The organism is Bacteroides pyogenes (assembly GCF_014196225.1).
Taxonomy (GTDB): domain Bacteria; phylum Bacteroidota; class Bacteroidia; order Bacteroidales; family Bacteroidaceae; genus Bacteroides; species Bacteroides pyogenes_A.
Window position 1 is genome coordinate 1 of record NZ_JACIDI010000010.1, and the last position, 57,671, is coordinate 57,671.

Annotated in this window: 46 protein-coding genes and 1 pseudogene (1 of these 47 running past the window's edge); 14 read left to right on the plus strand and 33 right to left on the minus strand. The window is 45.2% G+C overall.

Features of this window, described 5'->3' with window-relative positions:
* The first annotated feature begins 203 nt into the window (after window positions 1-203).
* Window positions 204-1,325 carry a restriction endonuclease subunit S gene (locus GGR07_RS08090; RefSeq protein ID WP_021646633.1) on the plus strand — a complete coding sequence of 374 codons (1,122 nt, stop codon included), beginning with the start codon at window positions 204-206 and terminating at the stop codon, window positions 1,323-1,325.
* Here GGR07_RS08090 and GGR07_RS08095 read toward each other — a convergent pair.
* Window positions 1,318-1,920: a restriction endonuclease subunit S gene (locus tag GGR07_RS08095; protein WP_174906942.1), complete on the minus strand. Its 603-nt coding sequence runs from the start codon at window positions 1,918-1,920 to the stop codon at window positions 1,318-1,320. The genes GGR07_RS08090 and GGR07_RS08095 overlap by 8 nt on opposite strands.
* Window positions 1,921-2,039: 119 nt before the next feature.
* Here GGR07_RS08095 and GGR07_RS08100 point away from each other — a divergent pair, with 119 nt between their 5' ends.
* Window positions 2,040-3,251, plus strand: coding sequence for a Fic family protein (locus GGR07_RS08100; RefSeq protein ID WP_256680567.1), 1,212 nt, complete (start codon window positions 2,040-2,042; stop codon window positions 3,249-3,251).
* A 10-nt stretch (window positions 3,252-3,261) separates the two neighbouring features.
* On the opposite strand, the gene GGR07_RS08105 is transcribed toward GGR07_RS08100, so the two are convergent.
* Both GGR07_RS08105 and GGR07_RS08110 read right to left on the minus strand, forming a co-directional pair.
* Complete coding sequence (locus GGR07_RS08105; RefSeq protein ID WP_034543431.1) at window positions 3,262-3,864, minus strand: HU family DNA-binding protein; 603 nt, start codon at window positions 3,862-3,864, stop codon at window positions 3,262-3,264.
* A gap of 618 nt (window positions 3,865-4,482) precedes the next feature.
* Entirely contained in the window at window positions 4,483-5,130 is a 648-nt protein-coding gene (locus tag GGR07_RS08110) for a hypothetical protein (protein ID WP_183200480.1), read from the minus strand.
* Window positions 5,131-5,577: 447 nt separating this feature from the next.
* Here GGR07_RS08110 and GGR07_RS08115 point away from each other — a divergent pair, with 447 nt between their 5' ends.
* On the plus strand, window positions 5,578-6,768 hold the full coding sequence (locus GGR07_RS08115) for an AraC family transcriptional regulator (RefSeq protein ID WP_027325850.1): 1,191 nt from the start codon (window positions 5,578-5,580) through the stop codon (window positions 6,766-6,768).
* On the opposite strand, the gene GGR07_RS08120 is transcribed toward GGR07_RS08115, so the two are convergent.
* From GGR07_RS08120 to GGR07_RS08160, 9 genes are all read right to left on the minus strand, one after another.
* Window positions 6,757-8,205, minus strand: a complete 1,449-nt coding sequence (locus tag GGR07_RS08120; RefSeq protein WP_027325851.1) for a PA14 domain-containing protein — start codon at window positions 8,203-8,205, stop codon at window positions 6,757-6,759. The genes GGR07_RS08115 and GGR07_RS08120 overlap by 12 nt on opposite strands.
* A gap of 330 nt (window positions 8,206-8,535) precedes the next feature.
* Window positions 8,536-9,987 carry a glycoside hydrolase family 125 protein gene (locus tag GGR07_RS08125; RefSeq protein ID WP_122056489.1) on the minus strand — a complete coding sequence of 484 codons (1,452 nt, stop codon included), beginning with the start codon at window positions 9,985-9,987 and terminating at the stop codon, window positions 8,536-8,538.
* A 16-nt stretch (window positions 9,988-10,003) separates the two neighbouring features.
* Window positions 10,004-11,608: an MGH1-like glycoside hydrolase domain-containing protein gene (locus tag GGR07_RS08130; RefSeq protein WP_034543427.1), complete on the minus strand. Its 1,605-nt coding sequence runs from the start codon at window positions 11,606-11,608 to the stop codon at window positions 10,004-10,006.
* Between the two features lie 22 nt (window positions 11,609-11,630).
* Window positions 11,631-12,767, minus strand: coding sequence for an alkaline phosphatase (locus tag GGR07_RS08135; RefSeq protein ID WP_034543426.1), 1,137 nt, complete (start codon window positions 12,765-12,767; stop codon window positions 11,631-11,633).
* A 54-nt stretch (window positions 12,768-12,821) separates the two neighbouring features.
* On the minus strand, window positions 12,822-13,685 hold the full coding sequence (locus tag GGR07_RS08140) for an endonuclease/exonuclease/phosphatase family protein (protein ID WP_034543424.1): 864 nt from the start codon (window positions 13,683-13,685) through the stop codon (window positions 12,822-12,824).
* A gap of 19 nt (window positions 13,686-13,704) precedes the next feature.
* Window positions 13,705-16,638, minus strand: a complete 2,934-nt coding sequence (locus GGR07_RS08145; RefSeq protein WP_122056691.1) for a GH92 family glycosyl hydrolase — start codon at window positions 16,636-16,638, stop codon at window positions 13,705-13,707.
* 303 nt (window positions 16,639-16,941) lie between these two features.
* Complete coding sequence (locus GGR07_RS08150; protein ID WP_027325856.1) at window positions 16,942-18,582, minus strand: RagB/SusD family nutrient uptake outer membrane protein; 1,641 nt, start codon at window positions 18,580-18,582, stop codon at window positions 16,942-16,944.
* A 20-nt stretch (window positions 18,583-18,602) separates the two neighbouring features.
* The gene (locus GGR07_RS08155) at window positions 18,603-21,746 is read right to left on the minus strand and encodes a SusC/RagA family TonB-linked outer membrane protein (RefSeq protein ID WP_122056488.1); all 3,144 of its coding nucleotides are present in this window, start codon (window positions 21,744-21,746) and stop codon (window positions 18,603-18,605) included.
* A gap of 133 nt (window positions 21,747-21,879) precedes the next feature.
* Window positions 21,880-22,707 (minus strand): ROK family protein, encoded by an 828-nt coding sequence (locus GGR07_RS08160; RefSeq protein ID WP_034543423.1) that lies wholly within the window; start codon window positions 22,705-22,707, stop codon window positions 21,880-21,882.
* 535 nt (window positions 22,708-23,242) lie between these two features.
* Between GGR07_RS08160 and GGR07_RS14220 the strand changes: the two are divergent.
* From GGR07_RS14220 to GGR07_RS08185, 5 genes and pseudogenes are all read left to right on the plus strand, one after another.
* Window positions 23,243-24,085: pseudogene (locus tag GGR07_RS14220) on the plus strand (IS110 family RNA-guided transposase).
* Window positions 24,086-24,825: 740 nt separating this feature from the next.
* On the plus strand, window positions 24,826-26,313 hold the full coding sequence (locus GGR07_RS08170) for a TolC family protein (RefSeq protein ID WP_034543433.1): 1,488 nt from the start codon (window positions 24,826-24,828) through the stop codon (window positions 26,311-26,313).
* Between the two features lie 106 nt (window positions 26,314-26,419).
* A complete protein-coding gene (locus GGR07_RS08175) occupies window positions 26,420-27,412 on the plus strand; it encodes an HlyD family secretion protein (RefSeq protein ID WP_034543421.1) in 993 nt (330 codons plus the stop codon).
* A gap of 23 nt (window positions 27,413-27,435) precedes the next feature.
* Window positions 27,436-28,617, plus strand: a complete 1,182-nt coding sequence (locus tag GGR07_RS08180) for an ABC transporter permease (protein ID WP_034543419.1) — start codon at window positions 27,436-27,438, stop codon at window positions 28,615-28,617.
* On the plus strand, window positions 28,618-29,868 hold the full coding sequence (locus GGR07_RS08185) for an ABC transporter permease (RefSeq protein ID WP_034543418.1): 1,251 nt from the start codon (window positions 28,618-28,620) through the stop codon (window positions 29,866-29,868).
* Window positions 29,869-30,100: 232 nt separating this feature from the next.
* On the opposite strand, the gene GGR07_RS08190 is transcribed toward GGR07_RS08185, so the two are convergent.
* Window positions 30,101-30,697, minus strand: coding sequence for a porin family protein (locus GGR07_RS08190; RefSeq protein WP_021645253.1), 597 nt, complete (start codon window positions 30,695-30,697; stop codon window positions 30,101-30,103).
* 1,218 nt (window positions 30,698-31,915) lie between these two features.
* Between GGR07_RS08190 and GGR07_RS08195 the strand changes: the two genes are divergently transcribed.
* The 3 genes from GGR07_RS08195 (at window position 31,916) to GGR07_RS08205 (ending at window position 36,536) form a co-directional block, all read left to right on the plus strand.
* A complete protein-coding gene (locus tag GGR07_RS08195; protein ID WP_021645256.1) occupies window positions 31,916-32,281 on the plus strand; it encodes a BlaI/MecI/CopY family transcriptional regulator in 366 nt (121 codons plus the stop codon).
* A gap of 18 nt (window positions 32,282-32,299) precedes the next feature.
* Window positions 32,300-34,195, plus strand: a complete 1,896-nt coding sequence (locus tag GGR07_RS08200) for a M56 family metallopeptidase (RefSeq protein WP_034543417.1) — start codon at window positions 32,300-32,302, stop codon at window positions 34,193-34,195.
* A 448-nt stretch (window positions 34,196-34,643) separates the two neighbouring features.
* Complete coding sequence (locus GGR07_RS08205) at window positions 34,644-36,536, plus strand: TlpA family protein disulfide reductase (RefSeq protein WP_122056487.1); 1,893 nt, start codon at window positions 34,644-34,646, stop codon at window positions 36,534-36,536.
* Between the two features lie 569 nt (window positions 36,537-37,105).
* Here GGR07_RS08205 and GGR07_RS08210 read toward each other — a convergent pair.
* The 10 genes from GGR07_RS08210 to mnmA all read right to left on the minus strand — a co-directional run bounded on the left by GGR07_RS08210 (window position 37,106) and on the right by mnmA (window position 47,372).
* Window positions 37,106-38,206: an Mrp/NBP35 family ATP-binding protein gene (locus GGR07_RS08210; RefSeq protein ID WP_021645260.1), complete on the minus strand. Its 1,101-nt coding sequence runs from the start codon at window positions 38,204-38,206 to the stop codon at window positions 37,106-37,108.
* A gap of 1,231 nt (window positions 38,207-39,437) precedes the next feature.
* Window positions 39,438-39,728: a hypothetical protein gene (locus GGR07_RS08215; protein ID WP_021645261.1), complete on the minus strand. Its 291-nt coding sequence runs from the start codon at window positions 39,726-39,728 to the stop codon at window positions 39,438-39,440.
* Window positions 39,729-40,137: 409 nt separating this feature from the next.
* The gene (locus tag GGR07_RS08220) at window positions 40,138-40,434 is read right to left on the minus strand and encodes a YtxH domain-containing protein (protein ID WP_021645262.1); all 297 of its coding nucleotides are present in this window, start codon (window positions 40,432-40,434) and stop codon (window positions 40,138-40,140) included.
* A gap of 11 nt (window positions 40,435-40,445) precedes the next feature.
* Window positions 40,446-40,721 carry a GlsB/YeaQ/YmgE family stress response membrane protein gene (locus GGR07_RS08225; protein WP_021645263.1) on the minus strand — a complete coding sequence of 92 codons (276 nt, stop codon included), beginning with the start codon at window positions 40,719-40,721 and terminating at the stop codon, window positions 40,446-40,448.
* A gap of 318 nt (window positions 40,722-41,039) precedes the next feature.
* Window positions 41,040-41,798: a tRNA (guanosine(46)-N7)-methyltransferase TrmB gene (trmB, locus tag GGR07_RS08230; RefSeq protein ID WP_021645264.1), complete on the minus strand. Its 759-nt coding sequence runs from the start codon at window positions 41,796-41,798 to the stop codon at window positions 41,040-41,042.
* Between the two features lie 330 nt (window positions 41,799-42,128).
* Window positions 42,129-43,148, minus strand: a complete 1,020-nt coding sequence (locus GGR07_RS08235) for a branched-chain amino acid aminotransferase (RefSeq protein ID WP_034543411.1) — start codon at window positions 43,146-43,148, stop codon at window positions 42,129-42,131.
* 55 nt (window positions 43,149-43,203) lie between these two features.
* Window positions 43,204-43,413 (minus strand): exodeoxyribonuclease VII small subunit, encoded by a 210-nt coding sequence (gene xseB / locus GGR07_RS08240; protein ID WP_021645267.1) that lies wholly within the window; start codon window positions 43,411-43,413, stop codon window positions 43,204-43,206.
* A 140-nt stretch (window positions 43,414-43,553) separates the two neighbouring features.
* Window positions 43,554-44,822, minus strand: a complete 1,269-nt coding sequence (gene xseA / locus GGR07_RS08245; protein ID WP_051322496.1) for an exodeoxyribonuclease VII large subunit — start codon at window positions 44,820-44,822, stop codon at window positions 43,554-43,556.
* A 79-nt stretch (window positions 44,823-44,901) separates the two neighbouring features.
* Window positions 44,902-46,260 carry a S8 family peptidase gene (locus GGR07_RS08250; RefSeq protein ID WP_034543432.1) on the minus strand — a complete coding sequence of 453 codons (1,359 nt, stop codon included), beginning with the start codon at window positions 46,258-46,260 and terminating at the stop codon, window positions 44,902-44,904.
* 20 nt (window positions 46,261-46,280) lie between these two features.
* On the minus strand, window positions 46,281-47,372 hold the full coding sequence (gene mnmA / locus GGR07_RS08255) for a tRNA 2-thiouridine(34) synthase MnmA (protein WP_021645270.1): 1,092 nt from the start codon (window positions 47,370-47,372) through the stop codon (window positions 46,281-46,283).
* A gap of 174 nt (window positions 47,373-47,546) precedes the next feature.
* Here mnmA and GGR07_RS08260 point away from each other — a divergent pair, with 174 nt between their 5' ends.
* Window positions 47,547-48,428, plus strand: a complete 882-nt coding sequence (locus tag GGR07_RS08260) for an exodeoxyribonuclease X C-terminal domain-containing protein (protein WP_021645271.1) — start codon at window positions 47,547-47,549, stop codon at window positions 48,426-48,428.
* Here GGR07_RS08260 and ispF read toward each other — a convergent pair.
* Window positions 48,403-48,882 carry a 2-C-methyl-D-erythritol 2,4-cyclodiphosphate synthase gene (ispF, locus tag GGR07_RS08265; RefSeq protein ID WP_021645272.1) on the minus strand — a complete coding sequence of 160 codons (480 nt, stop codon included), beginning with the start codon at window positions 48,880-48,882 and terminating at the stop codon, window positions 48,403-48,405. The two genes, GGR07_RS08260 and ispF, sit on opposite strands and share 26 nt — an antisense overlap.
* Before the next feature lie 145 nt (window positions 48,883-49,027).
* On the opposite strand from ispF, the gene GGR07_RS08270 reads away from it, so the two are divergent.
* A complete protein-coding gene (locus GGR07_RS08270; protein ID WP_147298128.1) occupies window positions 49,028-49,534 on the plus strand; it encodes a hypothetical protein in 507 nt (168 codons plus the stop codon).
* A 114-nt stretch (window positions 49,535-49,648) separates the two neighbouring features.
* Here the strand turns inward: GGR07_RS08270 and GGR07_RS08275 are convergent, their stop codons facing one another.
* Both GGR07_RS08275 and GGR07_RS08280 read right to left on the minus strand, forming a co-directional pair.
* The gene (locus GGR07_RS08275) at window positions 49,649-50,263 is read right to left on the minus strand and encodes a fumarylacetoacetate hydrolase family protein (RefSeq protein ID WP_021645274.1); all 615 of its coding nucleotides are present in this window, start codon (window positions 50,261-50,263) and stop codon (window positions 49,649-49,651) included.
* On the minus strand, window positions 50,260-50,916 hold the full coding sequence (locus tag GGR07_RS08280; protein ID WP_021645275.1) for a redox-sensing transcriptional repressor Rex: 657 nt from the start codon (window positions 50,914-50,916) through the stop codon (window positions 50,260-50,262). The genes GGR07_RS08275 and GGR07_RS08280 overlap by 4 nt, the downstream gene beginning before the upstream one ends.
* 167 nt (window positions 50,917-51,083) lie before the next feature.
* Here GGR07_RS08280 and GGR07_RS08285 point away from each other — a divergent pair, with 167 nt between their 5' ends.
* A complete protein-coding gene (locus tag GGR07_RS08285; protein WP_021645276.1) occupies window positions 51,084-51,431 on the plus strand; it encodes a translation initiation factor in 348 nt (115 codons plus the stop codon).
* 214 nt (window positions 51,432-51,645) lie between these two features.
* Here GGR07_RS08285 and tsf read toward each other — a convergent pair whose 3' ends face one another.
* From tsf to asnS, 7 genes are all read right to left on the minus strand, one after another.
* On the minus strand, window positions 51,646-52,470 hold the full coding sequence (gene tsf, locus GGR07_RS08290; RefSeq protein WP_021645277.1) for a translation elongation factor Ts: 825 nt from the start codon (window positions 52,468-52,470) through the stop codon (window positions 51,646-51,648).
* Between the two features lie 128 nt (window positions 52,471-52,598).
* Window positions 52,599-53,435 carry a 30S ribosomal protein S2 gene (gene rpsB / locus GGR07_RS08295; protein ID WP_027325971.1) on the minus strand — a complete coding sequence of 279 codons (837 nt, stop codon included), beginning with the start codon at window positions 53,433-53,435 and terminating at the stop codon, window positions 52,599-52,601.
* Window positions 53,436-53,620: 185 nt separating this feature from the next.
* On the minus strand, window positions 53,621-54,007 hold the full coding sequence (gene rpsI, locus GGR07_RS08300) for a 30S ribosomal protein S9 (protein ID WP_021645279.1): 387 nt from the start codon (window positions 54,005-54,007) through the stop codon (window positions 53,621-53,623).
* 6 nt (window positions 54,008-54,013) lie between these two features.
* On the minus strand, window positions 54,014-54,475 hold the full coding sequence (gene rplM / locus GGR07_RS08305; protein ID WP_021645280.1) for a 50S ribosomal protein L13: 462 nt from the start codon (window positions 54,473-54,475) through the stop codon (window positions 54,014-54,016).
* Window positions 54,476-54,923: 448 nt separating this feature from the next.
* A complete protein-coding gene (locus GGR07_RS08310; protein WP_021645281.1) occupies window positions 54,924-55,415 on the minus strand; it encodes a DUF4488 domain-containing protein in 492 nt (163 codons plus the stop codon).
* 578 nt (window positions 55,416-55,993) lie between these two features.
* Complete coding sequence (locus GGR07_RS08315; RefSeq protein ID WP_021645283.1) at window positions 55,994-56,980, minus strand: DUF3828 domain-containing protein; 987 nt, start codon at window positions 56,978-56,980, stop codon at window positions 55,994-55,996.
* 274 nt (window positions 56,981-57,254) lie between these two features.
* Window positions 57,255-57,671, minus strand: the 3' portion of a protein-coding gene (gene asnS / locus GGR07_RS08320; protein WP_021645284.1) for an asparagine--tRNA ligase. It continues 987 nt past the right edge of the window; 417 of the gene's 1,404 nt are visible here — the last part of the coding sequence; the start codon falls outside the window, past its right edge — the gene reads right to left on this strand; its stop codon occupies window positions 57,255-57,257.

Consider the following 57,671-nt stretch of genomic DNA (forward strand, 5'->3'; position numbering starts at 1 on the left):
AACATTTCAATGACCTCTTTAGTGTTTTCGAACCGACTTTTGCCGGTTCTATTGTTTGACTTTTAATTTTTCGGTAAAAATTTACCGAAGTATTGACATACATATAACATTAAGGAAAATCTTTTGTCTCAATCATAATTGCACTCTCAAAAACACCATTTGTACCCCCTCTGAGATTTCCGGAGTTTAGTGGGGAGTGGGAAATGGTATCGCTCCAAGACATAGCCACTATAAATCCAAAATCAGACTCACTTCAAAATACTTTTATTTATATAGACTTAGAGGCTGTTGAAAAAGGAGAATTGAGAAAAATACAAGAAATAATGCGCGAAGAAGCACCAAGTAGAGCACAACGTGTTATAGATAACAATGACATTCTGTTTCAATGTGTGCGTCCCTATCAGAAAAATAACTATATTCATAAAACTCAAAATACGAGTAATCAACAATGGGTTGCTTCAACTGGATATGCCCAAATTAGAACGACAGAATCACCAAACTATATTTATCATCTATTGAATACAGACGGATTCAATAGAAAAGTAATGGTTCGTTGCACAGGATCAAGTTACCCGGCTATTAATAGTGAGGATTTAGCAACAATTCGCTTTTATTTTACGATCGACAAAAAAGAGCAACTTAAAATATCTCGATTATTAGATTTACTTGACGAGCGCATCGCTACCCAAAACAAAATCATTGATAGACTGGAATCCTTAATTAGGGGAATTAATCAATATGCATTCACAAGCAAAGGTGTCAATTACAAATTGGGAGAACTTTGCGAAATTAGAAGCGGTTACTCTGGTAATCAACTTACGTCAAAGAATGGTTTAAAGGTATCTCGTATAGAAACAATTTCAGGACATAAGGTCAACATGGAACGTGTAGGATATGTCGCTCCTTTTGAATCTTCAGGCAATTACAGACTGCAAATTGGGGACATTTTATTCAGCAATATAAATAGCGTTGAATATATTGGTAATACAGCATTCATTGATAAAGATTATAACCTGTATCATGGAATGAATCTACTTAGATTGACACCTAACAAAAAGGTAGTTATGCCATTCTATTTGTACTTGCTGCTGAATACGAATAGGATGCTCAATCACTTTAAGACAGTCTGTAACAAAGCGGTATCACAGGCAAGCATAAATCAAACAGAATTGGGGAAGACGGTTATTCGGATTCCAGACTTAAAGGCTCAGAAACAAATATGTGAGTTGTTCCAAGCATTGTATGCAAAATTAGAATCAGAGAGTTATGCTATTTCACTTTTACAAAATCAAAAACAGCATCTGCTTCGCCAAATGTTCATATAAACATCTGGCGGAGCAAATATTGCTTCTGTTTGTGATATTCTTGTAGTATGTTTTGCACGTGTTTCATCTTGTCGCTCAAGGAACGCAATAACTTTGAAATCAGCAATAATTGATTAGAATCTATAGGCATAGGAACTCTATTTTCCAAGAAACGTTGATTTGTTATATTGATGGTGTTCTTTGCTCCTTTCTGGATCAGTGAATGCAAATAGTTATGTGTATTTATTTCACTCATAAAATATTCATGAAGATATACTCCGATTGCAAGACTATTGGGTACATAAACACCATACAATGGTGAAACCGCAACACTTTCATGATTAAGACTTTGCTTTACAATGCCATAAGGAAATGATCCAGTAGGACTTTTGGTATAAACTAAGTCTCCATAATGCACTACATTATATTTAGATGTATCTTTGGCTGAAAATGAACGTCCGAGGTAATCTACTTGATTGATAACACCTTGACTGACAGAAACAGAAAATACTTGATACAAGTTAGAATTGCGTTCATTTCTTTCTGTGAGAATATCACTTAGAAACACTTTCTTCCAAGTACCTCTTTTTAACCCTTGCTTTTGCAACTCAACCATAATTCCCCTAATTAAGGACTGCATTTCGGAGAATAGCCATCCTATTCGCCGAAATTTTTCGGTGAATAATTTGTCTAATCACCGAATAGTGCCTATTTTTGTATAAAACTCAGTGCTCTATGTTATATATTCGTGATTATGATAATTGGTGGCAATTCCGCTACGATAGCCTACGGATAATGAATGAGTTGGGGCGCGTGCGCTCTAAACAAGGAATGATAATAGGGAGAATGCTGTCGCTCGGATTCGATTCTCAAGATGAAGCAGTGTTGTCAAATATTTCTATGGAACTCGTTCGCTCGTCAGAAATTGAAGGAGAGAAACTTAATCTCGAAGAGGTACGATCATCGTTGGCACGCAGACTTGGGATTGCAATGGCGGGAATGGTTTCTGCCTCACGTTATGTGGAAGGAGTTGTAGAAATGCAGTTGGATGCCACGCAAAATTATAATCGTCCACTTTCGTCTGACCGTCTTTTTGGCTGGCACAATGTGCTGTTCCCAACAGGAATAAGCGGATTGTACCGTATTGAAGTGGGTAAATACCGCAGTGGTGAAATGCAGGTAGTATCTGGAGCCATGGGCAAGGAAAGAATACACTACCAAGCCCCTTCGGCAGAGAGGGTTCCTATTGAAATGGAGCGATTCATTTCGTGGGTAAACAGCGACGAGCCTATCGATGCAGTACTGAAAGCAGCTATAGCCCACCTGTGGTTTGTATCCATTCACCCTTTTGATGATGGAAACGGACGTATAGCCCGGGCCTTGACTGATATGTTACTTGCTCGTTCCGAAAATACAGGCAAGCGTTTTTACTCTATATCTGCAGAGATGAAGCTGCTGCAAAAAGAGTATTACGAAGTGCTAGAACGTACACAGCATGGTGACGGTGATATTACTGAATGGATTTTATGGTTCTTGCATTGTTTTGAACAGGCATTAAATTCCGCTGAAAACACTTTGTCATCAGTGCTTCGCAAAGCCGAATTTTGGGAACGCAATCGAAATATTTCATTCAACGAGAGACAAAGGAAGTTGATCAATCTACAATTTGATGGATTTTTTGGCAAACTCTCTACTGGTAAATGGGCAAAAATTGCAAAATGTTCTACAGATACGGCACTCAATGACATTCGTGACCTAGTTGAGAAAAGAGTATTAAAGAAAGCCGAAGAGGGTGGACGTAGTACAAACTATGTCTTGGTAGAAAATCCTGAATGTCTTTTTTTGCAAAAATATAAAACATTTCACAATAAAAAAACAAAAGAGAATCGTTTACGCCCTTACAAAATGAAATATATAACAAATACAGTTTTTCGCCTCAGTAAATAATAGCGACTTTTTATCCTCCCCTCACATACACCGTAAGCCGTCCGGCTCCCTCTCGTTTCAACATTCCGCGTTCTACCCAGGTGTTCAGTTCTTCCAATGCCAGGAGGCGCTTCCGGCCTGTCAGTTCGGCATATTGCGGGCGGGTGATGAAGGCGTGCTTCAGCAAATAGTTTTCGAGAAGGGCTTTGCATTCTTTCTCGGGCAAAGGGGGAGCTTCCGCCCCACGGGGAGCCTCTCTGCGTTGCAGCCTCATCTTTTCCTTTATCTCCCGCTTAATCTGGCTGCTTGCCCGGTAATTGACACCTTTCGGCTCGACAGAGGCGGCACGGATCTCGCTTTTATCGCTCACGGCAGGACAGCTCAGCGAAGCGGAGAAGTAACCCAAGCTGCCCACCTCCACCGTCCATCCTTCGGCGAGCAGATCGCGCGCTTCGCTGCAAAAGGCTTCCAGCGCCCCAGCCAACAAGCTGCGGCTGATTCCGGTAAATCGATGGACACGGTCGAGAAACTCCTCCCGCCCCACCGTTCCTTTCGACACGATGCGGGCATGCAGGCGCGTGGCCTCTTTTTTACTGCGTTTCGGGGTTGCGAACAGATCGTATATGGCACTCATATTTTTATGGTTTTAGATTGTTATCAAAAAGTTTGTTTGCTGCAAAAATAAGAAGTTTATTTTCCCCGATAGCGAAAATCAAACCGTTAGTCTTAATAAAATTATTAATCACTCGCCCGCGTTTCATTCGTCTCCCGTTCGGCAGACGAATGAGTCTCAAGCGAAAGACGAATGGGACACGGCCGGCAGACGAATTACTTTTACTACAAAACGAGCAAGTTGTTGCGATGCAGGGAAATAAAAAGCAGATGAAAACCGAAGCGAAAAATTAGCTCAGGAATTATTCGAGGAAAGGGCATTAGCGATAGGGGCACTTGTGAGAGTTACGAACCACAACGCAACTTGCCAAACCGGAAATGGCTTTCAGTGAAAAAGAAGGAGTATAACAACAACTATTGTTTTCGTTATTGCTATTACTGTCATAACCAATATTTTCATCGCACGCTCCGCACGCTCAATGTATGTATGGGGCGCACAGTCCCCTATATTCCTGTGACTTGCTGGCAAGGTGCTTCTCTACAATGGTATACTTCCCCTTACTATAGTCTCTTAGGTGGAAGTCTGTATATGAGACAATCTCAAAGTCCCGTTCCGGCAATGGCATCAGGTTAGGCTTGTCTATGGCCAAAAACGCTCTTCACGGGTATAGGGATGTTTCTGCATACGTTTTTGATTGTGCGCTTTCATCTTCAGGGCAGCTGCTCGGTTCAGTTCATCGATGAAATAAAAGGTCTCGTTACGGAGTTCTGCAAACACACGCATATAGACAAGTTTGACATCTGTTTCCACATTGGATTTATCCTTGGGGTGTACAGGTCGGGCAGGTACCATCACGCTTCCGTAATGGTTGGCCATATCCTCCATGACCCGGTTGAGCGACGGTTCGTAACGGTCGGTCTTGACAAAGGCAGCCTTCAGGTTGTCGGGAACAAGCATTTTAGGATAGCTACTCTTTGTAGAATTTGTCCAATCACAATCGAGCTGAATCTCGCTAATCTTGCCACACTCATTGTAGGAACTCATGGCCAACAATCTTTCGACGATAAGTGATGCAGATTCTACTTCTCTGCCAATCATAGCACGAAGAGCATCGATCGTAATGTATGCTACAGGGACAATCTCTACGTTTTTGGGAACAGACGAAACCAACTCGGTAGTAGCAATTGGCACAATATCCGTACTTCCGGTTTGGTAGTTTTGCTCAATGGCAACATCAAACATTCGTAAATAAACACGGGAAATGTTGCGCCTTTGTAGGAAGGACATCTCAGTTAAATCAATGTCAAAAGAGGTTTTCCAATAATAGATAGAATTCCTACCTACAGCGTCCATCGTCTCTCCATTCACAGGATTATTCGTGTGACCACAGCAAATAAGAAAAGTAACTTATCTCTGATAGACAGAACTTTTTTTATAACTAAACCTTTTCATGAATTTCAATATACAACTGTAACAATGACTTCATTCTCTTTTTGCTCCCTATTATCTCATTGAGACTATTTTCGTCATATATGTATGAACGAAAAATTATAAGAAGAATATAAAAATAAAATTATTCAAAATAACCCAATTATATGCATAGCCCCACAAAAACTACTGAGCCAAGAAGAGAGAGTCGATGCCATCTGCAAATATGAGGGAAAAGATTTGAGAAAAAAGAAATAAGGCTTATATTTGTGTCGCAGAGATGAATTTTCTTTTTATTCCACCGTCATGATTCGATTGATACTACTGACTGATTTTACAGAGTCCTTTTCCTATAATCTGCTGAAGGGAGTGCTGGCCTACTCCAAAAGTCATGAGCCGTGGGTGGTATGCCGGATGCCGCCTTCCTACAAGAACAGCTACGGCATAGAAGGTGTGCTGAAATGGGCAAAAACATGGCATGCGGATGCAATCATCGGCCGGTTCGACAACGATGACAACGTAGAACTGTTTCGCGAAAACGGTATCATTGCATTGGCACAGGACTACAAGTCAAGATTCGACAACATTCCTAACATCACCGGCGATTATCGCAAAACCGGGAAAATGGCGGCGGAATTCTTCCTGAGCAAAGGTTTTCAGAACTTCGCCTTTTACGGTTATCGAGACACAGTGTGGTCGCAAGAGCGCTGTGAAGGTTTCTACGAATGTGTAGCAGCACAAGGCTTCGGCAACAATTTTCACTCTTACCAACACCAATCTTTAGACGACCTATGGTTTTACGAGGCCCCTCCGCTGCTCAACTGGCTGAAATCATTGCCTCAACCCACAGCTCTGATGGCCTGCGACGACAATCAAGGCAACCGCATCACAGAAATCTGCAAAGTAAACAACATCAGGGTGCCGGACAAGATCGCCATTTTAGGCGTAGACAACGATGAGATCATCTGCAATCTATCCGATCCTCCCTTGTCCAGCATCAGCCAAAACATCGTAAGAGGAGGATTTGAAGCGGCGGCTCTCATCGATTTTCTAATAAACGATGAAGAAGCTGCCTATCAGGATGTAGTGATTCAGCCGGTCAATATCGTCAATCGTTTATCCACAGACTTTTACTCCACTACCGATGCCCATATTCAGACAGCCCTAAAATACATCCACCAGAACATCGCGGCCGACATCACCGTATCGGATATCGTCAAGCAAGTGCCATTGTCGCGCCGCCTTTTGGAGATGCGCTTCAAGCAGGTCACCCAGCAATCCATTCATAAATATATCTTCAACCTGCGTATGGAACGTTTTGCCCAACTGCTGCTAGCGGACGACGCCCCCATTGCCGACGTGGCTGCACAAGTAGGCATCAACAACCTGAAAAACCTGTCTCGCCAATTCAAAGCCTTGAAGAATGTCTCTCCCCATGAATACAGGAAAGCGCACTGCACGGAAGGTTGCATCATCGGCAATAAATCAATCAGGTAAGAACAACATAGTGTCCGGCAAGACGGTTTCCTCAATGTTGCGGCCGGAGTATCCCACTTCCAATTCCTGCCCCATGTAATCCTCGAAATACAGCAAGCGCAATTCATGTAAGCCTTTTTCAAGCGCCACTTTCCCCTCGGCCCGTCGCCCACTATGTCCGCCGTCATTGTCTACAATCTGCTCACCATCTATATAAAGCACCGATCCGTCATCCGAGAAAGTATAGAAGCGATATACCCCCCTTTCGGGAATCCGGATCAACGTGCGAAACTCATAAGCGAAATGGTCTGCCGCAAGAGATTCCTCAATGGTAATGTTGCGCATCGTACCTTCCTTTATTTTCTTGCAAGAGGCGATATCGGAAATCCGTTTACATTTCCCTTCATAGTAGGCATATGCAACACCCTGCTTACTCGGAGAAGCCTCTTGGGCCGGCAGGTAAGTCATGGTACACTCCTCCTCCGAGTTCAAGCCCGAAGGATAATAGTAGGCTGCTTCACGCCCTGCAGGCGTAGAAATCCAAGTGTCGAACTTCCATTGTCCCTCATACAATTCGATGATACGGGCTCCTCTCGTTAACGAACCGTAAGCATCTGCGCCGGTCACTCGCCCGTAGCCAAGGGCAATGCCTTTATTTATCCCGATATAATCGTTATCATGGTCGTGCCCTACAAATGCTCCCATCACATCCTTCATATCGACAAACGAGGCGAATATACCTGAGTTTATGCGGGAAGAAGCCACTCCGCCCTCCCTACTGTTACCATAGGTTTTTCCGTCGCCGGGCAACTCATTATACTCAAGCAGCGGTATGTGGAAGAAAGCCAATGCCGGTACAGGTTTTCCCCCATTCCGATTCGTATAACAAGCGCTTTGCGCACGATACCATGCAATCTGATCAAAATGAATCCAATCATACGGGCCATAAAGTTTATTCGGCTGATAGTCGTTGGAGTCGATGCAATAGAGCAAAGCTTTCACCGCTTTCTCCTTTGTCGAACCATAAACCGGAAGCACACAATTGCCGCATCCGGCAAGTTCTTCCGGACCTTTAGTGCCGACATAGAAAGGTGATTTCAGCAGAAGGTCATAAATAGCCTCTTTACCCATAGGTTCGGCATCATGATTGCCCATTGTCACAACAAAAGGAATCTTGGCCTCATCAAAAATGCCAATTACAGCTTGCCAACCTTCCCGGGCAGGGACTTCCGTCACTACATCTCCACTCAGCACTACCATATCGGGACGTTCCGCTTTCAACACAGCCCGGATGACGGCAGCCGTTTCGGCGCACCTCGCCGACTTGGGCGTCCAGTGCAAATCTGTGAACTGTGCTATCACAAATCGCCCGTCTTTAAAAGCAAGCCGTTGCTGTGCCGATGAAAAAGCGGCAGACAAGCAAAATAAAAACGATAAAATCACAACATTTTTTTTCATGGTATCACGTATTTTCTTAATTAATTCATATCATTGTTGTTCGGAGACCTCTTACCATAAAGTAAATTGTCTGCAAAGCAGATGTTCGCCTGCGTTGTTTCGGGCATCCTCGCTAAAACAACGGATGTATTCTTCAGCACCTTTTGCAAATAATAAAAACCCCTCATAGAAGCCTCATCGGAAAGCGCTGCCATCTTTTGTCCCCTTGCATGATACAGTGTCCCTGCCCTGACATCGCTTTCACCGACAGAGATATGACGTCATAGGCGACAACCTGCTTCCGGACGTTTTGACAGGTAGACAGCGCAGCAAGCAACGGATATATCACTTTCATAACGGTTGAGATAAAAGACTGGGATATTTCCTGACCGTATGAAGAATCAGTTCGCCGAATAATGTGTTTGCCCAAGCAAACCATGGACGGGTGAAAATCGCCGCATCATCCTCGTGAAAAGACTCGTGCATAAAGCCGGTGTCTCCATCCGTATCGCGCAGTTGCCTCAGGCAAGCACGAACTTCTTCAGGCTCATCCGTTGTAAAGGCTTTCATGATGATACTCATCGGCCAGATATACTTCAGCCCCACATGGGGACCTCCCACCCCTTCACCCGCTTTTCCTTTAAAGAAGTAAGGATTGTCATCGCTCCATATCATCTTGCGGGTATTCCGATAGACAACATCGTTAAAGGAGCAATAGCCAAGATAGGGAGTAGCCAGCAAACTCGGCACATTGGCATCGTCCATGCAGAGGGCGTTGCCGAAACCGTCTACCTCAAAAGCATAGATACGCCCGCACACGGGATGATTCACAATTCCGTATTTATGAATCGCTGCATCCACCTCATCTGCCAGAGCAGTACACTCTTTAGCAAATGAGTCGTTTCTAAGAACCTGCCGCTCTATCTCCGCCAACTGCCGCAACGAAACTACCGCAAACATGTTGGAAGGGATAAAGAAACCGTATTGTGTGGCGTCGTCCGAAGGGCGGAAAGACGAGACAATCAAGCCTACCGGCTTCACCGGCGCTCCCCACCCGCCGTTTATTTGCGAATCCGTCGGGCGGTCGCAGTTGCGCGTGAAGCTATAAGGTCCCAAGTTTTGCTTGCGTTGCTGTTCTTTGAAGGTTTTTACCACCAGCTTCATCGCTTCGTGCCACTCTTCACCGAACACTGACACGTCCTGGGTATGCCTCCAATAATGATATGCCAACCGAATGGGGTAACACAAAGAGTCCACCTCCCATTTGCGTTCGTGCAGTTCTTTCACCATATGCTGTGTGTGGTCGGTCTCCCAATAACTTCCCACCGGTCCGTCATTAAACGCATTGGCATATGGATCTATAAGTATACATTTCGTCTGTCTGTTAATAAGTCCCGCCACCATAAGTCGCAATGGTTCGTCGTGCTTCATCAAAGGCAGATAGGGCCATACTTGCGCCGAAGAATCGCGCAACCACATGGCGTCAATATCACCCGTGATGACAAAAGTGTCCGGCTTCCCGTCCTTCAGTTTATACCTGACCGTAGTGTCGAGCGTATTGGGCAGGCAGTTCTCGAACATCCATCTCAACTTTTCATCCTTGATATGAGACTTGATCTTTTCAATTACCGCATCCACGGTTTTAGACACAAAGTTCCTTTTCTCTGCTACCGGTCGCAACGAAACATAGTTCAAGCCGGTCTTTTCCGTCGAAGGCCATACAAGCGAGGGATGGACGGCCATGGCAGCCAAAGCAAGTCCGCCTGTTTTCAGGAACTGACGTCTGGATATTCTATTCTTCATAATTAAAACCTCCTTCTCAATAGATGTGTTTACCCTTTACAACATTTATCTTTTTCTCTTTATCGCCATAGCGCACAAGCAGTTCGAAATCTCCATCGGACTCTACTGTAATACGCGGCTCATCGTGCACCGAACGGCGAGGTCCGGCCTTCAGGCTGATGCTTCCTCCAAGCCCAAACGGATAGCGCTCTATCCCGTTCGCTTCCAACAGGTTCATATCCCAAACAATTTGTTTCTTGGTATAATCTCCGCGAATACCGATGACAAACTCGATGAGACCGGCAATAGGTGGTAGCCCCGTCCACCCCACAAAATGGTCTCTTGCCATAAATCCCGGTTCTGCGGCCTCAGGCGCATAATACTCCCAGAAAGTGCCCGTTTTCTTATAAACGTCCAACACCTGCGCATAATGATTCAGACAGATTTCTCGCGCCAGCTTTCCGTATCCTTTGCGCACCAGCCCCTGCATCACCATATAATTGGTGCCCGGCCATATGCCGCCTTGCCAGTAGCGTCCGTTACCCTTGTACTTAGGATGGTCGGCAGACAGAGAAGGCACACGATGTTTACGCTTGAAAGTGGCAGGATTATCCAGTTCTTTTACCATACGCTCTATCTGTGCCGCGTCCAACACATTGGTGAACAAAGCCCAGTATGCGCCTATCCCTTTGGTTTGGCACAACGTGCCGTCGGCATATTGGTCGTACAGGAACCCCGTTTCGTCGTCCCAAAGGTTATCCCGAATATATTGGCTCAACATTTTAGCCTCATCTTCAAGGTCTTCTATCTCTTGCCAGCGCTCCAAATAAAACCCCATTTCGAGCAATAAGTTAGCCGTAAACAGTTGTTGCAGGTTCGTATCCAACCAAATCATATGTCCGTGACTGTAGATAGGGCTGTACTCCGCCGGAACACGGGGCATGTTATCCATACCAGTACCCCATCCACTTGACCAATACGTGCCATTTCTCCACGTTCTATTCAGCTTGAGCCACCTGTAATAGGCACAAAGTACAGGAAATACTTTATGCAGGCGTTCGAGATCGCCAAACTGATGGAAATAGACCATTTCGCACCACGGCATCAGATTAGGTCCTGTGCTCACCGGGTCATAGCGTTCGAAGCAATCGGCACCATCGGCTTTTATCTCACGACAAATAAACCCGTCGGGATGCTGCTTTACATAAAAATTATCCAACGTCCGCTGGAAAGGGAAAAAGAGTGTACCGTAACGGGCAAACATCAATATAAAGGAAGAATCCCACATAAAGATATTGCCGTTATAAGCCGTATCCAAATAACTCGAAACAAAGCCCGAACCAGGTTGAGGGGCACAAATATGCCCGATAGCCGTTTCCCATGCCTTCCAATACATCTCCAATTCTTTGTCATGCCCCTCCCAAATAGGATTGGGTAATATACGCCGGGCTTCCTCAAAGCTTTTCGGCTCAATGGTTTCAGGTTTTGCCACACGATACTCGTTCTCAGAGACCAAGGGTTCTTTCACATACGTATTCTTATAGGGTAAATGATATTTTTCATTATTACCGCTACTTTGAGCTTTCAGCGCAAAGCTTGCAGCCAAAGGTAGCAAGCTTGCCAACAAAACACGTTTCAACATTGTAGGTTCTTTTTTAAAAATTCTACAGATCGAGTAAACTCTTTATCTTATCGAAAATGGCCGTATTCTCATAAATTCCGGTAAATACTTCCGCACCGGGACCAAACGCATAGACGGGAACCATGACGCCGCTATGCCCGCCCGTGGAGAAATTGCACACTATCTTTCCCGCTTTTAGGTCTCCGTCTACCAACGTCAGTCCGCCCGTTTCATGGTCAGCAGTGACCACGACCAATGTTTCCCCATCTTTAGCAGCCCATTCATATACTGCACCAATCGTTCGGTCGAAATCGTGTGTCTCCTGCATCAGCAAGTCAAGATCGTTGAAATGGGCGTAATCGTCCAACTGCGAGCCTTCTATCATCATAAAGAATCCCTTCTTATTGCGGTTCAACAGTTCAATGCCTTTTAACGACGCGCGAGCCAGCAGGTCGCTGCGTTCGGCCGGAAGGGGGGTGTCCACCGGATAAGGGACGGCAAACACTTTCCCCTTGGTCACAGCGGCCAGCTCGTCCCAACTGCGAGGTGTCTGAAAACCTTTGGCACGCAACTCGTCGAACAAATTCCTCCCGTCTTCTCGATTCTCGAAGAGCTGGGCACCGCCGCCAAACACATAGTCGATGTTGCAGTTTACATAGTCCGCCACAATCTCCGCCTCCGCATTCCTGTCGGTATTATGGCAACAGAAATCGGCAGGTGTGGCATCCCACAGACGACAAGTTACGGCCATGCCGGTTGCCTTTCCTTTGGCGGAGGCCAATTCAATCAACGACTTCAACGGACGTCCCAGCATATCCACCCCCACATAATGATAGTTTGTTTTTTGTCCCGTGGCTATGGCCGTGCCGCCTGCTCCCGAATCAGTAATCAGCCGATCGGCACAATATGTTTTCGACAACCCCACAGCCTTGCTGTTGTCCAAGAAAAGCTTTCCTCGATTGGCTGTCCATGCAGAATATACGTGCATCAGGCTCATGCCATCACCAATCATCAGAATCACGTTTTTTATCTTCTTCCCTTGAGGAGAGACTATTTTTGCTACTTCATACGGTTGTTCCAATACATATGTCTGCTCCTTGTCCCGGCATTCTTGACCAGATACAGGCAAACATGCCATAACCGAAAGAGCAAAAATACAGATTCGTACTAATTTACTCATAGTAAAAAAACATTTATATAATAGATTATCTACATTTTACTCAAGCGTCACCTATCATTCGACAGTGACCAATACGGGAGCATGGTCAGACAGAAAAGCTCCGTTCTCGGTTTCGGCCAGCACACCATACCTCAGCACCTTCAAGCCATTGCGCACAAACACGTAATCAATCAAAGGACGGTCGTTATAGGGTATTTCTCCAAAATCATGAAAACTCCATGCTGGACCATACACTACGGGAGATAACCGTCGTGCATCGTCCAAATGCTTGGGATTGTCAACATCGGTCACATGACGGATAACGTCCGAATCAGGCACGGAGTTGAAATCTCCAGTCACAACGACAGGCCATCCACCACTCAATTCACTCACCCTATCTAAGATAAGCTTTATTCCTTCGCGGCGTGCAACCACTCCCACATGGTCCAAATGTGTATTCAGTATAAAATATCCCCTGCCCGTCACTTTGTCTTGTAGTTTCACCCACGAAGCCATGCGCTCACAAGCCCCGTCCCAGCCTTTGGAACCAGGTGTCTCGGGTGCTTCGCTCAGCCAGAAGTGCCCGACGTCGAGCAGCGCAAACCGACTTTTCCTATACCAAAGCGCTGCATATTCGCCTTTTTCTTTCCCATCTTCACGGCCAACACCTACCGCTTCATAGTCAGGCAGATGTTGTTTCAGGTCCTCTAACTGATTGTGTAGCACCTCCTGTGTGCCCAGCACGTCCACATCGTAAAAGCGAACGGCATTTGCCACACGGTCCTTCCGATATTTCCAGTTGTTCAAACTATCATTCGGATTGTCATACCGGATATTGAAAGACATTATATTGACAGGTTCCGAATCAGACGCTTGCTGCTTCACTTGTCCGCACGAAGCGAAGAGGAATGGTAACAGTAATAATTTTTTTTTCATCATGACAATCTATTTTTACGCGTTATTCCACAAACAAGACAGAAGCGGGAACAGGCTCCATTTCCTTTGCCGAAGGTCGCTTCCAAGCCCAACTGAAATGTTCCCCTTCATAATCTTCAAAATAATAAATCCGGAACGAATGGAATCCCTTTTTCAAAGCTATCCATCCGTCGGCAGTGATGGCCGCATGCGAGCCGTCGTTATTCACCACCAACTTGCCATTGATATACAGCACACTGCCATCGTCCGAAGACGTACGAAAAGCATAAACCCCGTCTTCAGGCACATTAATCAGCCCCGTGAAGACATATCCGAAATGGTCTTCCCGTTTGGCATTTGCAATGGAAGGCTTCGCCATGACTCCCTGTTCCAACAACGGTGTTTTTTCAATATCTTCCACCGTCCGGTAGTTTCCTTCATAGTATCTATAGGTTGTGCCGTTCTTTGCGGGCGATACGGAAAGCGGCTTTTTCAGTTCGGCTTTAACGGCCGCTATCCACAGCGTTCTGCTCGGTAAATAGCCGTCTTTAAATCCTTTCGCTTTTATTTGCAAGCTCTTATCCACCTCAAAAGGCCTTTCATAGAGTGGAGCATCTCTAGTGGGTTCGCTTCCGTCCAAGGTATATCTGATTTCTGCCCCGCGGGTGGTTGTGGCAAGCGTCACCATTATTCTATCCGAAAACAGATTCAGGTCCTTATCAACATAAGGAACAGATACCACATTCTCTTTGGTATAAGAGTAGGGAGCGGCTTCCGCCGAAATCCCTCTTTTTTTATCAGGCTTGTCAGACAGCGTAAAGCGCAACTCTCCCCCACCTATCAATTGTTCATAAGTGATAAAATTCTGTTCTATCGCTTCACCGTTCAGTTCCACCTTGCTGATATACCTATTTCCTTCGGGATTATTGGCCGAAACAGTCAGCGTCTTTCCGTTGGCCAATGTGATGACGGCTTTCTCAAACAAGGGAGACGTCAACGCAAACTCATTGCTTCCAGGACATACGGCATAAAAGCCCAAAGCGGAAAAAATATACCATGCCGACATCTGCCCGCAATCTTCGTTGCCGCTGATCCCCTCCGGGGTAGAACGATACATCTCGCGCAGCAAGCGACGCGTTAGCTCCTGCGTTTTCCACGGTTGCCCCACGTAGTTGTACAGATAAGCGATGTGGTGGCTCGGCTCATTTCCGTGGGCATATTGCCCTATCAGCCCTGTAATATCTGACAGTTCACCTTCCACTTTGGAGTCAGCCGTGAATATTGAATCAAGCGCGGTGATAAAGTCGTCCTTGCCTCCGAACAATTGCACCATACCGTTCACATCATGGGGCACAAAAAAGCGGTATTGCCAGGCAGTAGCCTCTGTGTAGGCACGCCCCACCTCGAACGGATTGAACGGTGTTTCCCAGTTGCCGTCCATCCGCTTGCCGCGAAAAAATCCACTACCTCCGTCAAACACATGGATATAATTTTGAGAACGTTCGATGTACTTTTCATAAATATCCTTTCTCCCCATCTCTTGAGCCATGCGCGCAATGCACCAATCGTCATAGGCGAACTCAAGCAGGCAAGAAACAGACTCTTTCTTGATATTCGAAGGAATAAAACCGTATTTGATATAATAATCCGCTCCTTTCTTATTCTTTTCGGAGGAAACCATCATAGCTTCCAATGCTTTTTCGACGTCAAAGCCTCTTATTCCTTTCAAATAAGCGTCGGCTATGACAGAAACTGCATGATAGCCTATCATCGTCTCCGTTTCTCCCGCAGAAAGCGGCCAAATAGGCAGCTCACCCGAAGCATCGTATATATCCAGAAAAGAATGAATCATATCATTGACCAGTGTAGTGTCTATCAATGTCATCAAAGGGTTCCATGCGCGAAAGGTGTCCCAAAGGGAAAAAGTAGAGTAGTGCACCTTGCCTTTAGGAAGTTGCCCTATCTGCATGTTGTGGCGGCGATATTCGCCGTTGACATCGCTCACCGTATTGGGCACAACCATGGCATGATACATGGCAGTGTAAAAATTTCTCTGTTCATCCGCACTACCTCCCTCCACCACAATGGACGAAAGTACCCGCTCCCACTCTTTCCGGGCAGCGGCACACACGGCATCAAAATCAAAGCCTTTCACCTCGTGTTCCAGATTAGCACGCGCATTTTCCACGCTAACCAAGGATAATCCCACTTTAGCTATGACGGGTTCTTTGTCTTCAGTGTCAAATGTCAACACCGCTTGAAGATGGGTGCCTTCGGACTTCGTGCCGACACTTACTGGCTTACCATCCTGCACCAATACCACCGTTCGGAAAGGTTTGGAGAACCGGGCTGCAAAATACACGTATTGGTTATCTGTCCATCCCCTAGTTCTTCGCATGCCCGTAATTTCGTTAACGGCAGTTTGTTCCAGCACAGCTTCATAAATGCGTTCGTTATCAAGCAAGTGGGCTAAATCTATTATGACAACAGTCGGTTTGCCCAAAGGAAATGTATAACGGTGCATGCCCACACGTGCGGTAGCTGTCAGCTCAGCCTTTATACCCTCGTCTTTCAGCACCACGGAGTAGTAACCCGCCGATGCTTTTTCATCGCGGTGGGAAAAGGCTGCAGGCCGATAAAGCGCTTTCTCGTCAGTCAAATCGGGTTCTTGCGTGGTGGGGCGAAACAACACATCGCCCAAGTCGATGCAGCCGGTTCCGCTAAGGTGGGTGTGCGAAAAGCCTTTCAAGGAGGTATCGTCATAATGATATCCCGAGCAGGCGTCCCAATTTCCCGCACGAGTGTCAGGGCTCAGTTGCACCGCGCCGAAAGGCACCGTGGCTCCCGGATAGGTATGCCCGTGAAACCCTGTTCCGATAAAGGGATCCACATAGTCAACGGGAGACAGCTTGCCGGTGGTGCAAGATTCACATCCGAGCCATGCAGTAAGAAGACATATCAGGTATCTCTGTTTCATTTTAACAAACATTAAAAATACAAAAAATATCGTTGGCCTCATTATCCGTCAAAGCTAATATCTGCCGTATTAATTTCTATCAAAAAACGGAAACGGGCACCTCTGCCCTCTGTGACATGTGGAAAGTACATGAACCGTACCTTCGTCATATCAGCAGAAAAGGCAATAATCGAGGAGAACAGATAAAATTGACGAGAAAAACTGCAAGAGCCAATACTAACAGATATATCGACCCTTGCAGACAAGCCCAATGGCAATGATCTGTTTCTCTCTATTTCATATTAAAGACTCCAATGGAGCACATCAATTATAACCTTCATTTTGTTTTAACCTGCCGTTCGAGTTTACCACCTGTTGGGAAGGATAAGGAAACACAATCATGTAATCTTTATAGGCTACCTTGTCTTTGTAATCCTTATAATCCTCCACCTTGTATGAGGAGGTGGGGTCCTGACGATTCTCGTAATGACGAGCTTTCGGGTGGGCATTCAGTTCGGCCGCCGCCAAGGCTTTGATTTCCGCATTGCCGGAACGATGCCAACGCTTCAAGTCGAACAAATGATCAGTAAACTCAAAAGCCAGTTCACAACGGCGTTCATGATACAAATCGGCCATGGTAGCCTCGCCTGCCAGCAAGATAAGCTTGGAACGCTTGCGAATGCGATTCAAATCGGTAGTTGCCTTACCTGCTTGTCCGGTCATCAAATAAGCCTCGGCACGGAACAGCAGCATTTCCGCAAAACGAATGATGGGGAAATTAATGCGGGCGGTGGGCCAGTCTCCGTTGGTGTTGATATATCCCTGTTCGGCGGCATCTGCATGTTTGAAAGGATCCATGTACTTATTGATCATAAATCCCGACTCGATATCCGAAGTCGACCAGAACACGCGAGTTTCCCCTAACAACTGAAACTCTTGTCCGTACTCCAGAATGGTGCGCACTAATCGGTCGTTTCCCTCACCATCCTTCAGCATCTCGGCATAGATATCATAAGAAGGCTTGTTCTGTCCCCATCCGTTGTATTTTCCCCAAGCCTTATTTTCAAGAATCACACCCGGGAATTCAGAACCTCCGCCGGTGGATCCGCCATTCCCGGGAATGGTCCACAGATATTCCTTGTTCCAAAAGTCGGCAAAATCAGAAGAGAATACTTGTGCAAATGTGTCAGCCAAATCACGACTATAGGTACTTTCAAGCTCGTTTACCTGGGCAATTACATTGTTCCACTGCGTGGCATCCCATGTAGCCCAGTAGGCATACACTTTTGCCTTGAAAGCCACCGCGGCAGCATCGTGGGCGCGTCCTTTGTCATCGACACCGTATTCTTCGAATCTCGGGAGATTCTCCATGGCCTTATCCATGTCTTCGATAATGTATTTATAGTTGTCGATAACGGATTTTTGCTGTGGCGGAATGGAATAATATTCGCTTTGAGTATTATAATCTTCGTAGCGAATGAACGGTACGCCCTGCTTGTCCGTTCCGTAACGATAGGCTATCAAAAAGTGTGCCCAACCGCGGGTAAAATAGGCTTCGCCCAGACTGCGCTTCTCAATGGCGCTCAAGCCGGTGCCGGCCGATTTGTCCAGCAACTGCTTGATGACATAATTGGAACGTGCCATCACTATATATAATCTTTCAAAAACCGTTTTCAACGGTGACTCGTCTCCCGTATATTTCAGCGTGGCAAGAGAGGGATACCCGCGCGTCTTTCCCCAAACCACATCACATGCCGCTCCTTGCTCCCAGAACAGCTCACGGCCGTACACCGCCTCTTGATGAAACCTCTCGTACAAAGCGTCGATTGCATCGATAGATTGCTGGTCGCTGGTAAAATAAGTATTGACGGTAGCGTCTCCCTCGGGTTGCACATCCAGAAAATTGCTGCATGAGCCCAACAGTAATGCCAAGGGTATCATTATGTAAAAAATATATTTTTTCATATTTATTTCGCTTTTGATGATTAGTAAATCAATTTCACACCTACGGAGAATACCCTTGATACAGGATATTTCATAGCATCCCAGCCACCGCACTCAGGATCCATGCCTGAATAGCCGGTCAGAGTGATAAGATTCTCTCCGCTGAGGTAGACGGACATACGGCTGTTGCGGTCATTGAGATGAGCGCATTTGCGAAGCACATCCGTCAAGTCGTAAGAGAAGGTTACGTTCTTCAAACGAAGATAAGAGGCATTTTCCAAATACCAGTCTGAAGCAGTGCTAAAGTTTCCGTTCGGATCGTTCTTTGATAAACGAGGAATGTCGGAACCGGTATTCGAAGGACTCCACGCATTCAATATTTCGGCAGAGCGATTAAAGTTGCCTTCTACATCGCCCAACAGCATGTATTTGCCTATATATGCAGCCTGCGCACCGCCCACACCTTGGAGCATGGCACTGAAAGACAGCTTTCGGTAGTTGAAGCCCAACGTCAGAGCAAATGTCGTTTCAGGAGTGGCATTGCCCATATATTGGCGGTCGGCATCCGTAATCTTGCCGTCGCCATTGACATCTACAAATTTCAAATCACCTGCCACGGCATTGGGCTGAATGCGTTCTCCTTCTTTATTCACATAGGCTGCTGCTTCCGCATTGCTTTGGAAAATACCATCTGTCTTAATCAGATAGTAAGAGTTCAGAGGTTCGCCTTCAGCCGTCTGATAGATATAGGAACCGCCACGGAAATGTTTGCTATTGGTCCATACCCCCGAAGTACCATCAGAATTCTTTATACCAATGTCAGTTACTTTATTATTCAGATAAGCAAAGTTGCCCGATACGAAATAAGAGAAGTTTCTGCCGACTTTGTCTCTCCAAGTAAATTGTGCTTCGAAGCCACGATTACGCACTTCACCTTGATTGACATACAAAGGTTCCAATCCAATAGTGTTAGGCCACTCCATCTCACGGGTTTGAATTAAATTGTAGGTGCGCTTATCGAAATAATCCAATGACAAGGACAAACGGTCTTTAAACATTTCCAAATCCAATCCCAAGTCATATTGCTCGGAAGTCTCCCATGTCAGGTTGGAATTCAAAGCTCTGCTGTTGTATACAAAGTTACCCCAAGTCTTGCCCGATTCCACACCGTATTGCGCTTGTTCTGACCAAGATTTTTTGGCAAGCAAAGGCGATTTGTAATTGAAAGGTATGGAGCTTAAATTGCCTATGCGTCCCCAAGAAGCACGCAATTTCAGCAGGCTGATAAAGTCGCTCTTCTTAAAGAATCGCTCGTTAGAGATTTTCCATCCCAACGTCAAAGCGGGGAAATCACCATGATTGCTCTCTTTGGGCAAGCGGCCGGCATAGTCGCGACGCCAAGAGGCAGTGGCGAAATAGCGGTCATTATACGAATAGGCCAAACGGGCTATCAAGGACACATTGGCATCGGGACCATACAAATAATCCTCAGCTTGGGTAGTTCCGGCATAAGCCAAGTATTGCAAGTTTGCAGCCTCTTCGGCAAAGTCGTGTCCTGTGACTTCCAAACCTCGACGATTGTAGCGGTCGGCAGTGGTAGAGAATAAAGCTCCCACGGTATGCTCGCCGAATGTTCTATCGTAGGTCAGCGTGTTTTCCGTTTTCCACGCATCGGCACGGTAGGCACTTTCATTCAACGAGTTAGACAAAGTCGGCTTACCCACTTCATCACGAATAGGATTGAAGTTTTTATACAAGTTACTACTCAGATTGTATGTAAAGCGGCTGGTGAATTTCAAACCTTGAATTACATTTGCAATCTCCAATGCGGTTGTGCTCCAGATATCGCTAGTTTTGTTGTACCTGTTTTCAGCTTCCAGCAAACGGACCGGGTTCACAGCATCTCCATGAATATCGGCGAAGTTCGAACCGTATTTGGTGATATAGGCAGGGTCTTCGGTGGTAGTTCCACCGTAGCTTCCATCAAGCGCATTATATACAGAGGCGCTGGCCGGCATATAGATGGCGGAGATGATGGGGCCAGTGTAACCGTCGTTATCCGTATTCTTGGATCGAGACTCTATATTCTTCCAAACAAAGTCTTCGCTGATGGTGATCCACTTGTTCAGCTTCATCTTTCCATTATAGCGCAAAGACATGTTTTTGTTAAAGGTGTTTATCAGTACACCTTCATCATTGTCATAAGCAAAAGAGATGCGGCTGTTATAGTTGTCCGTACCTACATTCAAAGCCACGTTATGGCGTTGGTAGAAAGCCGTACGGAAGATGGTGTCCATCCAGTCTGTGCGAGTGATTCCCACCCATGGATTTTTAGTTACATCCCAACCGGTGGGCAAAGTAAGCCCAGCATTGGCATGAGACTGCTTGCGCATCTCAATTTGCTGCTCGGCATTCAAAGGTTTAATCAAATTAGTGGCTTGACGAATGCCGAAAGTGCCGTCATAAGATAAGGTAGGAGCTCCTTCCTTAGCCTTCTTGGTAGTAATCAGTACAACACCTCCTGCACCTGACTGTGCGCCGTAGATAGCTGCCGAAGCTGCATCTTTCAGCACAACGATGCTTTCAATATCATTCATGGAAGCGATGGGAGCACCTGGAACGCCATCTACCACCCACAGAACATCGTCTTTAGCCGAGCCTTGTCCACGAATCACAATGCTCGGAGAGGAGGTGGGATCACCACCGTCCGCCTGAATGGTAACACCCGGCAACTGCCCTTGCAACATACTTTCAGTAGATGTCACGGGACGCACAGTCAGTTCATCGGCATTGCTCACCACCCCCACTGCAGCCGAAAGGTCTTGCTTACGGGCACTGGCACCGTAGCCCAATACCACCACTTCTTCCAACAGTTCGGCGTCTTCTTTCAAAATCACCGTCAACGGTTTTCCCGTAACCACAACTTCCTGATTCGTGAAACCCACGAAACTAATGATCAATACGGCATTCTTGGCAGCCGGCAATTCAAACTTTCCCTCAATATCCGTAACACCCCCCACAGTCATTCCTTTCACTAAGACATTGGCTCCGATGATGGGATCACCAGTTTGGTCTTTCACCGTTCCCTTTACTGAAATTTGCTGCGCAAAAACAGTGACCGACAATAACAGCCCCAAAAGTAAGGGAGGAATCATTCGATAGATTCTAAGATTTGTTCGTTTCATGCATTTAAATTTTAAGTTTATGATACTATGCAATTACATAATAGCAAAACTGGAGCAAAGCTCGTCAAACTATATTACAACTGCATTACAAAGGTTTATCATTTAGTTTACTTATCGAAAAATTTTTACCGAATCAGGTGTTCGGTAGAACGGAAGCTCCCAGCAAACTCGCATCTTCCTCTTGCGAAGCCACTATCTCCACAGCCTCTGCTATCACTTTATAAGGAAAATCCCGCATGCCTTCTTTCATTGCGCTCTCAAACAGCGGAAAAGACGACGCAATGCCTCCTCCCAATACAATTGCCTGAGGCGCATAGGCATAGAGAATCACTTTCATCAGATTGCCCAGATGAAGGCCGAATTCGTACCAGAGCTGCAACGAGGAGGTGTCACCCTGATTTGCCTTTTCGGCCACTTCCATACTCGTCGTGTTATGCCGTTTGAAAAAGAAACTACTGCAATAGTGCTCAAAGTCGGCATCCAAATAGGGGAATGAGCCTATTTCCCCAACTCCCATATATCGGCCACCATACAAGCGATGATTGACAATGACCCCCGCACCGATGCCCGTACCAATGGTAATACCCACCATGTCAGAATAAGGCCTGCCTTTACCGAACCGACTTTCGCCCAAGGCAAAACAGTTTGAGTCGTTATTGACGGCAACCGATACGCCAAACTCTTTCTGCAAAACGTCTTTCAAATGCACTTTTCTCCAAGAAGGAATATTCGCCACATTATATACAATTCCGTTTTCAGGATGAACAATGGAGGGAACTCCTATGCCAATGCCGTCTACCTGCTCACTCATCATGTCCCCAATAAGCCGGACCAATTGTCCAAGCACCACCGAGGCTTCTGCTTGCGCAAGACAAGGCACCGATATTTTTTTCAGACACCGTCCGTTTTCCACCCAGGCGATTCTTATATTCGTTCCTCCCAAATCAATTGTTAATCTCATGGTATCTCGTTTTAAAGGTTTCGGTAAGTGCAAAATTAAAAACATCCGCCTCCTTTTATATTACCAATTGCGCATATAAATCCTCATTTTGCGCAAAAGTAGACAGTAAACCGGATTTGAATCTGCATTATTTTACAGACAAACGATGCAAATTTATCTAAAATGAGGTCAATGACACCGACGGTCGAGGTATTGAAACAGGCCAACAAAGGCTCAGTAATTTTTTATGGAAATAAATTTTTCATATATATTACCCGCTCTCAGAATTAAAAAGCAAGAATAGATGCGTTAAAAAATATTATTACTGTCGTACATTTGCGTTATTATTGATTTTAAACTAACATTGTCTTTATACATTCAGGAAAACCAAACATGGAACAAGGCCGAATTGCTATTGGGATTAAAACCTAAAGCGGACGTTAAGCCCCCCCATGTTTTTACATCTAAAGACCGGATAGTTCGTTGGGGCTGTAAGCAAGACCCCGAGTTTGCGACGAGAATGCAAAAGATGTTACTCCTGATTAAAATTTGAGATATGACATACATTGGAATCGACATCAGCAAATCCACATTTGTGGCGGCATTTCCATCGGGAAACAGCTATCGCACTGAAACATTCACGAATGAAGCTAAAGGCATTCGCAAGTTTATTGGCAAGTTATCGGCAGACACACATCATTGTGTGATGGAGGCTACCGGCAATTACGGTTTCCTGCTCCTCTGCTTCCTTGATTGAGCAGGCATAACAGCAAGCCTTGTCACCCCCAAAAGGATAAAGAATTATTCACGGGTTATGATGTCGGTAACAAAAACCGATGAAATGGATGCGCGTCTAATCGCTGACTACGGATAAAAGATGAAGCCGGCTGCGTACGAACTGCCTTCAGAAAGTCTGATGCTGTTAAAACAGAAGAAAACTGTTATCCGTCAGCTTCAGAAACAACTCACTATGACCAAGAATCTTCAGTCATCGCTTGATCCACTGCCTGTTAAAGACAAGAAGTGTTTCTCTTCCATAAGGCAGACCATTTTGTTTTTAGAAAAACAAATTAAGCATCTTGAGGCAGAGCTTATGCAAACTGCGGAGTCTGTCTTTGAGAACCAACTCAAAGCATTGACTTCCATAAGAAGGAATCAGTGTCACTTTGACAACAGCATTGATTATTGCTACCGGAGAATTCACTTACTTTGACAACGCTAAGCAATTATCTCGGTATATAGGGATATGTCCAACCATTGAAAGAAGCCGAGGGAAATCCGGAAAACCAGCGATCATAGCTGTGGCAAATGAACTGGTGAGACAGGCGTTTGCGGTTGTTATTTCCAATATCCGTATATCAACGGCTTCGTTTCGGAGAAGCCTAATATCTCCGTCTGAAAAACAGTTTTATCTCTCTTTGGGGAGGTGGAAATCTAAGCCTCACAGACCTAAAACGACTCAAGAGCGGACAGCAGCAGAATATTTCTCAAATAATTTAAGGTGGATAAAACTTTTTCCTCATTTTATTGGGTTTGTAATATAGTTCGTCCGCTAAAACTCAAAAGAGCCTAAATATCTTGCCCGAAGCCCTACAGAATCGAACTTCGGGCTTTCTTTTTCAAAAAGTAAGCCCTCCTAATCGAAAAGGGTCTGTTCCGGTGATCCTTTTTGTTTCTCTTTAGCAAGGATGTTGTCCCATTTTTGTCCGGGTTCTCCATAAACGCGATAAAATCGATGTAGTACATAAGCGTAAGACGCGCTACCAATGGGAAGGCCTTATTTTTTGCTATCTACAACAAAAGAGACTGTCTAAAACTTGTCAGACAGCCCTATTCTTATTTAAAAGAAAACCAATAATTTTTGAACAAAGAAAGATTAAAATGTAAATGATACTTCAAACCGAATTATTCTATCCGAAGTGTATTGCATTCATCATTGTCCCGAATTGAAGCATATATAAAGGGAAAACGGTAAAACCGGAACATGTCTGGAAAAATCCTTTTCTATTTGTCTCTATTTAAAAAAGGCTAATTTTTTTTGCAGTTCAACAGAAAGTAGATACTTTTGCATCGTTGTTTATGCAATTATTCTTTATAAAAGAAGTATTAATCAATCCCATTTTTAAGACGCTACACACAATGAAAAAAGTACTGATTCTAACCGCTCTATGCTGCTTGACATCTATGGCTGAAAGCCAAAGTGTTCTCAACTTAGATAGTTGTCGTGCATTGGCTCTTGCTAATAATAAGGATCTGCTGATCAGTAATGAAAAAATAAACGCCGCATATAACCAGAGAAAGGCCGCATTTACCAATTACTTGCCCGACATAACAGCTACAGGGGCTTATATGCGGAATCAGAAAGAGTTTTCGATCCTGAACAACGATCAGAAAGCGGCGCTTTCAGGATTGGGTACCAACATGGCGAACGGTATATCCGGTCCTTTTCAACAAGCCGCTCAGGCCATCGTTGCCGCCCATCCGGAGTTGGCTCCGCTAATTTCGTCTCTCGGAAGTCTGGGAAATCAGTTAGGCTCCTCCCTTGTTCCCGCCCTTAACAATGCAGGAAACTCGGTAATCGACGCATTCCGTACAGATACCCGTAACGTATATGCCGGCGCCCTTACCCTTACCCAACCTATCTACATGGGAGGAAAAATCCGCGCTTACAACAGGATTACCCGATATGCGGAAGAATTGGCACGCCAACAGCACCATTCGGGCATGCAAGAAGTAATCTTGAGTACCGATCAGGCTTATTGGCAAGTGGTATCGCTCGCCAACAAAAAGAAACTTGCGGAAGGCTACCTGAAACTTTTGCAACAGCTCGACAGCGATGTGGAAAAGATGATTGCCGAAGGGGTGGCAACAAAAGCCGACGGATTATCGGTACGAGTAAAAGTGAACGAAGCAGAAATGACACTCACCAAAGTTGAAGACGGGCTAAGCCTTGCACGGATGCTGCTGTGCCAACTTTGCGGAATCGACCTGAGCACTCCCGTCCGGCTGGCGGACGAAGAGATGGACAACCTGCCCGTACTTACGCCGGACACTTACTTCGATATAGCCACTGCTTATGCCAACCGCCCGGAAATACGCAGCTTGGAGCTGGCAAGCAAGATATATCGGCAGAAAGTAAACGTAACGCGCGCGGAGCACCTTCCTTCGCTTGCTCTTATTGGCAACTACGTAGTTACGAACCCTTCGATGTTCAATGGATTTGAGAACAAATTCAAAGGAATGTGGAATGTGGGAGTCATGCTGCAAGTTCCCATTTGGCATTGGGGAGAAGGGACTTACAAAACCAGGGCTGCCAAAGCGGAAGCACGCATTGCCGAATACCGGCTTCAGGATGCCAAAGAAAAAATCGAACTACAGGTAAACCAGGCAGCGTTCAAGGTGAACGAGGCCGGAAAGAAGCTGGTGATGGCAACCAAGAACATGGAAAAAGCGGAAGAAAACCTGCGGTATGCCACGCTCGGCTTCAAAGAAGGAGTAATTGCCACGAGCAACGTACTCGAAGCGCAAACGGCTTGGCTGTCGGCACAATCGGAGAAAATCGACTCTCAAATAGACGTAAAGCTGACAGAAATCTACTTGAAGAAAGCGCTCGGAACCCTAAAGTAAGACAAGAAGGCGGAAGACAAGTTGACAACGGAACTACCCCATCTGCACTGTCAACTTACCCCTGCTTGTCGAATCAAAGAATATAAAAAACTTAAAAAACTAAAATATGACACCTACAAAATCACAAAACAGCAATATGCTGCTTGCATTCCTTACTTTATTAGGAGTTATCGCAATTGTTGCAATCGTCGGTTTTTTCATGCTTCGCAAGGGTCCGGAGATTATTCAGGGGCAGGCCGAAGCAACCGAATATCGCGTTTCGAGCAAAGTGCCGGGACGTATTCTGGAGTTTCGTGTAAAAGAGGGGCAGAAAGTAAACGCCGGAGATACGCTGGCAATACTGGAAGCACCCGATGTAATGGCAAAGATGGAACAGGCGCGCGCAGCCCAAGCTGCCGCACAGGCTCAAAATGAAAAAGCAATCAGAGGAACCCGGCAGGAGCAAATTCAAGCGGCATACGAAATGTGGCAAAAAGCTCAAGCAGGCGTCACCATTGCCGAAAAATCGTACACTCGTGTCAAAAACCTGTATGAACAAGGTGTGATGCCCGCACAGAAACTGGATGAAGTAACTGCACAACGCGATGCCGCAATTGCTACGGAAAAAGCAGCCAAATCTCAATACACAATGGCTAAGAACGGTGCTCAACGTGAAGACAAAATGGCTGCGGAGGCCCTGGTAAACCGTGCCAAAGGAGCCGTAGCCGAAGTGGAGTCGTATATCAAAGAGATGTATCTGATAGCCCAAGCAGCCGGAGAAGTATCCGAGATCTTTCCCAAAGTCGGCGAATTGGTAGGTACAGGTGCTCCCATCATGAACATCGCCGAACTCGATGATATGTGGGTGACATTCAATGTACGCGAAGATCTGCTGAAAAACCTGACGATGGGAGCGGAATTCGAGGCTATAGTCCCTGCTCTGGAAAATAAAACCGTCAAACTGAAGGTATACTATCTGCAGGACTTAGGAACTTATGCAGCCTGGAAAGCCACCAAGACAACCGGACAGTTCGACCTGAAGACGTTCAGAGTAAAGGCTTCTCCGATGGAAAAAACAGAAAATCTCCGTCCGGGCATGTCTGTCATTATCAACAAATAATATTCCTTAGATTCGCAACGTAAATGAAAGAGAAAGAAAAGAAATATATAGCTTTGTGGCAAGTCATGCTGCGAGAGTGCCGCCGGCTCGTATCCCGCCCGCTCTACCTTTTCTGCATGGTGATAGCTCCTCTGTTCTGTTATATATTCTTTACCACCTTGATGAGCTCCGGACTTCCGGAAGGCCTGCCCGCAGGTGTGGTCGACATGGACTGTTCGGCTAACTCCCGCAACATCATCCGTAATCTCGATGCCTTCACCCAAACGGATATTACGGCCCATTACAGCAACATAGCAGATGCCCGCATCGCCTTGCAGAAAGGAGAGATATACGGTTTCTTCTATATACCCGAAGGTTTGTCGGCAGAGACGCAAAGCCAACGGCAGCCTAAGGTCTCTTTCTATACAAACAACTCTTATCTCATTGCCGGCTCTTTGCTTTTCAGAGATATGAAGATGATGGGAGAACTTGTTTCGGGGGCCGCAGCCAGAAGCATGCTGTATGCCAGAGGAGCGACGGAGAAGCAGGCGATGGGCTTTTTACAACCGATCGTTATCGACACGCACCCGCTGAACAATCCGTGGTTGAACTACTCGGTATATTTATGCAACACATTGTTACCGGGCGTATTGATGTTGCTTATATTCATGGTGACGGTTTATTCCATCGGCGTGGAAATCAAGGCCCGCACAGCACGTGAATGGCTGCGGATGAGCAATAATTCCATCTACATTGCGCTGGCAGGGAAGCTGATACCGCATACGGTTGTCTTTTTCATCATGGGAGCATTCTATAATGTGTATTTATACGGCTTCCTGCATTTCCCCTGCAACAGCGGAATCTTTCCCATGCTGCTCGCCACGCTTTGCCTCGTACTGGCTTCGCAATGTTGCGGAGTGCTTATGATAGGAATATTGTCCACCCTGCGTCTCGGATTGAGTTTCGCTTCGTTGTGGGGAATGATCTCCTTCTCCATTTCGGGCTTTACATTTCCGGTAATGGCGATGCACCCGGTTTTGCAGGCATTAAGTTATTTGTTCCCGCTGCGGCATTACTTTCTCATCTATGTCGATCAGGCGCTCAACGGATACAGCATGGCTTACTCGTGGCCTAACTATACGGCCTTGTTAATATTCATGATGCTTCCTTTCTTCGTAATATATCGACTGAAAAAAGCATTGATTCACTATAAATACATACCGTAAATGAAAGATATAAAGTTAAAAGACAAGATAGCTCAGGGCATCAACGACCTGTTTTATATCTGGAAACGGGAGTTCCGAATCACTTTCCGCGACCAAGGGGTACTGATATTCTTCATTCTCGTGCCTTTGGGTTATCCTCTGCTATATGCCTTCATTTATAACAATGAAGTGGTACGCGAAGTACCGGCGGTGGTAGTGGATGATTCCCGCTCATCGTTCAGTCGCAAATACCTTCAGAACATCGACGCCACTCCCGATGTGGATATCGTTGCCTACTGCGCCGACATGAAAGAAGCGCAGCAGATGCTGAAAGAGCGGAAAGCTTACGGTATCATATATATGCCCGCCGATTTCAACGACAAAATCGTAAGAGGAGAGCAATCGCAGGTACAGATTTTCTGCGACATGAGCGGTTTACTGTATTATAAGTCACTGCTACTGGCCAATACATCGGTCTCTCTCAAGATGAATAAAGACATCAAGATTGCACGCAGCGGAAATACCACCGGCAGGCAAGATGAAATTACGGCTTATCCGATAGAATATGAGGATGTAGCCATGTTCAACCCTACGACGGGATTCGCGGCTTTCCTCATTCCGGCCGTATTGATACTGATTATCCAACAAACTCTGCTTCTGGGGATCGGCCTTTCTGCCGGTACGGCCCGCGAGCACAACCGCTTCAGAGATCTTGTGCCCATCAACCGGCATTACGAGGGAACGCTGCGAATCGTATTGGGTAAAGGGTTGAGCTATTTTCTGGTCTATTCTTTGGTTTCCGTCTATGTGCTTTGCGTAGTACCGAGAATATTCAGCCTCAACCAAATCGGGCAGTTTTCAACTCTGACGTTGTTTACACTTCCATACTTAGCGGCGTGTATTTTCTTTGCAATGACTGCTTCGATCGCCATCCGCAACCGCGAGACCTGCATGCTGCTTTTCGTGTTCACTTCGGTTCCGTTACTGTTTATCTCGGGCATTTCATGGCCCGGTTCCGCCATTCCGCCATTCTGGAGGTATGTTTCTTACATATTTCCGTCTACATTCGGCATCAACGGATTTGTACGGATCAACAATATGGGAGCCACACTAAGCGAAGTCTCCTTCGAATACAAAGCCTTGTGGCTGCAAGCCGGCATTTACTTCCTTACCACCTTTTGGGTGTATCGCTGGCAGATTCTGATGAGTCGTAAGCACGCCATTGAAAGATACAGGGAACTAAAAGAAAAGAGAGAGTTTCAGAGGGCCTAAACCGCAGGATATAAGGGCATGTATCCCTACTGCCGATCGCAGAGAAGTGAAGTCGAACAACTCTCAATCTAAACTTACTACTCTTGTTAACAATAAAAAGAGCCGTATCTTTACTCCGAACAGAGTTTGATACGGCTCTTCTTATGTCTTCGAGTTATAGCTTATAGCCTTCTCGGGTTGTCATTCTTAATTCGACACCTTCTCATTGAACTTTTATCTCAAGCAGGACTTATCAGAATTTGTAACCTACACCTACTGAGAAGTTCATGTTCTTCGGCGATTTTTCAGCGTCATACAGTTTAGTCAAACCGATTTCTCCGGTCAAATCGATAAAAATACGGTTTATTTCATAAGCAACGCCTACACCTAAACCTGCATCGAATTTATCCGCACCTTTTATAACAGTAATACCGGCAACCTTTGTATCTCCAAAAAAGTCGACCTTTTCACCGGCAAATTTATACTTGCCTCCCAGACCATAAGCAATGTACGGACCGGCCTTTATCACAACATTCTGTCCGTCTGCCACAGCAAAACGAACGGCAGCCATTATAGGCAATTCGAGATACATAGGATTGGCAGTCAGAGTTTTTCCGGCTGCATCCAGCTTAAATCCTTTGGTTGTAAACAACAGAGAAGGTTGGATAGACCATAATTCATTGAAAGCATATTCCATACCTACACCGGCTTGAAACCCTGCTTTTACCTTAGAGTCGTCAATCTGTGTAACGTTGCTCAGATTCATACCTACTTTGGCATTCCAAGATACCTGCGAATAAGAAACAATTGAAACCAGTGCAAATAGCACAAAAATCAAACCTTTTTTCATATTATTCTTAATTTTATTCTGCTGCCCTCATCCCATGAACAGCTTATGTGAAACAAATGAAAGTACGGGGAATTCTCCGAAACATATTCAGTAACCGAGCGTACATTTTTCACTAAAGTGTTTAGATTACAGCCGCAAAGATATTCAAATTCTTTTGATGTGTAGCTTTTAAGAGGCTTTTTTTGCAGAAACATGTGAAAAGCAAACTCTTGGCTGACTATAAAAAAGAATAAGGCCATTACCGGCAATACCCGCCTGCACAGATGAAAACAGGGGCATAAAGTGAATTTCCCCGAATGGTAACCGCACAGTATCTCTACCGGAAAAACGACAAAAGAGACAGAAAGCACCACGCGGACAAAGAATCACCCGGTCTTCAAAAAAAACCTCATCCGGTTATAGGAAAGGATTTGTTCCACGACAATAAAGATTCCGTAAAGCCATAGAAAAGGGATTTGTCCAACTACCTAAAGACCCCGTAAAGCCATGGGAAGGACTACGTTTCACTACAAGAAAGATTCCGTAAAATCATGGAAGAGGATTTGTCCGACTACAAGAAAGACCCCGTAAAATCATGGAAAGGACTCCGCTTCACTACAAGAAAAAACCCGTAAAGCCATAGAAAAGGATTTGTCCGACTACAAGAAAGATCCCGTAAAATCATGGAAAGGACTCCGCTTCACTACAAGAAAGATTCCGTAAAATCATGGAGGAGGATTTGTCCGACTACAAGAAAAACCCCGTAAAATCATGGAAAGGACTCCGCTTCACTACAAGAAAAAAACCGTAAAGCCATAGAAAAGGATTTGTCCGACTACAAGAAAAACCGGATAAAGTTACAGGAAATCTCTGTTCAACCGTAACAAAGCCTCTGCCCGATTCCAACAGAGCCTCTATTCAGTCCCAACAGCGACTCTGTTCAACCGTAACAAACCCTCTGTTATTTCAAAACAGCGACTCTGTTCAACCCAAAGGCAGTACACTTCCGTGAAAGACACAGGCAGGAAATCCGGAGGGATACGGACGGACAGGTGGAAAAGGCAGTATCCCAACGTGACACACACAATGGCGAAAGAGGAAACAACGAGCTGAGAGAAAAAGAAAAATCAGCCGGAAGAAGCGCGGATTTCAGCAATTCACATGATTTAACCTACTAACTATTGGATTATTACGAAAACTTCGTAGATTTGCGAAAGATTCGTAATCAGACTACAGAACATGGAAAAATTAACGATACAAGAAGAAGAAGTAATGATTTACATCTGGGAGATGGGAGATTGTTTCATAAAAGATATCCTGGGAAGATACGCTCCGCCGGCGCCTCCTTACACCACCGTGGCTTCCATCGTGAAGAATCTCGAGCGGAAAGGGTATGTGTCTTCGAAACGCATGGGAAATACCTATCAATACTCTCCCGCTATCCGCGAAAGCGAGTATAAACGCCATTTCATGAGCGGCGTGGTGCGTAACTATTTTGAGAACTCTTACAAAGAGATGGTTTCTTTCTTTGCTAAAGACCGGAAAATATCCGCCGACGACCTGAAAGAGATTATCGAACTGATAGAAAAAGGAAAAGAATCGTAGGACAAACCCCTTACTGCCATGACTCCGGAACTCGTATATTTTTTTAAAGTCAACATAGCCATTGCCTTGTTTTATGCTTTCTACAGGCTGTTTTTCTACAAAGACACATTCTTTTCGTGGCGCCGCACGGCTTTGCTATGCTTCTTTGCCGTATCTCTGCTCTATCCGTTACTCAACATTCAGCAATGGGTGAAAGAGCAGGAACCTATCGCCGCCATGGCAGATCTGTACGCAAACGCCATACTTCCGGAATTTACGGTCGGCACGGACCCGTCTTCCGGCCATTGGCAGGAATGGCTCAAGCAGCTTTCAACATTTCTCTACCTGAGCGGAGTACTGTTGCTCACCATCCGCTTTTTCATCCGGTTGGGAAGCATCATACGCTTGCGCATCCACAGTCCGAAAGCCGAAATGCAAGGAATACGCGTGCACCTGCTGAAGAAAGAAGCAAGTCCGTTCTCCTTCTTCCACTGGATATTCATTCACCCCGAATCGCATACGGATAGCGAAATCAGCGAGATCATTACGCACGAGCAGACGCATGTCCGTCAGTACCACTCGATAGACGTACTCATCAGCGAGGTGATGTGCATCGCCTGCTGGTTCAATCCGTTCGTCTGGCTGATGAAACGCGAAGTGAGAGGAAACCTCGAATATTTGGCAGATTATCGCGTATTGGAAGCGGGACACGACAGTAAATCATACCAGTACCATTTGTTGGGACTGACTCACCATAAGGCTGCAGCAAAATTATCCAATAATTTCAATGTTTTACCATTAAAAAACCGTATTAAAATGATGAATAAACGACGCACCGGAAAAATAGGAAGAACAAAATACCTGTTGTTTCTTCCGTTGGCTGCCCTGTTGCTGATTGTAAGCAACATCGAAACAGTGGCGCGAACCACGAAAGAGTTTGCCAAAGAGATGATGGGAGAAGCGCTTGTAAAAGATGCCGTATCCCCCGAAACTGCGAATCTTCCGGAACAACCAACCGGAACAACGACTCTGCAAGATAAGAAAACACCTCCCCCTCCTCCGCCGCCAACTACCAAAAAGCAAGCGGACAAGAAGGAAAAGGTTGCTCCTCCACCTCCACCCGCACCGAAGAAACAGACTGATCAGGACGATCCTGTATTCGAAGTAGTGGAAGTAATGCCGGTATTTCCCGGAGGAACAAAAGAATTGATGTCATATCTGGGCAATAACATTCAATATCCGAAAGAAGCGAAAGACAAAGGCTTAGAAGGACGCGTGATCGTCTCCTTTGTAGTAGACAAGCAAGGGAATGTACTGAATCCGAAGATTGTACGCAATGATGTGGTAGTAACCGCTTATGCGCCGAAGGACGGGAAAGGCGAACCAGCCAAAGTGAAACCCGACGAAAGCGCTTTGCTTGAAAAAGAGGCCCTGCGGGTAGTTTCTGCCATGCCGAAATGGACGCCGGGCAAACAGAGAGGAAAAGAAGTCAACGTACGCTATACGCTGCCGATTATGTTCCGCCTGTCTAAACCGAAGCCTACAGCAGTACCGGAGGTAGCGGGAGCCAAATTGGAGGACAAGCCGGAAAACGGTGTTTATCAAGTAGTGGAACAATTGCCCGAATTTCCCGGCGGACAATCCAAGTTGATGGGGTTTCTCGCTCAAAACATGAAATATCCCGTAGAGGCGCAGAAGAATAATGAGCAAGGGCGGGTGATCGTACAAATGGTGGTAGAAGCGGACGGAAGCATATCCAACATCAAAGTACTCAGGAGCGTATCGCCCTCATTGGATGCCGAAGCCATGCGAGTAGTCGGCAGCATGCCGAAATGGAAGCCGGGCATGCACAAAGGGAAAGCCGTGGCCGTGAAATACACGCTGCCTATCAGCTTCAAGCTACAAGATCCTCCGGTAGAACCGCAGAAGAAATAGAACTCTGCGAGGAAGGAGCCACCGACGTACCGTTGCCTCCTTCCTCACAGAACCGCAAAAGAGATAAATTGCCGGAGTGATTTTTATTCTCCGCATACAAAGAAACGCTTTAAGAGTGAAGCGAGAAAAGCATCAGAACGGGGCAAACACTTGCAAATGTGAAATCGGAGAAAGCAAAACGAGATGTAAAAGACACGGCATCTCAAGGGAAAAACCCCAAGTTAGCGCCCCGAAGCAAATGTGCCAAAACTCAAAAAAACTCTCAAAGAACCAAGCTTCGGAATCGTCTCTTAAGCAGAAACGCGAATAAAGACTTCTGAGGAAGAGTCGTTCCTAAGCTTTGCCACATTTTCTTTTTCAACGCTATTCCACGCATAATTCAATCCTTATAATATAAGGAACAACAAAATTTTACTATTTTTGTACGAAACCAAAGAATAGTATACACATGAAAAAAAACACATGGATTATCTGCTTGCTGCTGTGCGCCGCCTGCGCCATGCGAGCCAAAGAGAGAGTAATAGAGCGTCCGCCTTTCATCGCGTGGAACAGTATGAGCATCGAAATAGACAAACTGGTGATCAGCGATACGGCTACCGTAGCCTATATTAAAGCATTCTACCGGCCGAAGTTCTGGATCAAAATAGCTAAAGGAAGTTTCCTTGCCGATCCCGACGGACAACTGTATCCCATCCGCAGAGGAATCGGCATTACGCTCGATGAGGAGTTCTGGATGCCCGAATCCGGCGAAGCCGAGTTCCAACTGGTATTCCCTCCGTTGCCGGAAAACGTGACTTGGGTAGACTTTTCCGAAGGAGACACGGAGGGGGCATTCAAGATATGGGGCATCCAATTGGATAAAAAGGCGTTTTACAAACGTGATTTGCCTAAAGAAGCCATCGTTCATAAAATACATAAAGAGGCTGCGCTGCCCGTTCCGGAGTTCGCTTACGGGAAAGCGACCGTTAAAGGAAAAATCATGGACTATCGGGAAGGAATGCCACAAGCAGGCAGACTGCATTTGCTGGAACCGCTCAGATGGACAAGCTCTTTACAGGAGATAAATATACACGAAGACGGTACATTCGAGGTGGAAACCGATGTGATTACCACTACTCCCGCCATCTTCTCCTTTCCATTTGCCCAAGTCTCGTGCTTGCTGGCTCCGGGTAAAGAGACAAAAGTGCTCATTAATCCGGCGGAGTATTGCCGACAACAGTCGCAATTACATAAGAATGCCAAACCTTACGGGAAGAAAGCTTATTTCGAAGGTTATCTGGCAGCGCTTCAACAAGAGTTGTCGGACAATACCATCAAAACAAACCTGGCGGCCAATCCGCGCAGCCACTTCGACCGAATAGCGGATAAAGACGTCAATAGTGTAAAAGAGTATTTCACCGAACTACGCCGGAATACTCTTCAGGAGATAGAAAAGGCAGATATGAGCAGGGCTGCCAAAGAAGTTCTTGCAGCCAACACGGATAACACCACGGCCATCAACATTCTCATGGCTGACGATATGATGAAGCAAGCACATATCATCACACAGAAACTAAACAGAGAGCAGGCGAACGAATATTACAGAGATACCCGCATCGAGATGCCCGAAGACTTCTACAGCGTACTGAAAGAACTCTCGATAAATACGCCTGCAAATCTGTATACACCGGAATTTGCTTACATAGCGCTCGTGGCCCGTCGTTATCAGGAGTTGCTGGAAAAGACTCTCGGAACCTCCGAAGGGGTGTTGTTCCAAACAATGGAAGCGCTGAAGTACTATCGCTCCATCGAAGACTTCACTCCGCTGACGGCGGAACAGAAAGCGACCCTCGACGCATTGCCCGAACCCGCTTATAAAGAATTGCTCACCGCTCTCAACAACGAGTTGCTCCGAAAGATAGAGGAGAACAAAAAGAAAAGCGGATTCACCGTAAACGAAGTACGAGAAGTGAGCAACGAAGATTTGTTTTCTTCTATCCTTGCCAAATACAAAGGGCATGTATTGCTGGTTGACTTCTGGGCTACCTGGTGCGGACCCTGCCGCATGGCCAACAAAACGATGATTCCGATGAAAGAAGAACTGAAAGACAAAGACATCATCTACGTCTACATTACAGGAGAAACTTCGCCTAAAGGCGTATGGGAAAATATGATTCCGGATATACACGGGGAGCACTTCCGCTTGACTAACGAACAATATAATTACTTGAGAACGAACCTCAAGATTGAAGGAGTGCCTACTTATTTCGTTGTCGACCGCGAAGGAAAGACTACGTACAGGTCAACCGGATTCCCCGGAACGGGCACGATGAAAGAGCAATTGCTGAAAGTGCTGAATTAACCGATGAATCACGAAAAGGCGAACTCCGAATCGCCAAGAAAGCACTGGATAGAATCTTGAGGGGGACATATAAGCATGACAGCCGGAAGAAGATATTCTGCGGCACGAACCCCAAGCCCCGCAAGCAACTGACATGCAGATAATAACAAATAAAAAACATTGGGAGCCCCATACCGGCGGATTGGTATGGGGCTCCCAATGTTTTTTATCACGCTCTCAGTTGTATTTCTGCGAAAAACCTCCAGCTCCGATTTCGCTCCAATGGATCCAGTACATCGGCAAAGGAAAGCCAATAAACCGGCGTAGTTCTTGTTCAGCTCCACTTCCTCCGGACACAGTAACTGAAGCACTACCACAGACTCCCGGCACATCCGTAAAGGGTAATCAACAAACCGGACAAAAGATCGGCACCATTTCAGTACCCGCAACCGTTCGCTCCGAATATAGCAAAACCTAACAAGGGAATCAAAAGACAACTAATGATTCCCTTGTTAGGTTTTGCTATCGGGCACTGAAACACCAAAATCTGCCGTTTCGGCAGAAATAACTGAACTTGAAAGCAACTGAACTTATTTGTTCATTTCCACAATCTTCGTTGGGGCCATCTCGATGTTCCGGCGGTCGACCTGGCGAACCACGCTTGCAGCCAACGACAAGAAAGCGCGCCCGGTTACCGTGTCTTCATCCAAAGCCACCGGTGTACCGTTGTCCCCTCCCTCGCAGATGCTCTGCACAATAGGAATTTGCCCCAGTAAAGGCACGTTCATCTCTTCCGCCAGTTTCTTCGCCCCTTCTTTCCCAAAAAGAAAATATTTGTTTTCCGGCAACTCGGCGGGAGTAAACCAAGCCATATTTTCCACCAAACCGAGGATAGGTACATTAACCTTATCGTTCGTAAACATGTTGATCCCCTTACGGGCATCTGCCAGTGCCACCGCCTGCGGCGTACTGACAACGATAGCTCCGTTGAGGGCCAGCGTCTGAACTACCGTCAGATGGATGTCACTTGTTCCGGGAGGAAGGTCGATCAGGAAATAATCGAGTTCTCCCCACGCTGCATCGGCAATGAGTTGTTTCAAGGCATTACTCGCCATACCTCCCCTCCAAAGCGTTGCCTGATCGGGATCGACAAAAAATCCGATAGAGAGCAGTTTCACTCCGTATTTTTCTACCGGAATAATCAAATCGCGTCCTTCTAAACGCTCTAAATAAGGACGCGCATCTTCCACCTGAAACATTTTGGGTATAGAAGGACCGAATATATCAGCATCGAGCAAACCGACCTTGTGCCCCAACTTAGCCAAAGCTACAGCCAGATTGGCTGAAACGGTAGACTTACCCACTCCTCCCTTGCCGGAAGAGATACCGATAATGTTCTTCACTTCCGGTAGAAGTTTACCTACTTCAGGACGGGCAGCCTGTTTACTTTCCGTTGCTATCGTCACTTTCACATCGGGAGAAATATAAGTATGTATGGCTGTTTCCGCTGCCTTCAACATCGATTTCATAAAAGGATCGGTAGGCTTCTCAAAAATCAGCGAAAAACTAACTGACATACCGTCTATACGGAGATTATCGGCAACCATCTCCGCTTCCACTAAGTTTTTCCCGGTACCGGGATAACGCACCGTTGCCAATGCATCCAATATTAATTTCGGATAAAGAGTCATTTTATTTAATATCAATTCGACAATTATATTTTCATACTATTTATTGCACCATAACAGAAAAGTCGTGAATTTATCTATCCAGATATTCACAAACACCTATCACTATTATCCTTACAACTACCTCGCGACTGACTTAAAGCGCATACGAATCTACTGGAAGTAATGTGTGCCCGCAGTTTCATTCCAATAAACGAATTATCTCGGCTGCTTGTCCTTTTTAAATGATTTCTATACACTCGCAAGCATGTCTTTGAAAGGCTCTGTAACGATTTATCCCTGTTGTCTACGTGTCAGATCCGCCATTCTTTCCATATGATATTCAAAGTACAACATGGTTGCAATAAAGAATGAGCCCCACCGTTATCGGTCACTAACGCCTTTTATTAGGCTATTATTGAAACAACAATAGGCCCAGACATGGTACGAAACAATCACTTATAATATTTGCGTCTCTACTACTACCGTGAGCAAAGTTATTGAAATATTCTGTTTGACAGATGGTTTTTGCAAGTTTTTCGATTCTCTTTAGAAAAACAATCCACAAAGTCAAACATTTTTCTACAAGAAAATCGTTATTACAGAAACCCTATAATATCTGAAGTTAAATATATGCTGATTCTGATTTTATTCTGTTTCATTAGTCTGACCACAGATATTTAAGAGACTATTACTTCAACATGCCTGTGTATATTTGAAACATCTGTTTCCTAATTCTGTTTGATATAATCATTCAGTATGCCCGGCAAAACACCTCTTTTTTAACACATATCCACTAAGACAATGAGATATTAAAACAAAAGAATGTTGCAGAAGTCTATATAAAAATCCCTACAACACCCTTCTTTTGCGATTCGCTTTTCCTTAAGAAAACTATTTTATCTGATAAGAATATACAGTGGAATAAACATACTGTGTATTTCTTACTAAAAACTTAAATACCCAGACATTCATTTAAGTTGATTCAGATAAGACACCTCCCCTCATGCATAAATGTAAACGATTGCTTCTGTTCTGTTTCTAATAGCAATCAGGCAGGAGACCATAAAATCTCTTCTGCCGAGTTCTTGGGATAAACAAATTTCCGTGAACATTTTTAGATTTAAGCTCAGAGCAAAAAGTATGATTATTTGTTTCTATCATATAGCCTATAATAAGATTTATAAATAATCTTCCAGGCCAAAAAAGTATCAAAACAAAATGATGTTAGTTAAATACAAAGGTTAAGATTGAATTAGTCAAGTTGCTTTTTAACCTCCTTTTTAGCTTTGTTGTAATCTTCCTTCACTGCCTTCTTTACCTTGCCATAATCTTCTTTAACATCCTTTTTAGCCTCATCCCAAGCATCTTTAACTTTATCTGCACCTTCCTCCATTTTATCGGAAGCTTTATCCATAGCACCCTCCACAGACTCTTTTGCGTTTTCAATTCTTTGTTCAGTCTTATTCTGCTCTTTCTTGTTCCGACAAGATGACATGAATAATACAAAGCAACACGCTAATGTCATAAATACAATCTTTTTCATAATGTTTTTTTTGATTTGTTATACAATAATCCATCCCAGATTCTGAGTGGATAAAAGTAGTTATACCTTTATATCTCTTACTTTGCATCTTTTTGAAAAGTAATCCACCGCTTTGCTATTCAGTAAGCTCTCAGGAATTGGAACATTTACTCTTTCACAAGTTCATCGCTTCGAGTGAGTACCGCAGCAACCAGTCAATACTTAACTACTTCTTACGCATATAAGCAAATTCATAAGCCTGTAGAAATCTTTATGAATGTTCCTGTGCCAGAAAGCAGAGCTCTAACGATATTTTTATCTATACTTGCCAAGGATGTTCTCTGGCACATTCTTTAGCCAGAGGACTATAGACTGAGAAAAAAGAGAGAGCCACAGTAATCCACCCAATTCAGCTATCTGAGTTAACACCTTATTTTTTAGCTTGCGAAACGGCAGTATGAATCTTGTCTTTCAGAGTGTCTGCTTTTTCAACAACATTAAGAGTCACATCAAGGATCTTCTCCGCAGTTTTAGTGCCTACGTCTATCACTTTATCTTTAGCGTTTTCAGCGACATCTTCTGCACAGTCAGTCACATTCTCAATCACACGATATATTTTCTTTTTCAATCTTTTAGCTTTTACCGTACGTGAAAAACGGTAAGCAAATGCTCCGATGGCCGAACCTACGACAAGGCCAATAAAAAACTTAGAATTGTTAGTTCCCATAATCAAAAGTTTTAAGCTAATAAATAATTAAAGATCAGTTTTCTTGGATTTATTAAAAAAGATAGAATCCATAATAAGAAGATAGCCCCAATAACAGAGGTAAAAAGGCTCCCTAGCAAACCTGTCGTGGCAATTCCAAGCAGACCGAATACCCTGCCGTCCAATACACCACCGACAATTCCTACTAGCAAATTAACGAGAAGTCCAAAACCGCCTCCTCTCATCATAATTTTGCCGGCTATAAAACCTGAAACAATTCCGATGATAATGTACCAAATAAAATACATAAACTAAGTTTTAGCAAATGAAACTTATTGAAGCTCATGATTCGAAGAGTCGTAATAGAAAAGGTACCGACTCATCTCTATAAGAGAAACACAGCATTCAAACAAATAGTTTGTTCGGGAACCTCAATTTAACAACTATTCCCATTCTTGAGATGAACTAAAAAGAGTATCTCCGAATGAATTAAAAACCACTACTTATAAATAGGAGATATGGGAAATTTGTTTGGAGAGTAATCAAAACAAATGATTACCCCATTAAATTCGGTGAATTGCATCAATTATTTTAAAAATCCTCCGACAGCATATCGACAACACTTTCTATTTGCTTGAGCTTAGTCCGCTCCGCTTGCTACGATTATAGCTACGATACGAATCGAGTTCTATCTCCACGTCCGGCTCCTTCAAATCTCCTTCTTGCGGAAGCCGGAACTTGATATATTTAATACTTAAACCGCGGTCGAGCCACTGTTGTTCATAATACGTCTTGATACCCAGAATATCATCTACCAGCCCCGAATGATATAAATCTTCGGTGATAAACTCAACAGGAAGACGGTTGGTCTCTATCATGTACTTCGTATAAGTGAACATAAACTTGCTATCTGTCTTCAGGTGAATGATTCCGTTGGGCTTCAGGAACTTGCGATACCTGTTCATAAAGTATGTAGAAGTCAGTCGCTTGGTAGCTTTTTTCATCTGGGGGTCGGAGAAAGTCAGCCATATCTCACTCACTTCGTCTACAGCAAAGAAACGGTCGATGATTTCGATATTCGTTCGCAGAAAAGCCACATTCTTCATGCCTGCCTGCAACGACTCAGTAGCTCCCGTCCACATCCGAGCTCCCTTAATATCGACCGCTATAAAATTCTTTTCGGGAAACATCTTGCCCAAACCTACCGTATACTCTCCGCGTCCACAGCCCAGTTCGAGCACAATCGGTCGGTCGTTCTTAAAGAACTCACTATGCCACTTTCCTTTCATCTCAAACGGCACATTATCCACAGCCGAGTAAGGGTATTCAAACACATGCGGATAACCCGCCATATCGGCAAACTTCTCTAATTTATTCTTCCCCATATCATTACTGATTAAGACGCAAAGGTACTTACTTTTGGCGTAACCAACAAAAATAAATGGAGCACAGATGAGACTCCGTACCCCATTCTTTTGCTTAATAGTAATTATCTGCTTATCTGTGTGGTTATATCAAATTCGATAAACATATACAGCCTTACCCTACATAGCTTCCAATGGCTTTCCTGCCACAACTCCAGGCCTCTGAAGGAAACAAATACAGACATTTGCACAAACGTCAGTTGTGTGTAATGCTTTCGCTGACACACCGGCAGGCAGTACATCCGCTTGAATCGACGACAACCTAAAGAGATTCGAAATCAGTAATCTACATTATTCCACGATTGTCACCCAACCGTACGTATCGGGTTCATCGCCATACTGAATGGCACGCAGCTTATTGTATAGCTTTGTACAAACAGGGCCCGGTTCTCCGTCCTTCGAGATTACGTATGATTTGCCATTATCCAAATCGTCGATCCGCTGGATAGGACTGATTACGGCAGCCGTTCCACAAGCACCCGCCTCTTCAAACGTAGCAAGTTCTTCTTCCGGTATCGGACGGCGTTCTACTTTCAACCCCATATCTTGGGCAAGTTGCATCAAGCTCTTGTTGGTAATAGAAGGAAGAATGGAAGAAGATTTGGGAGTAATATACGTGTTGTCTTTGATTCCGAAGAAATTGGCAGCACCGCATTCGTCGATATATTTCTTTTCTTTTGCGTCCAGATAGAACTCGCAAGAGTAGCCAAGATCGTGTGCTTTCTTGTTGGCACGCAGACTGGCAGCATAATTCCCCCCCACTTTGAAAGTACCGGTTCCATGCGGAGCAGCACGGTCATACTCACGAATAATAACGTACGGGTTGGTAGAAAAACCGCCTTTGAAGTAAGGGCCTACAGGGGTTACAAATACCACAAACATATATTCGGTTGCCGGACGCACACCTACTTGTGCTCCGGTTCCTATGAGCAACGGGCGAATGTAAAGAGATGCGCCGGTGCCGTAAGGAGGGATGAACCGATCGTTCAGCTTCACTACTTTCAATATCGCTTCCTTAAAGCGTTCTGTAGGCAATTCCGCCATCATGATTCCTTGGCAGGTAGCTTGCAGACGTGCTGCGTTCTCTTCGAGGCGAAAGATGCGTACTTTACCATCTTTGCCGCGGAAAGCTTTCAACCCTTCGAAGGCTTCCTGCCCATAGTGCAGACACGTAGCCGCTATGTGAAGATTGAGATACTCGCTGCTGCTAACTTCCAGTTCTCCCCACGCACCATCGCGGAAATTGATTCTCACATTGTAATCTGTCTTCATATATCCGAAAGACAAATTCGACCAGTCTATTTCTTTCATATCATTAGGTATTAGTAAGTATGTCCTACATCTGATGAATATACAAAAGTAGATGTTATTCTTCAGATTCCCTCTTTTCCCGCAATATTTTTTCTACCTCCCGATCGGCTTTCGTCAGTTTCTCTGTGCAAAAAGAGATAATCCGGTTGGCCTCTTTGATTTTATCGCTCAGCACGTCAATATCCAGCTCGTTATTATCAATCTGGCGGACTATCTCTTCGAGACGTTCCATCGCCTGCGTATAAGTTTCTTTTTTTGTTGCCATTTTCCTAAAGTTTAGTAATTGTACATTTGCCGCACACAAGTATAGCTTCAAGGTTATCAAACAACCGCCATCGTGAGTCTACATTATCGATGTTCGGTAGAAGTGGATCGTACTTATATACTTTGCATCCACACCACCTTTCAGTGATTCTTCGAACGGTTATTTACTAAATTTGCTCCTTCTATGACTGTAGACTGCACATTGCCTTTTGCCAATCGCGTGGTCAAGCAATCTCCTGCTTCCAGTTGCGAGGCATCCGTGACAGCTTTCCCGTCTTTCATAGTGATGCTGTAACCGCGCCTCAGAACTTTCTCGGGCGAAGCGTCTACAATACGTTGTTTTAAAAGCTCCAACCGATGCCGATGATGTGCCAGTAACGCTGATATGCCTTGCGATAAGTCCTTACGTACAGAAAAGAGAGCGAAACGTTCTTCCGTTAGTTTACGACGGATAACTGCAGGAATACGGCTCCTGATATCGATCAACCGACGCCACTCCATATCAAGAAGCGCGGTCGCTCCTTGCCGGACATGTTCCGACAGCTCAAACAAGCGATCGGCCGCTTCCGCCATGCGGGATATTAAAAACTCGGCGGCAGCCGTAGGTGTTTTCACACGGGTATGAGCCACGGAATCGAGCACGGTATCGTCCCGTTCATGTCCGATGCCCGTAATGACAGGCAAAGGAAACTGCGCGCAGGCGGCCGCCAACAGATAAGTATCGAAGCCTGACAAATCGGAAGTGGCTCCTCCTCCCCGGATGATAACCACAACGTCGAACTCACCCACTCGGCTGTATACCTTATCCAGAGCCGACAATACAGACTGTTCCACCTGATTCCCCTGCATCAACGCCGGAAAAAGTTCGGTATGAAAGAAGAAGCCGCGCGCATTGTGATGCAAATGGTGGCAAAAATCGCCGTAACCCGCTGCCGTCGCGGAAGAAACCACAGCCACACGTTGTGGAAGAACAGGCATTGCCAGCTCTTTATTGAGTGTCAACACCCCTTCTTCCTGCAATTGTGCCAAAATTTCACGGCGACGCAAGGCCATATCTCCCAACGTGTACGCAGGATCGATGTCAAGAACCGTCAGGCTGTAACCGTAAAGTTCGTGAAACTGTACCGTCACCTTAACCCGAACTTTGATACCGGAAGTAAACAACCGGCCGGTGCTCTCTTCAAAGTATGGCTTCAACAGTCGGAAAACGTAGTTCCAAATCATCCCCCGGGCTTTGGCAATGAGGTTATTGCTTCTCGGATCTTTCTGTACAAACTCAAGGTAGCAATGTCCCGTGGCATTAGTGTGTACATCGCTCAACTCCGCCTGTACCCAATACTCGTCCGGCATCGACTGTTCAAGGGTTTCCCTGACCAGTGAGTTCAGCTCTACAAGTTCCATTGCCATCATTTCCATTCCCGTACTCCTTGTCTGTCTTTTAAATGCTGTTCAGCAGTGAAACGCTTCCTCCGCCGGTACACCTTTTATCTTATTTGTTGCTGACTTTCAGGTACGCTTTCCACAAATCGGGCACTCCGTAACCGTAGATGTTGTCCGGAAAATCGGCCCGATCTCCAGAACGGCGTACCAACTCGATCACTTCCTTTGCCGTAAGTTCCGGGCAAGCCTGCCACAGGCAAGCCACCATACCGCAAACGATGGGCGAAGCGAAAGAAGTTCCGTTGGCGCGGCGAAGATTGCCATTCGTTCCCATGACGTCAGAAGCCAGGCCGACAGCCACTACATCGGGCTTCACACGCCCGTCGGTCGTATTCCCGATGGAAGAGAAAGGCGCCAATACACCTTTTTTATCAACCGCCCCTACGGTCAGTACGTTTTCCGCATCGGCCGGAGGGGTAATCTTCTTCCAAGGGCCCGCTCCTGAGTTACCGGCACTGCAAACCATAACAATTCCCTTATCGGCTGCACGGGACGCCTGGCGGGACATCAGCGCGTATTGTCCGTCCAAATCACGAAAACGATAGTTTTTCGAAACATCATCGAACTTATAGTATCCCAGCGACGTATTCACCAAATCAACCCCTACGCTGTCGGCAAATTCGATGGCGGCTGCCCAATAATCCTGCTCCACCAGATGCTCCGAATATTCATCTTCACTCCGAATCAGCCAGTAGGAGGCCTCGGGAGCCGTACCGACCATAACGTTCGGAAGATTCATCGCCATGCAAGAAAGCACACACATTCCGTGGTCGCTCTCCGCATAAATATCGGCATCGGGATAAACGAAATCGCGCGTTCCCAGAATGCGAAGATTCTTCATGGCTTCTATACGGTCGACGTTGTGAAACCCCGCATCGATAACACCAATCGTCATGCCTTGTCCTTTGAATCCCGCTTCGTGAAGCAAATGGGCACGGCTCATCTCTATCTGAGTGATGGCTTTGCCGTACAGACTGTCCGAGCGAGCCGGTGCATTCACCAAAGAATCGCGCTTGGTGGCTTTTTCCATCTTGCCTGTCCATACTTTCTCGGCAGAACGGACAAAAGGCAGGTCGACAATCGCCTTTATAAGAGTACTGTCGCTGCAGGAAACGGTCACAAAATTATCCCATTTACCGGTCACCACCACATGAACTCCTTTTTTACGTATGGCATCGACATATTTCTTGCATACGGGTAGATCGGTGGAATCGAGCGGTAGCCCCTGCCTCTTCCTTCGCTCGATGGACTTGCGCGAAAGGAACTTCTCAGGCCTACGCAGCGAATATTCCGTAGCCGCTTTATCTTTCAAGCCAATGCGATACTTCAATGTGTCGGTGGGCACGAATTGGGCAGAAGCGCCCAAAGCCACAATCAAAGCTCCGAAGAGCCATAGAATTTTCTTCATCATCATATAATATTTATACGTTATTTTATATCCGAAGCAAGAGTTTGAATCACCAGCCCGATTCCACGCTGTGAAGCTATGAAAGCTCCGCCGAGCACTCGTTTCCCATCGTAGAACACAGCCGATTGTCCGGGAGCTATGGCCGAAGCTGGCTCGAGAAACCTGACGAGCAGGCGACCGTCTTCCAACCGTTTCACCCTGCAAGGAAGCGGACGGCTGCGGTAGCGAATGCGTACAGTGAGATTGTCACAGCCGAAAAGCTTTTCTTCACTCACCAGTTTATCCCGTTCCACGAGCATATATTCGGTTTTCAGCTGATCGGCGTCTCCCAACATCACGGTATTCTTCTCCGGATTGATCTTCAGTACATAAACAGGTTTTCCCAAAGCAATATCCAACCCCTTCCGCTGACCGATGGTGTAATAAGGCGCACCTTTATGTTGTCCCAATTTCACACCCTCGGGACTGACAAACCAGCCGGGTCCGATCTCACGATCGATCTCGGGACACTGCTCACGCAGAAAGTCGCGATAGTCTCCTTTGATAAAGCAAACCTCCATACTCTCGCCTTCTTTCGACTTGGCTTCATATCCACGGGCAGCCAGATATTCGCGGACTTCCGACTTGGTATAGTCACCCAACGGAAATATACATCGCCTGATCACCTCCTGCCCGACTTGCCAGAGAAAGTACGACTGGTCTTTTTTTTCATCATCTCCCGCAACGATATAAATCCGCCCGCTACATTCTTCCAGACGAGAATAATGCCCGGTCGCAATCCAATCGCACTCAAGCCGATCTGCCCATTCCGTCAATACACGAAACTTGAAAAGAGGGTTGCACATCACACACGGATTGGGTGTACGTCCTTGCCTGTACTCTTCTACGAAGTTCCTGACAATGGTATCTTTAAAAGGGATGCGCTCATCCGCCACGAAATGTTCGATACCCATGCGTGTCGCCAATTCCGCGGCATCTTGCGGTTCGTCTCCCCATACACGCATGGTGACACCCACAATCTCATATCCCTGTTCCATCAGCATCAGGCAAGTAGCGGTACTGTCTATTCCGCCGCTCATGCCCACCAGCACTCTTTTATTCCGTTCTCTCATCCAAAATCGAATTGTATTCGTGCAAAGGTAATAGATATACAGTTAATTACCTAACGGAGAATCCATAAAAAGGATGTTAACGCACTCCACAGCAAAGGTTCTTGTTTGCCGGAAAGTTGCTTTTCTCAAATAAAATTCATACATTTGAGATATATACTAAAAGAGCAAGCAACAATGGCTAATCCGAACATACCGGGAGTTTCCGAAAGCGAGCAGGCCTTATTGTATGCCAAACTGAATGAATACAACCGAGGCAGGGCCTCTTTCAAGGAGGCAGGAGTTTATCTGGTCGTACTGCCCCGACCGGAAAAACCCCGGTACTCGCTCTGGCTTTATTCGCCGCTCCCCGAAAGACAGACAATTCTTTATATCCGTGATCTGACCGCCGATGTACACACATCGCTACGCATGGCAAGCAGTATGCTTTATTATTCGCGCCGCTGCCTCATCCTCATGGAATACAACGAAAAAAGGATGCAGAGTCGCGGAGAAGATCTGATATTCTTCGGCAAGTATCGGGGACATTTTCTGCACGAAATCCTGGAGGTAGACCCCAACTATTTGAGCTGGATAGCCTATAAGTTCGTGCCTCAAATTCCGAAGCAGGAGAGGTTTGTCAAAATTGCCCGGGCTTATCACTCGGTGCATCTCGACCTGATGTTACGCAAAACGAAGGAGATGCGGAGAAGCAGCCGTTTTTTAGGAGAAGAAGGAGAAACAGTCACCGATTTACGGCTGAAAGTCATGAAGGTGAAATTGGAAGATGATCCTTACAAGACAAGGGTCATCGACGGCAGAACCCCGGAGTTTTATGTCACGCAACGGATCACCCTGCATGACGCAAGCGGAAACCTCGTCGTATTGGCTATTCGATCCAAACACCCCAGTCCGGCATCATGCACCCTGCCCGCCATGGTTCACAAATATCGTCCGGGAGAAATCATCTACGTGGCGTCGGCACGGATTGCCCGTACTTTCCAACGCTACGGTTCGAAGTTCACCCGACTGAGCCACGTAAAGCTTATCAACCTTAATCTTTCTCAATCAACACAGTAGCATAAGCAGACATTCCCTCTTCGCGTCCTGTAAAGCCGAGTTTTTCAGAGGTGGTGGCTTTGATGGCGATTTCATCCGGGGTGATGCCCATCACATTCGCCAAAGTTTCCTGCATCAGAGGGATATGCGGTTTCAACTTCGGCTGTTCGGCACAGACCGTAGCATCCACATTTCCCACGCGATACCCTTTTCCGGCAATCAACCCGACCGTCTTCTTCAATAGAATCTTACTGTCTACATTCTTGAACTCTCCCGCCGTATCGGGGAAATGAAAGCCGATATCGCGCATATTGGCAGCACCCAGCAGGGCATCGCAAATAGCATGCACCAGTACATCGGCGTCCGAATGTCCCAACAGTCCTTTGGTATGTTGCAAAAGGACTCCTCCCAACCATAACTCACGACCTTCGACCAAGCGGTGGACATCGTAACCAAACCCAACTCTTATCTTCATAACTGTTCTTATTTTACCGTATTAAATCCGATTAAACCCGCAGCTTTGCAGGCAGGTTTCGATGAATCAAGCTGAAAATGTTCTTTTTCTGTTCTTTAAAACGATCCATTCGGCTATCTTTGCAAAAGTACAAACAATTATTGAAATGAGTAAGAAAATAGCTCGGTTAGTTATCCTTTTCTTATGGGTAGGCATTTGCCGGATGTCTGCACAGATGGAAACTCTTTCCAATGGTTCTGACAGTCGCCCGTATCCCACCATTCAATTCGATGAAAGTCATGGAAGTCTACAGTCGGCATGGACGACTACGTTCAGCAACCTCCCTATTCAACCGGACGAAAGGCTCTGTCCACCAACGATAAAATACGAAATCCGACGAGTGGGCAATTATTGTTTTCTGATTAAACAGACAAGCCGGCGACCGCTCTCCTTCGCCTCAGGGTCAGAGGCTGAAAAGGGAAGGCCCCGATATTCGCTGTCAGTCCCGGCAACCTTCAATATAAAAAAACTGAATCTGCCCAAACTGCACGACCCGTATGCCGAAGAAAAGGTAACAGCGTTCGACTTATTCATGAACGTCCTTTTCGAGAGTATATTTTTTCCCGACAATAACAATTACTTCCGGTACGGCAGAAGCACCATCGACAACTGAAAAATCGCTCCGGACAATGAGAATATTTGGGGTAGCTGCGAACAAAACCCTGTCCGGAAGTGAAAGGTAACGCAGAATTGCAATGCAATGACGCATGCAGCACGAAAATACACCTTAACGAATGTAGAAGTCGAGCAGCTTTTCCTCCTCGAGGTATCCTTGCAGATGCTGACCTACACTGACAGGCCCTACTCCCGCCGGAGTACCCGTAAACAGCAGGTCGCCGATTTTCAGCGTCACGAAACGGCTGACATAAGCAATCAGGTCATCGATTTTGAAAAGCATATCCGCCGTGCATCCGCGTTGTACCTCCTTCCCGTCTACGGTCAGGTAAAAATTCAGCGATTGGACATCCCCATAACGCGCCACAGGCACAAACGTCCCGATAGCCGCCGAAAAGTCGAATCCCTTGCAAAGTTCCCACGGATGCCCCGATTTGCGGAACTTCCGTTGAAGGTCGCGCGCAGTAAAGTCGATTCCTACTGTCACAGCGTCATAGTACCGGTGCGCAAAACGGGAGGAAATGTTTTTGCCCAACCGGTTGATGCGCACCACCAATTCCGTTTCGTAATGAACCTCTTCGGAAAAGTCGGGAATAAAGAACGGTTTCCCGTCTTTCAGTATAGCCGAATCAGGCTTCATAAAAATCACCGGTTCCGTATTCACCTCCGTATGCCCCAGTTCTTCGTTGTGCTGGGCATAGTTCATTCCCACAGCTATAATCTTCATCCTTTGATTTCGTTAAAATTCAACCGATTGAACATCACCGCCAGATGCGCATAAAGAGAAGTGTTCTGCACCACTATGTTCTCGGGTACACGAATGCGGAAAGGGGTAAAGTTCCATACCGCCTTGATGCCTCCATCCACCATCTTGTCGGTGATATCCTGAGCGATACTGATAGGCACGGTAAGCACTCCAATGTTTACGTCATACTCTTTCATCTTCGCTTCGAACTCATCGGAGTGGAAGATAGGAATACCGTTCAAGTCTTTTCCTACCAAGTCGGGCTTTACGTCGAAAGCTGCCACAATCTCCAGTCCGAAATGACGCAGTCCCGAATCGCCGAGCAATGCGCCGCCCAGACTACCTACCCCGAACAAGAAAGCCTTGTGCATATCCGTAAATCCGAGAAAGCTCTCGAGCACCTCAATCAGCGCATCAATACTGTATCCCACTCTTGTACGTCCCGAAATGTTTACATACGACAAATCCTTGGCGATCTGCGAAGCGTCAATATTTATTTGTTTGGATATTTGTGTAGAAGAGACATATTGCTCTCCTTTTTCTTTCATCAGCTTTATATTCGACAGATACCAGGGAAGTCTCCGCAAGGTAGGCTCCGGCACTTTATCCGCCTCTTTCCGTACACAAGTGCTCATACTGCTTACTAAAATTGGTATATGCAAAAATACACTATTTTTTTATACTGACAATCTAAGTAGTCGAAAACCTTAATAGAGATTAAACAAAACGACGAAAACTCCGCCTTATTTTGCTCTTTCCGACAAGTTTCATACTTTTGGAAAGAGAATAAAGATGACAATTTATGAAAAGGAACGATTGGAAAGACAGACTCAATGTGGTATATTCTACTAATCCGGACTTCAGCTACGAAACCGAACCCTCCGAAGAGACAACCACTCTCGAAAAAAACCGCCAAAAGCTGCGCGTGTCGCTCGACCGTAAGAACAGAGGGGGAAAAATTGTGACGCTGGTAAACGGATTTGTGGGCAGCGACGAAGACCTGAAAGAGCTTGGCAAACTGCTGAAAAGCAAATGCGGAGTGGGCGGATCGGCAAAAGACGGGGAAATCATCGTACAGGGGGACTTCAAGACGAAAGTTACGGAACTGTTGATAAAAGAGGGATACACACAAACAAAGATGAAAGGATAAAGGAAGTGCTCCCTGAAAGTGAACTTTCGAGTATACCCCAAGATACCTGAGAAGCCATATCTTACCTCAGCATAGAGTTCAGATATGGCTTTCTTATTGTTTTAGCAATTACGATTCGTTATTTTTTCGAGAACGCATTTTAGTCTCAACACTATTCTCTTTATTGTTACTCACGCAGATTGTGAATATCTAACGGAATCATCCGACAGCCGCATTATTCAGCTCTCAAAGTGAAACGTTTGAATGCAGTTACAGTCAGGTCCTTATCCTGAGTTTTCAAAAAATCGGCTACAGTCATTTTGGCGTCCTGAATATACTCTTGCTTCAACAGGCATACCTCTTTATAGAACTTACCGATACGCCCCATAGCAATCTTTTCGATCATGTTCTCAGGTTTGCCTTCCTGGCGAGCCTTGTCGGCAGCGATCTCTTTTTCTTTTTCCAATACATCGGCGGGAACATCGTTCTCGTCGATAGCGATCGGATTCATGGCGGCAATCTGCATAGCCACTTCGTGGCCTACTTTCGCGTCTGTTTCTTTATTCAGCACCACCATCGTGCAAAGGAAGTTCTTGCCTTGGTGATTGTATACTGAGATAGAAGGACCTTCAACAGTTGCATAACCGTCCAGTTCCATCTTTTCACCCGTAATACCGCTTCTGCCTGTCACAGCGTCGGCTACCGTACCGTTACCCATCGGAAGAGCTTTCACTTCGTCCAAAGTCTGGCATTTGTTAGCAATAGCGGCATCCAGAATATCTTGAGTCAACTTCACGAAATCTTCGTTTTTAGCAACGAAGTCGGTTTCGCACTTCAAAGCAATCATAGCGCCAAACCCGTTCTCAGCCTTAGCCAATACACAGCCTTCGGAAGCTTCGCGATCAGAACGTTTTGCGGCAACAGCCTGTCCTTTCTCACGGATAATCTTCATTGCTTGATCGAAGTCGCCATTCGCTTCAGTCAACGCGTTTTTGCAATCCATCATACCAGCTCCGGTCATCTTACGCAGCTTGGTAATATCAGCCATAGTTACAGCCATAATATCTCCTTTTATTTTATTTAATGAATAATAATTTCGAAACAAAAAAATGTGCCAATCTGCCAATCAAAAGCCGGATGTACGCGAATACATCCCAACCATTAGCAAATTGGCACATTATATTCTAATTAAGCCTCTTCGTCTTCCTTCATGAAAGCAGCAGCCTTAGCCGCATTGATAGCTTCCTCGTCAGACTTATCGAGTCTTGCTTTGGCCGATTTCTTCTTGCCTCTGTTGGCAGGAGCTTCACCGGCAGCTTCCATATCTATTTTTTCAGCTTTTCTTTCTTCCAAACCTTCTTGCATTGCAGCGCAGCAAGCTTCCAGAATAACTTCTACAGATTTTGTAGCGTCATCGTTGGCAGGAATTACGAAATCGATGTTCGAAGGATCGGAGTTTGTATCTACGATACCGAAAACAGGGATACCCAGACGGTTGGCTTCACGCACTGCGATGTTCTCTTTCATTACATCGATTACGAACAAAGCGGAGGGCAAGCGGGTCAAATCTGCGATTGACCCCAAAGTCTTATCCAACTTTGCGCGTTGACGAGAAATCTGAAGGATTTCTCTTTTAGAAAGATTGGCATACGTTCCGTCGTTAGTCAGCTTGTCGATCGTAGCCATTTTCTTCACAGCCTTACGGATAGTCGGGAAGTTAGTCAACATACCGCCCGGCCAACGCTCGATTACATAAGGCATATTTACAGACTGGGCCTTCTCGGCAACAACCTGTTTCGCTTGTTTTTTAGTAGCAACAAAAAGAACTTTTTTGCCCGATTTGGCAATCTGTTTCAAAGCTTCGGCAGCTTCGTCTACTTTTGCAACTGTTTTGTGGAGGTCGATGATATGAATACCATTGCGTTCCATGAAAATATAAGGAGCCATTGAAGGGTTCCACTTTCTCTTAAGGTGTCCGAAGTGGCAACCGGCTTCCAATAATGTATCAAAATTTGTTCTTGACATTTCTTTTTTCTTTTTAATCGTTTACTTTCTTTTTTGTTTTTCTAAACCAACCGCCGGGTAGTCTTTACCGAGTCCCGGTAGTTTAGATACTAAACGTAATTCAGTCTACGAGCCAATCAGGCCGACAGGAAACAAGGAGAGAATCCTCGCTCGTGAATTTCTTCGTTTGCGAACCTATCAACCGATTAACGTTTACTGAACTGGAATCTTCTGCGAGCTTTCGGTTGCCCCGGTTTCTTACGTTCAACAGAACGTGGGTCGCGGGTCATAAAGCCTTCAGCGCGAAGGGCCGCTTTGTCTTCAGCATTGATCTTAACCAAAGCGCGGGCGATAGCCAAGCGCAAAGCCTGAGACTGGCCTGTAAAACCGCCGCCGCACAGATTCACCTTGATGTCGTACTTCTCAGCAGCACCCAGTTTGTTCAATGGCTGTTTTACTACATACTGAAGAATAGTTGATGGAAAGTACTCTGCAAGGTCTCTCTTGTTAATAGTAATCTTTCCTGTACCTTCGCTAACGAATATGCGCGCGATCGCGCGTTTACGTCTGCCTAATGCATTTACTACTTCCATTATTTCTTATTTATATGAATTAATATCGATCTTTTTAGGGCTCTGAGCAGCATGTTTGTGTTCGCTTCCCGCGTAAACATACAGGTTCTTCAGCAATTTTGCTCCCAGAATATTCTTGGGAAGCATGCCCTTCACTACTTTTTTCAACAATCTCTCTTCACCGTTCGGTTTGGCCATCAAACGCGCGGGTGTCATTTCTCTCTGACCGCCGGGATAGCCGGTATGCGACAAATATACTCTGTCATTCCATTTGTTTCCGGTCAATTTAACTTTGTCTGCATTGATGATGATTACGTTATCACCGCAGTCAACATGAGGAGTAAAGTTCGGTTTGTACTTTCCTCTCAACAATTTTGCAACTTTCGCTCCCAGACGTCCCAATGTTTGGTCGGTAGCGTCAACAACAACCCATTCTTTGGTTACTGTCGCTTTGTTTGCAGAAATGGTCTTGTAACTTAAAGTATCCACTCTTAATTTTCTTTTTTAAATGTTACTACTAAAAATATTCTTCACCACTCATCAACCCTCCCCGGACAAAGGAAGACTAATGTGCTATGAATTAATCTCTTATCATTATGTGATAATAATCGGCTTGCAAAAGTACGGCTTTTCTTTGAAACAGCAAACTATTTCTCTCTTTTTTTGGATTTATACGGTTGATTGACAGCACAAATTGAAACAAAAAACACCTTATTCCACGCAAAGCCCGCAGTGATGAATATACTCACAGCTTTAACGTAGAACCCGGCAGAGGAAGACGGTCGAGACAATTACTTCTCGCTATTCCGCTCACTACTTTAACGTGAAACGCCGATGGCAAACACCTTCAACACAGATCACACTAGCCTGCTCACTACTCTGAGGCAGGGCCTCGCGGAAGTGCCAACAAGCGTCACTGCTTTTGACAGAAGTATCACTACCTGACTATATCCTCAGGAAATTTGGCAGGCATAGTGAGCCTTTTCCATGTCTCATGATACCAAGCGTTCAGCTCGTGCCCATACAAATCTTTTTTGATAAAATACTTTAAGTACAAGAGTGTATTATCCACAATCTCAAAGATCAGTACATTATCTTTGTTATCCAGCATCGGAAGGTGAATATTTTTCTCAATGCTTTCTTTATAAGTAGTGTCGCTCAGTTGGACATACGCACCATATCCGGTAATAATAGCATCCGAACCGGGTATAAGAGTAAAATTAACAATACGCCCGTCTTCCGACAATACTTTAAATGTATTACTGGGTTTCAATTTTCCCGGCAAGTCTGCGGCTTCTGAAACGTAATGGCAGAGCTGCCATATTCCCTTTAGTTCGGCCGGTTTGAAATCTTTCTTTTCTTGGGCCTTCCCACCTGCTACCGCCAACAGCATCACTGAAAGCATGGTAAAAAAAATCTTTTTTTTCATAGCAATATGATTTAAAAATTACCGATAGCTAATCCATATGGCCAAATATATACATTTTTTTCGAGAAAACCGCTATTATGCGCTACAAAAGATCACATATTCTTCAACAATCTTCATTATTAGGTAAATATATCATTTATGACCTTTCTTCCCCCATCTCCGCCACCCGGTTCGCATATTCATTTACAACCGTTATTTTCATCTAACCAAACAAAGTTTCAACAACAGAATAAAGGCGGCGATTATTGCACAATCGAAAAAAGGAGAAAATAAAATGACTCAAAACGAGCCTTTAGTGATTCCACCGATACTCGTTCCGCTGCCATTGAAATTCCCATGGAAATAAGAGAGTGAACATAGTACATCATGCTCCAAGAAAGCAATTAATTCGAAAGTTTTACCCCTAATTATAGGCGAATCATATAGCTATTTCTCCGACTCAGTGAATATATATAGCCAGCACGGTAAGTATATATGGACAGCATGGTAGACATATATGTCTACCACGGTGGGTATATATGCCTACCACGGTGAGTATATATGGATAGCAAGCCTATCTATTTATGCTATTATATAAGCTATAAATTTCTGCTTTCCGTCCAAACTTTGTCGATCAAATACCCCTTTCCTTTCTTTACAACACCAATATTGACAGATTTGACCGATTTTCCCCAATATGTATAAGTCATTCGATAAGAACCTGTCGCCATAGGAGTGCAAATTATGGATGGAATCCAAAGCTGATCGAAGTCGAAATAATCAATTAGCAAATCATAACCGGGAAAGTCCTCATTCTCATTTGCCGATCGAATTTGCCTCAAAGCATTTTGAGAACAATATTTCGCACGCAAAGAATCCAAACGAGACGACAAGTCTACAGGCATGTCGCAATACGCTTGTACATAGGCATCATAGAATGTCTTTACAAAAGAAAGATGAGTAGAGTTATCAACAATCACTTGATGCTCTGTCCGACATAGCAGACTATCACCGTATAAGGAACCGTGCCATTCGGGAGTGATATAATCAATCAACAACCTGCCGCCTGTTTCTCTCAGTCTTATAGGGATATTAGTGCGATCCACAGAACCAGATGCATAACTAACCATATACCAGTTACCTTCCAGCTGTCTCACGTTGAATGTATTTGCGAAAACTTTGTCGAAATCCTGAGCACGGATGATTGGATCACTGTTTGTGGCGGAAGTCACTCTTCGTATCTTAGCTATTAAATCAGGCGTTAAGTTTGTCCGTACAAGCGTATCGTTTCTATCGTCTGCCGAATCAGAAACGTTTATGGCATAAGAGATATAAAAATCCTTAATCATTTTTATTTCCTTCCCTTCGTGTTGCTCAACTGGCTTTGACAGATCGCCTTCAGTGACAGACTGCCCGTAAGAAATACCGCATAAAAAGACAAACATCAAAAAGAGAGTTGCTTTTGCAGTATTGCTTTTTGTTTGCTTTGTCTTAAAAACAGCAATGCGATGATTAGATAAAAATTCCAGCAATCTCAAAGCAATGCTGGCAATTAAAAAGAATAAAAGGTTACTTAAGGCACTCATATTGAAGAAAGATATTTATTAAAATAAGATAATCCTTAAGCCGGTTTTACGGCAACTATACTTTGTTATAAGCACGGCATACAACATATAAAAAACATCCCGCTTCGAAACAAATGAATCCTAATATAATATGTTGGCGAATAAACAATGGCTATAAAATTCAACCATATCTATCCGCAAGGATTGTTTCGTGGCGGGATAGCTATAAGTGGCCTATCATCACGACTCCAAAGTTCGTTCAAAAAGATTACTCCGTACCGGAATAATCTTTTCTTTAAAATTCCGCGTTTCTCGGAGTACGTGGGAACGGTATCACGTCACGGATATTCGCCATACCCGTAACAAAAAGCAGCAGACGCTCGAAGCCGAGTCCGAAACCGGAATGCGGGCAAGTGCCGAACTTACGTGTATCTAAATACCACCACATATCTTTCATCGGGATATCCATCTCCTTGATACGTGCCTGTAGCTTCTGGTAATCGGCTTCACGCTCGGAACCTCCGATAATTTCTCCGATTTTCGGAAACAGCACGTCCATTGCGCGCACCGTTTTTCCGTCTTCGTTCTGCTTCATATAGAAAGCCTTGATTTCTCTCGGATAGTCGGTCAGAATAACCGGGCGTTTAAAATGTACTTCCACCAGATAACGCTCATGCTCAGAAGCCAAATCGGCTCCCCAATATACGGGAAA

Bases quoted from the DNA above. Each gene is read 5' to 3' on its own strand.
- GGR07_RS08090 (WP_021646633.1), top strand. From the start codon at position 204: ATGGTATCGCTCCAAGACATAGCCACTATAAATCCAAAATCAGACTCA.
- GGR07_RS08095 (WP_174906942.1), bottom strand. From the start codon at position 1,920: ATGGTTGAGTTGCAAAAGCAAGGGTTAAAAAGAGGTACTTGGAAGAAA.
- GGR07_RS08100 (WP_256680567.1), top strand. From the start codon at position 2,040: ATGTTATATATTCGTGATTATGATAATTGGTGGCAATTCCGCTACGAT.
- GGR07_RS08105 (WP_034543431.1), bottom strand. From the start codon at position 3,864: ATGAGTGCCATATACGATCTGTTCGCAACCCCGAAACGCAGTAAAAAA.
- GGR07_RS08110 (WP_183200480.1), bottom strand. From the start codon at position 5,130: ATGTCCTTCCTACAAAGGCGCAACATTTCCCGTGTTTATTTACGAATG.
- GGR07_RS08115 (WP_027325850.1), top strand. From the start codon at position 5,578: ATGATTCGATTGATACTACTGACTGATTTTACAGAGTCCTTTTCCTAT.
- GGR07_RS08120 (WP_027325851.1), bottom strand. From the start codon at position 8,205: ATGAAAAAAAATGTTGTGATTTTATCGTTTTTATTTTGCTTGTCTGCC.
- GGR07_RS08125 (WP_122056489.1), bottom strand. From the start codon at position 9,987: ATGAAGAATAGAATATCCAGACGTCAGTTCCTGAAAACAGGCGGACTT.
- GGR07_RS08130 (WP_034543427.1), bottom strand. From the start codon at position 11,608: ATGTTGAAACGTGTTTTGTTGGCAAGCTTGCTACCTTTGGCTGCAAGC.
- GGR07_RS08135 (WP_034543426.1), bottom strand. From the start codon at position 12,767: ATGAGTAAATTAGTACGAATCTGTATTTTTGCTCTTTCGGTTATGGCA.
- GGR07_RS08140 (WP_034543424.1), bottom strand. From the start codon at position 13,685: ATGATGAAAAAAAAATTATTACTGTTACCATTCCTCTTCGCTTCGTGC.
- GGR07_RS08145 (WP_122056691.1), bottom strand. From the start codon at position 16,638: ATGAAACAGAGATACCTGATATGTCTTCTTACTGCATGGCTCGGATGT.
- GGR07_RS08150 (WP_027325856.1), bottom strand. From the start codon at position 18,582: ATGAAAAAATATATTTTTTACATAATGATACCCTTGGCATTACTGTTG.
- GGR07_RS08155 (WP_122056488.1), bottom strand. From the start codon at position 21,746: ATGAAACGAACAAATCTTAGAATCTATCGAATGATTCCTCCCTTACTT.
- GGR07_RS08160 (WP_034543423.1), bottom strand. From the start codon at position 22,707: ATGAGATTAACAATTGATTTGGGAGGAACGAATATAAGAATCGCCTGG.
- GGR07_RS08170 (WP_034543433.1), top strand. From the start codon at position 24,826: ATGAAAAAAGTACTGATTCTAACCGCTCTATGCTGCTTGACATCTATG.
- GGR07_RS08175 (WP_034543421.1), top strand. From the start codon at position 26,420: ATGACACCTACAAAATCACAAAACAGCAATATGCTGCTTGCATTCCTT.
- GGR07_RS08180 (WP_034543419.1), top strand. From the start codon at position 27,436: ATGAAAGAGAAAGAAAAGAAATATATAGCTTTGTGGCAAGTCATGCTG.
- GGR07_RS08185 (WP_034543418.1), top strand. From the start codon at position 28,618: ATGAAAGATATAAAGTTAAAAGACAAGATAGCTCAGGGCATCAACGAC.
- GGR07_RS08190 (WP_021645253.1), bottom strand. From the start codon at position 30,697: ATGAAAAAAGGTTTGATTTTTGTGCTATTTGCACTGGTTTCAATTGTT.
- GGR07_RS08195 (WP_021645256.1), top strand. From the start codon at position 31,916: ATGGAAAAATTAACGATACAAGAAGAAGAAGTAATGATTTACATCTGG.
- GGR07_RS08200 (WP_034543417.1), top strand. From the start codon at position 32,300: ATGACTCCGGAACTCGTATATTTTTTTAAAGTCAACATAGCCATTGCC.
- GGR07_RS08205 (WP_122056487.1), top strand. From the start codon at position 34,644: ATGAAAAAAAACACATGGATTATCTGCTTGCTGCTGTGCGCCGCCTGC.
- GGR07_RS08210 (WP_021645260.1), bottom strand. From the start codon at position 38,206: ATGACTCTTTATCCGAAATTAATATTGGATGCATTGGCAACGGTGCGT.
- GGR07_RS08215 (WP_021645261.1), bottom strand. From the start codon at position 39,728: ATGAAAAAGATTGTATTTATGACATTAGCGTGTTGCTTTGTATTATTC.
- GGR07_RS08220 (WP_021645262.1), bottom strand. From the start codon at position 40,434: ATGGGAACTAACAATTCTAAGTTTTTTATTGGCCTTGTCGTAGGTTCG.
- GGR07_RS08225 (WP_021645263.1), bottom strand. From the start codon at position 40,721: ATGTATTTTATTTGGTACATTATCATCGGAATTGTTTCAGGTTTTATA.
- trmB (WP_021645264.1), bottom strand. From the start codon at position 41,798: ATGGGGAAGAATAAATTAGAGAAGTTTGCCGATATGGCGGGTTATCCG.
- GGR07_RS08235 (WP_034543411.1), bottom strand. From the start codon at position 43,148: ATGAAAGAAATAGACTGGTCGAATTTGTCTTTCGGATATATGAAGACA.
- xseB (WP_021645267.1), bottom strand. From the start codon at position 43,413: ATGGCAACAAAAAAAGAAACTTATACGCAGGCGATGGAACGTCTCGAA.
- xseA (WP_051322496.1), bottom strand. From the start codon at position 44,822: ATGATGGCAATGGAACTTGTAGAGCTGAACTCACTGGTCAGGGAAACC.
- GGR07_RS08250 (WP_034543432.1), bottom strand. From the start codon at position 46,260: ATGAAGAAAATTCTATGGCTCTTCGGAGCTTTGATTGTGGCTTTGGGC.
- mnmA (WP_021645270.1), bottom strand. From the start codon at position 47,372: ATGAGAGAACGGAATAAAAGAGTGCTGGTGGGCATGAGCGGCGGAATA.
- GGR07_RS08260 (WP_021645271.1), top strand. From the start codon at position 47,547: ATGGCTAATCCGAACATACCGGGAGTTTCCGAAAGCGAGCAGGCCTTA.
- ispF (WP_021645272.1), bottom strand. From the start codon at position 48,882: ATGAAGATAAGAGTTGGGTTTGGTTACGATGTCCACCGCTTGGTCGAA.
- GGR07_RS08270 (WP_147298128.1), top strand. From the start codon at position 49,028: ATGAGTAAGAAAATAGCTCGGTTAGTTATCCTTTTCTTATGGGTAGGC.
- GGR07_RS08275 (WP_021645274.1), bottom strand. From the start codon at position 50,263: ATGAAGATTATAGCTGTGGGAATGAACTATGCCCAGCACAACGAAGAA.
- GGR07_RS08280 (WP_021645275.1), bottom strand. From the start codon at position 50,916: ATGAGCACTTGTGTACGGAAAGAGGCGGATAAAGTGCCGGAGCCTACC.
- GGR07_RS08285 (WP_021645276.1), top strand. From the start codon at position 51,084: ATGAAAAGGAACGATTGGAAAGACAGACTCAATGTGGTATATTCTACT.
- tsf (WP_021645277.1), bottom strand. From the start codon at position 52,470: ATGGCTGTAACTATGGCTGATATTACCAAGCTGCGTAAGATGACCGGA.
- rpsB (WP_027325971.1), bottom strand. From the start codon at position 53,435: ATGTCAAGAACAAATTTTGATACATTATTGGAAGCCGGTTGCCACTTC.
- rpsI (WP_021645279.1), bottom strand. From the start codon at position 54,007: ATGGAAGTAGTAAATGCATTAGGCAGACGTAAACGCGCGATCGCGCGC.
- GGR07_RS08310 (WP_021645281.1), bottom strand. From the start codon at position 55,415: ATGAAAAAAAAGATTTTTTTTACCATGCTTTCAGTGATGCTGTTGGCG.
- GGR07_RS08315 (WP_021645283.1), bottom strand. From the start codon at position 56,980: ATGAGTGCCTTAAGTAACCTTTTATTCTTTTTAATTGCCAGCATTGCT.